This is a genomic window from Synechococcus sp. BO 8801, from assembly GCF_002252675.1.
Taxonomy (GTDB): Bacteria; Cyanobacteriota; Cyanobacteriia; order PCC-6307; family Cyanobiaceae; genus Cyanobium.
Genome location: NZ_NQKY01000019.1, coordinates 1 through 57276, shown reverse-complemented (window position 1 = coordinate 57276; position 57276 = coordinate 1). Strand labels below are relative to the sequence as shown.

Below are 57276 nucleotides of genomic sequence, written 5' to 3'. Positions count from 1 at the left end.
CCCCCACCACGATCACCGAGGTGCGGGAGGGGGCCCCGCCGGGGTGCGGATCAGGCGTCGCCGCTGGCGACCGGCTGGGGCGCGGGGGTGTTGGGCGAGGGGGCCGGCGGCACGGCGTTGGACACCTTGGCCTCGGTGCTGAAGGATTCGGCCAGGGCGATGGCTTCGGCCGGAATCACCTCGGCGTAGGAGCTGAAGCCGGTGGCCACCTTGATGTAGTCCTTGCGGAGGTTCTCGCCGTCCTGCAGACGGGCGGCCTCATCGAGCTTGGCCAGGGAGGCCTTCAGCTTGGTGGCCCGCTTGGCGGCCTCGGCCCGGTCTGCCGGCAGCAGACGCTGGTTGATGTAGAGCATCTGGCGACCCAGATCCTGCATCGGGCCGTGGATCAGGTTGCGGGTGAAGACCCAGTTGCGCTCGTTGACCAGATCGGCCAGTTCCGGCAGGCGCTCCTTCGCGGCCAGGAACCCTTCGGTCTGGCGGGCGATCAGGGTCATGTCGGCGGGGCTGATCGTCGGCGGCTTGCGGGTCTGGTCGCCCGAGCAGGCCACCAGGGAAACGCTGAGCACCAGGGCCACGGCAAGCAGGCTGAGGCGGCGCAGGACACCCATCAGGGAGAGGGGCGCGGAGATCGACGCGACGGCCATGGGACGGTGCAGTGACGTGGCTGGCGCCGTGACTTTACCGGCCCGCCTGCGCCACCATGACGGTTCCGACCGATCCGTTCCGGATTCATTGATGCGTTCCCCCACGGCGATCCTGCAGCTGATCTGCCCCGATCGGCCAGGGCTGGTGAGCGAACTCTCGGGCTGGGTGGCCGCCAACGGCGGCAACATCCTCCATGCCGACCACCACACCGATGCGGGGGCGGGGCTGTTCCTGAGCCGGATCGAATGGGCCCTGGAGGGGTTCGGCCTGCCCCGTGAGGCGATCGTTCCGGCCGTGGCGGCCCTGGCGGGGCGCCTCGGCGGCGAGGGCCAGGTGCACTTCTCCGACGCCCTGCCCCGGGTGGCGATCTTCGCCAGCCGCCAGGACCACTGCCTGGTGGACCTGCTCTGGCGCACCCGCTCCGGGGAGCTGCCGATGCAGGTGCCCCTGGTGGTCTCCAACCACCCGGACCTGGAGGCGCTGGCGGTTGATTTCGGTGCCCGCTTCGTGCACCTGCCGATCACGGCGGCCTCCCGCTCGGAGGTGGAGCAGGCCCAGCTGGCCCTGCTGGAGGAGGAGCGGATCGAGCTGGTGGTGCTGGCCAAGTACATGCAGGTGCTGAGCCCCGCCTTCCTGGCCCGCTTCTCCCAGGTGATCAACATCCACCACTCCTTCCTGCCCGCCTTCCAGGGGGCCCAGCCGTACCACCGCGCCTGGGAGCGGGGGGTCAAGCTGATCGGCGCCACCGCCCACTTCGTGACCGAGGAGCTGGACGGCGGGCCGATCATCGAGCAGGCCACCATGCACGTCGGCCACCGCGATGAGGTGGAGGACCTGATCCGCAAGGGCCGCGACACCGAACGGCTGGCCCTGGCCCGGGCGGTGCGCCTGTTCCTGCGCCGCCAGGTGATGGTCTACAGAGGCCGAACCGCTGTGTTTGATTGAGCCTTGCCCCGGGACCCGCCGTCGGTCCTTCGCTGCCGCCGCCGCTCCGGTGATCCGTTTCTCTGCCCTCGATGAGCGCCTGATGGCGCCCAAGCCGGCCGCCGCCACGCCGCTGGGCTGGCGCTGCTTCCAGCTGGGGATGTTCCTGCTGGCCAGCAGTGCCTTCCTGGCCGGCCTGGCCCTGCTGCTGGCCCTGATCCTGGGCAGCCGCGGCCGACGCCCGGTGCTGGCGGACCGGGTCAACGTCGTGCTCCTGGCGGCGGCGGTGCTGATGGTGCTGGGCTGCTTCCGGGCCGCCAGCAATGACCTGGCCTGGCTGGGGATGGGCAACTGGCTGCCCTTTTTCTGGGGGTTCTGGGGTTTCCAGGTGTATCTCGGCACCCCCGCCGCCCGCCGCCGGGTGGCGCTGGCGGTGGTGGCCGGCACGGTGCCGGTGATCCTCACCGGCCTGGGCCAGATCTGGTGGGGCTGGAGCGGACCCTTCCAGTGGCTGGGGGGCCTGATCATCTGGCACATCAAGGCCGGCGGCAACCCGCCGGAACGGCTGGCCGGACTGTTCGACTACGCCAACATCGCCGGGGCCTGGATGGTGCTGGCCTGGCCCCTGACCCTGGCGGCCCTGATCGAGGGCGGTCTCGGCTGGCGGCGCCGGGGGGTGGTGCTGGTGATCGCCGCCGGCCTGGTGGCGGCGGTGTTCCTCACCGATTCCCGCAATGCCTGGGGGGCCCTGCTGCTGGCGGTGCCCGTGGTGGCCGGGCCCGGCAGCTGGCTGTGGCTGCTGCCGGTGCTGCTGGTGGTGCTGGCGGTGATCGGCCTCTCCACCCTGCCCTGGGTGCCGGCGGCCCCGCAGGAGCTGGCCCGGCAGGTGGTGCCCGAGGCGATCTGGGGCCGGCTGATCGACCTCGACCACGGCGGCCAGCGACCGCTGGCGATCACCCGCCTGGCCCAGTGGCAGGTGGCCCTGGGGCTGATCGCCGAACGGCCCTGGCTGGGCTGGGGGGCGGCCGCCTTCAGCATCATTTACCCGATGCGCACCGGCTTCTGGCACGGCCACCCGCACAACCTGCCGATCGATCTGGCGATGAGCCACGGGGTGCCGGTCGCCGTCCTGGTGGTGGGCCTGGTGCTGTGGCTGCTGATCCGGGCCGGCTGGCTGGGCATGGCCGGCGGCACCCTGTTCGACCGGGCCTGGTGGGCCGCGGTCCTGGTGCTGGTGGCCCTGCACGCCACCGACATCCCCCTTTACGACAGCCGGATCAATGTGGCGGGCTGGGTGCTGCTGGCGGGTCTGCGCTGCTATCGCCGGCCAGCGCCTCCTGCCGATGCCTGAGCAGGGTGGCGGCTGGTAGCGGGCCCTCCAGATGGGCCCAGGGCAGCACGCGCTCCTCGCCCCAGGTGGCGTGGACCACCTCCTCCCAGGGCGGAGGCGCCGGCAGGGGGACCGGCAGATCCGCCGGTGCGGCCACCTCGCCGGCGCGGACTGCCCGGTAGGCCTTCTTCCAGCCGCCCTGGCTGTCGTGCTGGCCCCGGGCCGCGGCGATCACGGGCGCCAGGCGGCGGTCGCTGCGGGAGAGCAGGGCCTGGATCACGCTCCAGCCGTAGCTCTCGGGGCGCAGTTCGATGCCCTTGGGCTGCAGGCGCCGCGCCAGCCGCTGCAGGCGCTTCTCCGCCTCCGGCCGCACCCCTTCCCACTGGAAGGGGGTGTGGGCCTTGGGCACGAAGGTGCTCACCCCGAGGCTCAGCCGCAGGCCCGGGGTGGCCTTCTTCAGGGCCAGCAGCAGGTCGGCGGTGGCTTCGATGTCGGCCTCCTCCTCGCTGGGCAGGCCCGCCATGCCGTAGAGCTTCAGGCCGCTGAGGCCCCCCTCCCTGGCGTACCGGGCCGCCGCGAAGATCTCCTCGCCGCTCAGCTTCTTGTTGACCACCCGGCGCATGCGTTCGCTGCCGCTCTCGATCGCGATCGTCAGTGACTTGCTGCCCCGCCGGGCCAGGATCCGCCCCAGCTGGGGGGTCACCGTGGCGGCCCTCACCGAGCTGACGCTGACCCGGGTGCCCTCGAAGCGGTCCTGATCGAGCCAGGTGAGCAGGTCGGCGAACTGGGGGTGCTGGGTCACCGAAGCGCCCAGCAGGCCGAGCCGCTGGGTCACCGCCAGGCCCGTCTCCACCGCCGGGATCAGGCCGTTGTCGAGGGAGGCGGTGCGGAACGGCAGGGTCAGGTAGCTGGCCAGGCAGAAGCGGCACAGTTCCGGGCAGCTGCGGGCCACCTCCACCATGTGGATCGAGGGCCAGGCCGCCTCCGGCGTGATCACCGTGGAATGGCTGAGGGTGTTGCCGCGCCAGGTCTGCTTGGCGATGGTGGCCGGCAGGTCGGCGGCGGTGGGCTCCACCGCCAGCAGGGCGCCGTCGGCGTCGTAGCGGGGGGCGTAGAGCGCCGGCACATAGACCCCGGGAAAACCTGGGCCAGCTGCCGCAGGCGTTCGGACCGGGGCAGGGGGCGGGCGGCCTGGAGGGCGTCGATGAAGGCGGGCAGCAGCAGCTCGCCGTCACCGAGCAGCACCACATCGAAGAAGGGGGCCAGGGGCTCGGGATTGGCGGTGAGCACCGGGCCGCCGCCGAACACGATCGGGTCGTCCTCCCGCCGCTGGTGACTCCACAGGGGGATGCCCTGGCGCTCCAGCAGGTCGAGCAGCACCGGCCCGTCCAGCTCCCAGCTGAGCGACAGGCCGAACAGGTCGCAATGGCGGTGCGGTGGGTCCCCCTGGTCGGTGAACAGCCGCCGCACGTCCAGGTCGCTGCGGCGCGCCAGGCTGGCCCACACCACCTGGTAGCCCAGGCTGGTGATCCCCACCGAATAGCTGCTCGGGAAGGCCAGCACGGTGCGCAGGGCATCGGCGGCCGGCCGGGCCGGCTCGAACAGCAGCGTTTCCTGGTTCAGGGGGGGCGGCGGAACGGGGAGATCCAGCGTGTCACTTCAGGCGATCGGCTGGCGTCTCCCTAAACTCATGCGCTTTCAGACACGCCGCCATGCCCACCCTGCCCAGTTTCGTCGAGATCATCCTCGGGATCCTGGTGCTGTTCGGCGGCGGGGAACTGTTCGTCGCCGGTTCGGTCGCCCTGTCCCTGCTGCTGGGCATCCCCCAGCTGGTGATCGGCCTGACGGTGGTGTCCCTGGGCACCAGCACGCCGGAACTGTTCGTGAGCGTGCTGTCCACCCTTCAGGGGGATGCCGACCTGGCCGTCAGCAACGTGGTGGGCAGCAACATCTTCAACATCCTGGTGGTGCTGGGCGCCAGCGCGGCCATCGTTCCCCTGCGCGTCAGGAGCCGCCTGGTGCGGCGGGACGTGCCCCTGCTGCTGGGCATCTCGATGGCTGTGTGGGGCATGGCCTCGGGGGGCCGGCTCACCTGGCAGGCCGGTGTGGCACTGCTGTTCGCGACGGTGGCCAACCTCGTCTGGGAGATCCGCACCGCGTCGGAAGATTCCGAAGACGACGAGGACAACGAGAACGAGCGGTCCACCCCGCTGGTGGCGGCCTTCAAGCTGGCGGCGGGCCTGGTCCTGCTGGTGGTCGGCTCCCAGCTGCTGGTGCGGGGGGCCACCACGGCCGCCGTGGCCCTGGGGGTGAGCCAGACCGTGATCGGCCTGACGATCGTGGCGGCCGGCACCTCGATGCCGGAACTGGTCACCTCCGTGGTGGCCGCCTACCGGGGCAAGGCCGACCTGGCCATCGGCAACGTGGTGGGCAGCAACCTGCTCAACCAGATCGTGATCCTGGGCCTCTGCGCCGTGCTCTCCGGAGGCAAGGGGCTGGCGGTGGATCCGGTGATGGTGAGCCGCGACCTGCCGATCATGGTGGCCACCACCCTGGCCTGCCTGCCGATCTTCTGGACCAACGGGGTGATCTCCCGCCTCGAGGGCTGGATTCTTCTGGGCCTCTACGGGCTCTATCTGGTGGAGCAGGTCCTGGCCTCCACCGCCGGCGGTGAGATCGTCGACAACACCTACCGGTTCGTGGTGCTGGTGGCGGTGCTGCCCCTGCTGATGGTGTTCCTGGTCTGGCAGGTGCTGCGCTGGAAACAGCAGCGCAAGCTGCTGGCCGTTCAGGGCGGCGAATAGGAACGGGTAGGCCAGCCCTTGGGTGGAGCGTTGGTAGCGGAGCGCATGGCATGCATGGCGAAATCAACCAGCTGGCTGAATCAAACGCAACAGCTGCTCCCGTACGGCACTCTCCTCAGGCGATTGATCGAGCAGCTTGAGTAGCCATCCCACCGCGGCAGAGGGGTGTCCGGCCCGTTCCTCAAGATCCGCCAGGGCTGCCCAGATCATCCGATCGGCTTCAGGCCAGTAGAGATGGCGAAGGTAGGGATTGAGGCTGGCGGGGTGGAAGGCTCCAATCGGCCCTGGTCCGACCTGTCGGTGGCGCTCGATGATGTCGGCACCGCGCTGCAGCCAGAATCTTTCGCCCGCTTGTCGCCCCACGGCCCGAAGATTCACGGCCAGCAGGCAGATGGCTGGCAGGTAGTCCGGATCAATCGTCAGCAACTCGGCCAGTAGACGGGTCGCCTCCTCGTGCCGCTGCAGCTGGAAGCCATAGAGGGCCTCGCGGTAGAGGCGGGCCGTGCGGTAGTGGTCAGCATCCGGCTGATGGAGCGACGACAGCGCCAGGGGCAACTGGCGCACCCGATCGAGCGCCAGTTGGGCATCCTGCAAGTGAGCCGTGGCATGAAGCTCCGCCTCATCGAGCATCGGCAGCACGGGCCGGAAACGCTGGAAGAAGTCCACCATCTGCCGGTCCCGCTGTTCTGGGCCCAGGCCGAGGCGCAGCATCAGAGTTTCGAGCTGGGGCTTCTCCTGCAGGAGCAGCTGCAAGGCCGTTTCGACCATCTCAGCACCGAAATCGAAGCGCAATTGTTCATGCATGCGCTCCGCCACCTCGGCGCTGTAAAGCACGGCGCCACAACGCAGGCTGTTCATCAACATCGTCGACACACCCCGTGTGGCTGCATCGGCATGGCGGAAAACAACCTCCGGTAACACAACCCCATCGCTCGGGAGGGGGTCCGAGAAGGCTTCCGGCTGGGTCAGTCCCTCCTGTTCATTGAACACATCCTTGTAGAGATGGCCGACGCGCAGGCGTTGATCAACGCGGCAGTGGTAGCCACAGAGCCCAGCCAGCATCGAAAGGAAACGATCCTCATGGCCCCAGTCCTCCAGGAAGTCCGGAAAACCTTCCAGGCGTTCGTACACCTGCCGGCGGATGGCAAAGAAGCCGCCATTCACGAAGGGCGCCGTCACATCGACCAGGGGATCGGATTGAAGCCTCACCCAGGCAGGATTCAGATGGCACAGCCGCTTACTGCTGTAGATCGAGCCGGCGGTGGAGGCACCATTACGACTGTCAAAACAGTCGATCCCCAGCAGATCGCAGCCTGGGTTGCGGAAATGGTCCTGAACCTTCAACCAGAGATCGCTCTGGGGAAACTCCAGATGGGCATCGAGGAACACCAGGACCTCCGCACGGCAGCCGGCCGCACCCTGGCGACGGCCCCGGGAAACACCAATCCGGAAGGCCCCGCGCTGCAGTCGAACCGTTCCCTGGTCGCGACGTTGACGCCAGTGGGGTTCGTCGCAGAAGTCCGTGCTGCCATCGCTTGAGGCGTCGTCGTAGAGGGAGCACTCAAGGCCGCCCTCGGGGGGCGTGAGCGCCAATGCACCCTCAACAGTTCGCCTCAGATAGTCACCCTCGTTGCGGCTGCCGATGATCAGGCTGAGGCCTGGAGAAGTGGTCGGCATGGCTCAGCCGCTTCAGGGTTTGCCGATGGTGAGCGTGAACGAGCCGGGCGTGCCGCTGCGGGTCGGCACGGTGAGCAGCACGTCGAGTGGCAGCGTGATCTTGCCGTAGCCCCTGATCTCGAACGTCTGGCTGAAGGCGTCGAAGTCGACTCCCGGTGGCAGGGCACGTCCGTCCGCCAGGCGAGCGCGGCTTTTCTCTGGGATGGCACCGGGAATCCGTTCCTCGATCAACCCCTTAGGGATCTGGTAACTGAAGGAATCGGCGCGAGGAACGGGCCGCACCCCAGAGGTCGGCAGCAACTCGCCTGGGCTGATGGGTCGGAGCACCGGCTGTGCAGCACTGGAGGGCTGGGGCGCCAGTGCCGGCTGTGGAGACGCTTCCCCAGGTGCCATGGTCGGCGTGAGGACAGGCTGCGGTGCGGTCGTGGGCTGGAGCGGCAGTTTCCCGGGCGCCATGGACGGCGTGAGCAGGGGCTGTGGTGCGGTGGTGGGCTGGGTCGGTAGCTTCGGAGGCGCCATCGTTGGCGTCAGGACAGGCTGCGGAGCGGCAGTGGGCTTGGGCGGCAACTGCGTCGGCGCCATCGTTGGCGAGAGGACTGGCTGTGGCGCGGTCGTGGGCTGAGGCGGCAGCTTGCTCGGCGCCATGGTTGGCGTGAGGACAGGCTGCGGAGCGGTGGTGGGCTTGGGCGGCACCTGCGCCGGGGCCATGGTCGGCGTGAGCAGGGGCTGTGGTGCGGTCGTGGGCTGAGGCGGCAGCTTCCCAGGCGCCATGGTTGGCGTGAGGACAGGCTGCGGCGCGGTTGTGGGCTGCGGCGGCAGCTTCCCGGGCGCCATTGTTGGCGTGAGGACAGGCTGCGGAGCGGTGGTGGGCTTGGGCGGCACCTGCGCCGGGGCCATGGTCGGCGTGAGCAGGGGCTGTGGCGCGGTGGTTGGTTGGCGTGAGGACAGGCTGCGGAGCGGTGGTGGGCTTGGGCGGCACCTGCGCCGGGGCCATGGTCGGCGTGAGCAGGGGCTGTGGCGCGGTGGTTGGCTGAGGCGGCAGCTTCGGAGGCGCCATCGTTGGCGAGAGGACTGGCTGCGGCGCGGCTGTGGGCTGCGGCGGCAGCTTGCCCGGCGCCATGGTTGGCGTGAGGACAGGCTGCGGAGCGGTGGTGGGCTTGGGCGGCACCTGCGCCGGGGCCATGGTCGGCGTGAGCAGGGGCTGTGGCGCGGTGGTTGGCTGAGGCGGCAGCTTCGGAGGCCCCATCGTTGGCGAGAGGACTGGCTGCGGCGCGGTGGTGGGCTGAGGCGGCAGCTTCCCAGGCGCCATCGTCGGCGTGAGCAGGGGCTGTGGTGCGGTGGTGGGCTTGGGCGGCACCTGCGCCGGGGCCATGGTCGGCGTGAGCAGGGGCTGTGGCGCGGTGGTTGGCTGAGGCGGCAGCTTCGGAGGCGCCATCGTTGGCGAGAGGACAGGCTGCGGCGCGGTTGTGGGCTGAGGCGGCAGCTTGCTCGGCGCCATGGTTGGCGTGAGCAGGGGCTGTGGTGCGGTGGTGGGCTTGGGCGGCACCTGCGCCGGGGCCATCGTTGGCGTGAGGACAGGCTGCGGCGCGGTGGTCGGCTGCGGCACGGGCATCCGTGTTGGTGCCGGCGTCGGCCCAGCCGTAGGCGTCAGCTGTGTCTGTTGCGGCACCAGTGTCGGAGCCAGAATCGGAACAGCCGTCTGGGGATTGGGAGCGGCGGTGGGCTGCGGCGCGATGGTCGGCTGCGGCACAGGCATCTGGGTGGGTGCCGGCGTCGGTCCAACCGTCGGGATCTGCTGTGTCTGCTGCGGCACCAGCATCGGAGCCAGAATCGGAACAGCCGTCTGGGGATTGGGAGCGGCGGTGGGCTGCGGCATGGGCGGAGTTGGCCGCTGCCACGTGGACGTGCCTGAACCCTGGGGAATCGAGGCCTGGCCCGCCAGGGGAAGTGCCTGCTGGAGCTGCACCACGGTGGGAGTGCCCGGCGTGGTGACCTGCTGGTAAATCGGCGGTCTCACCACTTGGGTCGGTGGATTCTTCGGTGTGGTCTGGGGGTTGAAGCTTGACGCGTCGGTCACGTAAGTCCGACCTCCCACCATGTAGAGCACATGGGTGGGAGGCAGATTGCCGCTGGTGGTGAACTGCGGACGGCCGTTGCTGTCGGTGGTGAAGTGCCCTTTCCAGTAGGTCACTTCACCGGTGGTGGGGTTCACATAACGGCAACCACTGCAGGGGCTTGTCCCTGCGTACTGACCGTTATGCCCGTGATAGTAATAACCATCCTGACTGACAAAGCGCTGGCTGGTTCCGGCTTCCTGGGGCCTGGAGAATCCAGGATTCGTTTGCCCCTGATTGATCGCGAACGATCCGCCGGGAACGAGCACCATCTGGGTGGTGGGAGTTCCCGGAATCGTCTTGTCCCAGGTGATCACTCCCGTTTGCGGGTTGTAGGGCGCCTTGACGCCATTGCTGCCGACCACCGATGAGGCGCCGCCGTCGATGGTGACCTTCAGGGGGCCGGTGCCGAACTGGTCAACGAAATCCGGGTTCGTGAGTGCTGTCGAACCGGGCTGAACCGTGAGCGTTCCGGCGGTGAGCTTGCCTGAGGTCTGGTCGACACGAACACCTTCGGCATTCAGCAGAACGGCCCCGGCTGGCAACGTCAGGCCAAGGACGCTGGCCTCGTCCCGTTCTTCGGAGACAAGGTTGCCCTGGGCGTCGGTATGCGTCAGACGGCGCTTGAGGGAGCCCCCATTGGTGCTTTCCCGATGCCCCTCCTCGATCGCCTCGATGCCGTCATAGACGTAGAAATCAGCCGCCCGGAAGTTCGGGGAGAAGAAGAGATCGTTGAACTGACCGGCTTTGGCCCCGGAGGTGCTGATCACGAAACGCTCCAGGTCGTAGGTGGCCTGGAGTGAAAGGGTCGCCCGTTGGGGAGAGGGCTTGCCACTGATCTGGATGAAGCCGAAGCCAGTGGGCAGGCCAGGGGCCGCCGTGAACGTGTTGGTCGGCAACCCGGTGGTGCCGATCCAGAGGGAGCCTTCAGGCTGCACCCCATTGACGGTGGTGTTGACCCCATCCGTTCCGGTGGCTGCGCTGCGGGTGCCTCTGGTGAGGATCGTGGCCGTTGGACCCACGGTCACCGAGGGAGCCACGAGGGCGATCCCGCCTCCGTTGGTGGAACGGATGGTGCCATCCACCTGGATGGGGCCATCCCCATCGGCCATGACGATGCTGATCAACGGGGCATTCAGGCCAGGGCCATAGGCCTCGCCCGCAAGGAACCGCTGCTCAGCGCCGGCAGCGAGCGTGCCCGTACTGAGCAGGATGCTGGGCACGGAGATCAAGGCGGTGGAGCCCACCGTGATGCCCTGGTTGTTGATCAACACCACAGGGTTGATGGCCCTGAGCACCCCATCAAGCCGTGAGGCACCGCCACCACTGCGCACGTAGTTGAGAACGGCTCCCTGGTTCTGGAAATCGACCGTGGCACCGGGGCCGATGTTGAAGCTGCCCCAGCTGATCACCGCCCGGCCAGGGGTGGTGACGGTGAGCGTGCTCCCTGAGGTGGTCACGGTATGGGCTCCGCCGCCCACCTGTTGGGGACTGGTGGGCAGCACCTGGGCGCGGGCCATGGGCGGCGCGCTGGACTGGGCCAGCGTCAGGGCCACCATCCCTGTGTGCGCCAGGCGCCAGAGGAGGGCCTGCAAGGTGATCGAAACGGTTGGATCGGCGCGTTTCATCAGAACCACCACCGCAGGGAACCCCACACCCTGGCTCCCTTGTTGAAGCCGTCAGCATCGGTGTTATCAAGGCTGCCAGGGTTGTTGCCGATCGGGAAGCCGACCTTCACGGAGAGAAGCCAGTCGCCGGAGGTGCCCAGATCCACCCCAACCCCCGTTCCGGCCAGGCCAAAGGAATTGGGCTGCAGCGCATCGGTGAAGGGAGTGTTCCAACGCCAGATGTAACCGGCATCGATGAACGCCACAAAAGACAGCAGCGGAGATGCACGGTAAATCAGATCAAACTGGCCACTGAAGCCGCTATCCCCTGGTGCTTCTCCCGGTGGATAGGCCCGCACACCATTGGGATAGCCGAGGGACATCTTTTCGGCACCGTCAAGATTGTTGAAGGCTTTCTGGGCCTGGATGAACACCTTGGCCTGCCAACGCTCGGAGAAGACCTGATAGCGGCTATACACGAGACCCACCTTGTTGAAGCCACCATCGGTGTTGGCGGTCAGGGCATCGAGGGACAGATCATTGCTGTTGCCGGATCGATCCAGATTGCCAAGGCTGTATTGAAGCAATGCCGTGTTCAGGCCGGTGCCAAGAAACGCATCCTGCTTCTGGCCGATCAGCGAGAGCCGGATCACCTGGCTGTCTCTGTCGCGGACCTCCGTATTCTGGATTCTGTCGATGTAGCTGTTGTACTCAGCGCTGAGAGATCCCCAGAGCGATTGCATGGGACGTCGCCACAGGGGTTGCTGAAAGCCGAGGCGAATATTGCCAGTGCTGCCATTGATGTCCGCACTGAAGAGCTCATCAAGCAGCCGATACTTGTTGTAGTTGGCGTAGAGATTCAGTTGCCCGCCATCGGGTGTGACAGGGAGTGCAAAGTTCAGCGATCCCACCCAGTTACCCGTGCCGGAGCTGTTGCCCCACCAACTCCCCTCCAGAGAGGTCCGCTCGCCTCGACCCAGCAGGTTCGAACCCGTGAGCGTCAGATCAACGTCAACACTGCCAAGGAAGCGGTTGATCTCGTTGTTGACATTGAGCTCGCCGCTGGTGCGATCGGTGTCGAAGACGCTGAGCACCACATCGGTGGTGCCGGTCTCGGATCCCGGCTGGAGTCGGGAACGCACCTGCACCCCCGCCAGATCGTTGAGCTTGAGCAGGGCGGACGTGAGTTTGTCGAGACGCAGCAGACTGCCTTGGGCCACGGAGGCCCTGATCGTGGCCTTGGCGATGCCGTCGTTGAGGTGGTGCGGCACGGTGGAATCAATCTTGACCTCCCCCATGCGCGCCTCCGTGACGGTGATCATCAGCGGACCACCCTTGGGGCCGCTCGGATCGATCCGTACCAGAGCGAGAAGGCCACGGGAGCGATAGGCGTCGCGAATGGCGATGCGCAGAGTTTCCAGATCGCGCAGGCTGACGGGACGGTTCAGATAGGGAGCGGCCAGGGCTTCGAGCTGCCCCTTCCACTGCACCGACACCCCCTCGAAGCTCACACTGCTGTAGGAGAAGTCAGGCAGAGATTCCGGCAGTGGCTCTTTCTCCTGGACGGGTTGTTCGGGGACCTGCGGCTTGTTGAGCTGCTCCAGCTGGCGACGGTTCTGCTCGTCGAGGGTGTCGCGTAGGCGCTGGTCCCGCTCGTAACGCTGGATCGCTCCGGAGGGGAGCGACTGAGCCCAGGCATCGCCTCCGGTGCTTGCCAGGGCCAGCATCAAGCAGGCCCCGAGTTTAATGTTGCTCGCAGGCATTTGACAGTAAGTTTACTCCTATTGAAATCACTTTAGCACACTGCCCTGGCTTCTATTTACCGTCTAGTCCTGGAAACCCCACATGTTCGGCTGTGAATGGATTGGTGGAATGATGCGTTGAGTTCCCTGGGCAGGACGCATTGCCAAGGTCCTGGTCGACATCGTCATGGCCAAAAGGAAGCCCGCGTCGGCCAGAGATTCTGGCCATTCCTGTGAGAGCTTCTGCAAGGTATTGGCAGGAGAGCCCAGGCATGGACAGGACCCTGAAGGCCGTCCCTGCGCTTGGATGGAAGGTGAACAACAGATTCATACGAAGAGACGTGAAGAATGGTGCCTATGGATGTAGTTGTCGATCCTGGTCTGGGCAGCCCTCCGAGGTAGGATCTGATAAGCGTCTCGCCTAAGGAACCAATGCGTTCTCCCCTCGCCTGGGTTGCTTCTGGCCTTCTGGCGATAAGCATTCCCGCTGGGGTTGGGATGGCCCAGAGCGCGATCGAGAGCCAGAGGGTCACGTTTCGAGCCGGAGCTGATTCCACCCTGCTGAAGGGCCAGCTCAAGGGCGACCAGACCATCGATTACAAACTGCGCGCCGGCGCCGGTCAGACCCTGACCGTGGAACTCAAGGGTTCCAACCCCCAGAACTACTTCAATGTGATGGCGGCCGGGACCGACACCGCCCTGTTCATCGGCAGCAGCTCCGGCAACCGCTTCCGTGGGCCTTTGCCCAGCGATGGCGATGTCAGGGTGAGGGTGTATCTGATGCGGCCGGCGGCGCGCCGCAATGAAACGAGCACCTACAGCCTCAAGGTGGGGATCAGTGGTGCTCCCCTCGCCCCCGTGCCCGCATCCCGCGATGCCCTGATCCCAGGCACGCCGTACCACGCCTCTGCGGAGGTGCCGTGTGGGTCCGGCAGCAGTGCCAAGGCCGCCCGGTGCAAGGCCTCCGTGATCCGCCGGGTCAACAACAGCGCCACGGTGGTGGTGATGAACCCCGAGGGCCAGAAGCGTCAGTTCCTGTTCGTGAAGGGCAAGGCGGTTGCTTCCGATCAGCCCGAAAAGCTCACGGTGCAGCGACGCGGCGATGTGTCGGTGCTGGTGCTTGGGGAGAACGTCGAGCGCTACGAGATCGTCGACGCCCTGGTGGTGGGGGGTTGAGGGATAGCACCGTGAATCGCCCGTTGGTTGGTGTGTCCGCCCTGCTCCTTTCGATGACGGGGGCTCCGGTTCTCGCCATTCCCCCGCCCCCTGCTGACGACGTCCGGGTCGTGAAGGTCCTGGATGGCCGCACCATCGTCGTGACCCCCTACGGCGATCCGTTCAAGGTGCGGCTGGCCTGCCTCCGGCCCCCGCAACTCCCACAGAGCAGCTCGGGCCTGGCCGCCAAGGCCGCCCTGGAGGCCCTTCTCCAGCCCGGTGCCTGGGTGACGCTCTCGACGCGCAGCAAGGCCGCTGACGGCGTCGAGCTGGCGGAGATCACTCCCGTTGGTTCGAGGGTGCCGATCAACCTGAGCCTGGTGCAAGTCGGCCTGGCGGCGCTGGATCGCCAGGCCGCGAGCCCATGCAATCAGGAGATCTACCAAGAGGCGGAGATGAGAGCCCAAGCCCTGCAACTGGGACTCTGGAGGCCATCGCCGGGCACCCGATAGGGGGCAGCTCAGACCTCCGCCAGCACCTTCTCCTCCTCCTCCACGCTCACCACCCGCCCGGCATCTTCGAAGCCATCGATCTGGTCGAAGTTGAGGTAGCGGTAGAGCTGGTCGGAGAGGGGATCGATCTTGGCCGCCGCGATCTCCAGGTACTCGGCCGGGCTGGGAATGCGTCCCAGCAGGGCGCACACCGCCGCCAGTTCGGCGCTGCCCAGGTACACCTGGGCGCCGTTGCCGAGGCGGTTGTTGAAGTTGCGGGTGCTGGTGGAGAACACGGTGGTGTTGTCCTCCACCCGGGCCTGGTTGCCCATGCACAGGGAGCAGCCGGGCAGCTCCATGCGGGCGCCGGCGGTCTCGAACTTGGCGGTGTAGCCCTCGGCCCGCAGCACCTCATCGTCCATGCGGGTCGGCGGGCAGACCCACAGCCGGGCGGCGCTGGTGCCGGCCCCGTCCATCACCGTGGCGGCGGCGCGGTAGTGGCCGATGTTGGTCATGCAGGAGCCGATGAACACCTCATCGATCCGGTCGCCCGCCACCTCGCTCAGGAGCTTGACGTTGTCGGGATCGTTGGGGCAGGCCAGGATCGGCTCGCTCAGCTCGTCCAGGTTGATGTCGATCACCGCCGCGTACTCGGCGTCGGCGTCGGCCTCCATCAGCACCGGATCCGCCAGCCAGGCCTCCATCGCCTTGATCCGGCGCGCCATGGTGCGGGCATCGCTGTAGCCCCGGGCGATCATGTTCTTAAGCAGCGCCACGTTGCTGCGCAGGTATTCACTCACCGTCTCGACGCTCAGCTTGATCGTGCTGCCGGCGCAGGAGCGTTCCGCGGTGGCGTCGGTGAGCTCGAACGCCTGCTCCAGCTTCAGGTCGGGGAGCCCCTCGATCTCCATGATCCGGCCGCTGAAGATGTTCTTCTTGCCGGCCTTCTCCACCGTCAGCAGGCCCTGCTGGATGGCCACATACGGGATGGCGTTGACCACGTCCCGCAGGGTGACGCCGGGCTGCAGCGAACCGGAGAAGCGCACCAGCACTGACTCGGGCATGTCGAGGGGCATGGCGCCGATGGCGGCCGCGAAGGCCACCAGGCCGGAGCCGGCCGGGAAGGAGATGCCGAGGGGGAAGCGGGTGTGGCTGTCGCCGCCGGTGCCCACCGTGTCCGGCAGCAGCATGCGGTTGAGCCAGCTGTGGATGATGCCGTCGCCGGGGCGCAGGGCGACGCCGCCCCGGGAGCTGATGAAGTCGGGCAGCTCGGCGTGGGTCTTCAGATCCACCGGCTTGGGGTAGGCGGCGGTGTGGCAGAAGCTCTGCATCACCAGATCGGCGGAGAAGCCCAGGCAGGCCAGCTCCTTCATCTCGTCGCGGGTCATCGGCCCGGTGGTGTCCTGGCTGCCGACGCTGGTCATCAGCGGTTCGCAGCTGGTGCCAGGGCGCACGCCGGCCAGGCCGCAGGCCTTGCCCACCATCTTCTGGGCCAGGGTGAAGCCCTTGCCCGTGTCGACCGGGGCCACCGGCCGGATGAAGGCCTCCGAGGCGGGCAGGCCCAGCTGCAGCCGCACCTTGTCGGTGAGCGAGCGGCCGATCAGCAGGGGGATGCGGCCACCGGCGCGCACCTCGTCGGCGATGGTGCTGGGCTTGAGCTCGAAACGGGCCAGCACCTCCCCGGCCCCCGGCTCGCCGGCGGCCCGCTCGATCGTGCCGGCGTGGGGCCGGATCGTGATCACGTCGCCGCTGTTGAGGGCGCTCACGTCGCACTCGATCGGCAGGGCGCCGGAATCCTCGGCGGTGTTGAAGAAGATCGGCGCGATCTTGCTGCCGAGCACCACCCCGCCGCTGCGCTTGTTGGGCACGTGGGGGATGTCGGTGCCGATGTGCCAGAGCACCGAGTTGATGGCGGATTTGCGGGAGCTGCCCGTGCCCACCACATCACCCACGTAGGCGAGCGGGTGGCCCTTCGCCTTCAGCTCGGCGATCAGGGCCAGCCCCTCCGGCATCCGCGTCTCCAGCATCGCCATCGCGTGCAGGGGGATGTCGGGCCGGGTGGTGGCGTGGGTGGCCGGCGAGAGGTCGTCGGTGTTGGTTTCCCCGGTCACCTTGAACACGGTGACGGTGATCGCCTCCGGCAGGGGCGGCCGGGCGTGGAACCATTCCGCCGCCGCCCAGCTGTCCACCACCTGGCGGGCCAGGGGGTTGGTCTCGGCCAGCTCCAGCACGTCGTGGAAGGCGTCGTACACCAGCAGGGTGCGGCTCAGCCCCAGGGCGGCCTCTTCAGCGACGTCCGCCTCCGGGCAGGAGAGCAGCTCGATCAGGGCGCCGACGTTGTAGCCGCCGATCATGGTGGCCAGCAGCCGCGTGGCCTCCAGGGGGCTCACCAGGGGGCTGGTGGCCGTTCCCTTGGCGATCCCACTCAGCCAGCCCGCCTTCACATAGGCGGCCTCATCCACCCCCGGCGGAATCCGTTCGCTCAGCAGGTGCAGCAGGAAGGCCTCCTCGCCGGCGGGTGGCTGCTCCAGCAGCTGGGTGACGGCCTGGGCCTGGGGGGCGGTGAGCGGCAGGGGCGGCACGCCAAGGGCTTCGCGGGCCGCTGCGGCCTCGCGGTAGCTGGGCAGCAGCTCGGCGGGGGAGAGGGGGGCGGGGCTCGGGGAGGCGGACATATGGACGCAGGACCGCATGGGCATCCCTTCCATTGTTCTTCCCCGCGGGTCCGCCCTCTGGTGACGACGGCTGCAGAAGTCGGCGCTGGCATCGGTGCCGCCAGTTCGTAGGCTGGGGGGTCTGACCAATCCCCGCCGGCCGCCGCGCATGATCCCCACCTCCGATCTCCACGTGGTGGAAACCCGGCCGCTGGTGCCGCCGGCGGTGCTGCATGCGGAGCTGCCCCTGTCGGAGCAGGCGGCCCGCACCGTGCAGCAGGCCCGGGAACGGATCAAGGCCATCCTGCACGCCGGCGACCAGCGGATGCTCGTGATCGTCGGCCCCTGCTCGGTCCACGACGTGGCCGCCGCCCGGGAGTACGCCGAAGCCATCGCCCAGGCCCAGCGCCGCCATCGGGACGAGCTGGAGATCGTGATGCGGGTCTACTTCGAGAAGCCCCGCACCACCGTGGGCTGGAAGGGGATGATCAACGACCCCCACCTCGACGGCAGCTACGACATCAACACCGGCCTGCGCCGGGCCCGTTCCCTGCTGCTGCACCTGGCGGAGCTGGGCCTGCCGGCGGCCACCGAGGTGCTCGATCCGGTGGTGCCCCAGTACCTCGCCGACCTGATCAGCTGGACCGCCATCGGCGCCCGCACCACCGAGAGCCAGACTCACCGGGAGATGGCCTCGGGCCTGTCGATGCCGATCGGCTTCAAGAACGGCACCGACGGCAGCGCCGCCACCGCCATCAATGCCATGGAGGCGGCCGCCCGGCCCCACCATTTCCTGGGCATCAACAGGGAGGGCCAGGCCGCGATCGTGTCCACCACCGGCAACCCGGATGGCCACCTGGTGCTGCGCGGCGGCAAGAGCGGCACCAACTACCACGCCGAGGCTGTGGAGGCGGCGGCGGCCCTGCTGGCCAAGGACGGCCTGCCGGCCCGGCTGATGGTGGACTGCAGCCACGGCAACTCCAACAAGGACTACCGCCGCCAGGGGGAGGTGCTGCGCCAGGTGGCCGAGCAGGTGCGGGGCGGTTCGGTCCACGTGATGGGGGTGATGCTGGAGAGCCATCTGGTGGAGGGAAATCAGAAGATCTCCGCCGACCTGGACTCGCTCACCTACGGCCAGAGCATCACCGATGCCTGCATCGATCTGCCCACCACCCTGGATCTGCTCGTCGAGCTGGCCGAAGCGGTGCGCCAGGCCCAGGCCCGCAGTCTGGCCCTGGCCTGAAGGGCTCTGCTCTTCTCCAAGGCAGGTCAATCAGCACTCGAAAGGTGAGAGTGCTGATCCGATCTTCTGCAACAGAGTGTTCCTGGTGAACAGCTGACTGGCGTGCCCTGGGTACGTTTGGGGCCAGCAAGATCGTGGTGGGACGCTGATGACCTATCTCCTGCAGTTCTGCGGGTTGTCCGACCCCTTGCAGCTGTTCTATCTCGAGCAGAAATCCGTCGCCTCCCCCTCCGGCGGCCCACCCGCCCCCGGCCCGATCTACGGCGGTTTCCGCCCCTTCCAGCTCGATGACCTGCTGGACTGGGCCCTCGACACGGCCCGGGGCCGCTGCTGGGACGGTGAGGCGATCCAGCGGCTGGTGATCGATGTCTGGATGGAGCGGGCCGATGTGATCCGCCAGTGGCAGCTGCGGCTGCGGGAGGAGCCGGCCGAGCGGCTGCTGGTGGCCGGCATCGGCACCCAGCGCGACTGGGAGCTCCGCTGCGAGCAGCTCCTGAGGGCCTGAGCGGCGTCCCCTCAGTCGACCTCGAGGCCGAACAGGTGGCGCATGCGCTCCAGGATCGAGGTCTGGCGGCGGGCCGCATCCGGGGAGGAGAGCTTCTCCAGTTCCGAGCGCCGCTGGCCCACGATCGCCGCCAGCGCCTCCAGCACCCCGGCATCGTCCTCCACCAGGGGCATGAAGTCGTCCCGCTCCACCTCCAGCAGCACGCATTCCCCCCGCGAGCGCACCGTGGCCGTGCGGGGTTCGCCGGTGCAGACGGTCATCTCCCCGAAGATCTGATCCCGGCCCAGCACGGCCACCGAGCGCCCCAGGGGCGAGCCGTCGGCCTTGAACACCTCCACCTCGCCGTCCACCACCTGGAACAGGGCCACGCCCTCCTCCCCCTCGGCCACGATCGTTTCGCCGGAGCCGAAGCGCAGGCAGCGCACCTCCGAGGCGAGTCGGTTCACCTGTTCGGGGTCCAGCTGGGCGAACAGCCAGCTGCGCCGCAGCAGCTGGGCGGTCAGCGAGGCATCCACGCCGGTGGGGTGGGCCGGATCCCGCTGGGTCTGGCGCCGCTTCAGCTCCCGCACCGGGTAGGGCAGCTCCCAGCCCTGGCGCTCCAGGGCGTACCAGATCTGCTCCAGCAGTTCGCCGCGCAACCGCAGCCGATCGCCCTCCGAGGGCCCGCGCTGGTACCCCTGCAGCTCGTAGCGGATGCGGGAGTCCTCGTAGGAGCTGATCAGCACCTCCGGCTCCGGGTCGACGAGCACCAGGGGGTTCTCGGCCATCACCCGCAGCAGCAGCTGGCGCGCCCGGGCCGGCGGGATCTCGTAGCCCAGGGCGATCTCGAAGCGGTTCCCCACCGGCTCGTGCTGGCTGAAGCGCCGCATCGGGTTGTCCGCCACCGTGTTGTTGGGCAGGTTCACCGTCGAGCCGTCCTTGCGGCGCAGGCGGGTGCTCATCAGATGCAGGGACTCCACCGTGCCGCTCTCGTCGCCGACGCTGATCCAGTCCCCCTCCCGGAAGGGCGGATCCACCTGCAGCTCGATGCCGGCGAACAGATCCTTGAGCGTTTCCTGGGCCGCCAGGCCGATCACGGCCGTGAGCACCGCCGAGGTGGTCACCAGACCCACCAGGTTGAGGTTGGCGAGGCGCTGCAGCACCAGCACCGTGGCCAGGGCCGAGAGGCCCAGCATCAGCAGGTCCCGCAGGATCTTGGCGGTGGGTCGCCACCAGCCCAGGGCCTCCGGGCACTCCAGGGCCAGCCAGGCCACCAGGGCGATCAGGGCGTAGACGGTGGCCAGCTCGTCGACGGCGCCGAGCCACTGCACCCCGGCTGGTCGGGCGGTGCCGCCGATCACGCCCCACAGCAGCACCGCCACCAGCGGCAGCATCAGGGGCGGTGGCGGCAGCTGGAAGCGGCGGGTGGCCAGCCGCAGCCCCAGCAGGACCGCTGCCAGGGCCAGGCCGATGAGGATCCGCTCGATCGGTCCCATCAGCTCAGCACCCGCCACAGCCCGGCCACCGCCAGGGGCACGCTGATGTTGTCGATGCCCAGCAGGGCCCACTGCTCCAGCCCCGTGGCCACCAGGGCGATGAGGGCGATCGAGGCCGGCGCCGGGCCACCGCCCAGCAGCCCCAGGCTCAGCAGCGCCACCAGGCTGGCGATCCCCATGGCGGCGGTGCCCGCCAGGGAGCGGCGCTCGCCGAACACCGTCCAGCTCGGTGACGGGATCAGCGGGCCCAGCAGACCGGCCAGGCCGTCACCGAACGCCATCACCAGCACTCCCGCTGCCACCGTGTCGGGGTGGGCGGGCCACCAGAGCCACAGCATCAGGGTGATCGAGGCGCCGTAGGCGACCGTGCCGTAGCTGTGCCGGTCCACGTCCTCGATCGCCGGCAGCACCCGCACCCGGTGGTTGAGGGCGGCCAGCAGGGTGATGGCGGCGGCGGCGGGTATGGCGATCAGCCGTTCGACACCGAAGGCCCAGGCGATCAGCACCACCGGCCCGGCTCCGATATGCACCAGCTTGCGGCTCCATTCCCGCTGAGCGGGCCAGCGGCGGCGCAGGAGCAGGGCACCGGCGCTGAGCAGCGCCAGCCAGAGGGCCACGGCCAGCACACCCGTGAGCCGGGCCAGGTCGTCATGCTCCGGTGGAAGGACCAACGCCAGCAGGGAAGCTTGGGTCAGGCGGCCTGGTGAAGGTTGCTCATCAGGCGCAGTTTCATGATCGCCTTGGCCTCCAGTTGGCGCACCCGTTCGCGGGAGACGTTGATCTGGCGGCCGATCTCGGCGAGGGTGAGGGGTTCGGCGCCCTCAAGGCCGAAGCGCAGCCGCAGGATCTTCTGTTCCCGCTCGTTCAGCTGGGAGAGCCAGGCGCCGAGGTGCTCCTTCTGCAGATGGCGGTCCATCGAGTCGAAGTGCTCGTTGCTGGCCGGGTCGGCGATCAGCTCGCCCAGGGTGCTGCGATCCTCCTCGCCACGGGCGTGGGCGTCGAGGGAGGCGCAGGGGGCGCTCTGGGTCATCAGTTCCTCGAGCTCCTCCGGCTGCATGCCCATGGCATGGGCCAGCTCGAGCCGGTTGGGCTGGCGCCCGAGCCGGTGGGAGAGCTCGCGGGTGATGCGCCGCATCTTCGAGAGCTTCTCGCTGATGTGAATCGGCAGGCGAATCGTGCGGGCGCTGTTATCGATGGCGCGTGTCATGCCCTGGCGGATCCACCAGTAGGCATAGGTGGAGAACTTGTAGCCCATGGCGGGGTCGAACTTGTCGACGGCCCGCTCCAGACCGATCGCCCCTTCCTGGACAAGATCGAGCAGTTCGAGACCCTGGTTCTGATACTTCTTGGCGACGCTCACGACCAGCCGCAGGTTGGCGGCCATCATGCGGTCGCGGGCCCGCTGGCCCATGCGCAGCTGGCGCCTCTGGCGGGCGGTGAGCTCACCGTCGACGAGGGCCTGGAGCTTCTTGCCCGCCTGGACGTGGTGGGCGAGTTCGATTTCCTCAGCCGGTGTAAGAAGAGGCACACGGCCAATTGTGCTGAGATACCAACCGATGGAGTCGGCGCTGATGCGCCCCCCCTGGCGGGCCGTGGTTTTGGCTGTGGCTGTCGGCTTGGAACTGACTGAACCGCCGCTGGATTTCGTCCTGCTGGACGAAGCCCCTTCTGCACTGCTCTTCAGCAGCGAGAGGGCGGAATGCAGAGGTGTCCCCATCACCCCAGGCTCCCGAATGAATTTGGCCGGAATGTAGCACCGCAGGAAGGTTGAAACCCGGATCCGGCGGAAGATTGTATGTATTTTGACTGAAAGAAGTTGCTTATGTCGTGATGGCTACGCTTTGGCCTCCGGAACGAGGCCGCCGCGCCAGCGTTCCATCAGCAGCTTCTGGGTCAGTTTTGGCTCGCCGGAGTGCTGACGCTGTGCAAAGTGTCCATCGCTGTGCATGTGCCAGGCGCCCGTATCGGTGAGGTAAAGCTCAAGCAAGGCTTCGATCTGCTGCTGGAGCTTCGGGTCCTCGATCGGCGCCACCGCCTCGACCCGGCGATCGAGGTTGCGGGGCATCCAGTCGGCGCTGCCGAAGAACATCTCCGGCTGGCCGCCGTTGGCGAACCAGAACAGCCGGGAATGCTCCAGGAAGCGACCGATGACACTGATCACCGTGATGCCCTCGCTGACCCCTTCGAGCCCGGGCCGCAGCGAGCACATGCCCCGGATGATCAGCTCGATCCGCACCCCGGCGGCCGAGGCTTCGTAGAGCAGGGCGATGATCGCCGGATCCACCAGGGCATTCATCTTGGCCTTGATGTGTCCGCCGCGACCGGCCTTGGCATGGTCGATCTCCCGCCGAATCAGCCCCTCCATGCCCTTGCGCAGGGTGACGGGCGCCACCAGCAACTTGCGGAAACTCTGCTGCTTGGAGAATCCGGTCAAATAGTTGAACAGTTCCACCAGATCCTGGCCGAAGTCCTCCCGGGCCGTCAGCAGACCGACGTCGGTGTAGAGCGAGGAGGTCTTGGAGTTGTAGTTGCCGGTGCCGATGTGTGCGTAGCTGCGCAGGGATCCCTTCTCGCGCCGCACCACCAGCAGCACCTTGGTGTGGGTCTTGAGCCCCAGCACGCCATACACCACATGCACCCCGGAGCGTTCCAGCTGGCGGGCCCACTGGATGTTGTTGTCCTCGTCGAAGCGGGCCTTGAGCTCCACCAGGGCCATCACCTGCTTGCCGTTCTCGGCGGCGCGGATCAGGGAGGCCACCACCGGCGAATCCTTCGACGTGCGGTAGAGGGTCATCTTGATGGCCAGCACCGAGGCGTCGGCGGCGGCCTGGCTGAGGAATTCCTCCACCGAGGTGGAGAACAGGTCGAAGGGATGGTGCAGCAGCACGTCGCCGCGCCGCAGCACCGAGAAGATGCTCTCGAACTCCTCCTGCTTGATCGAACCGTCCTCCAGCTGGCTGCGCTGGGCCCGCACCAGGGCCGGCGCCGTTCGTCCCTTGTGGGGGGCGTCCCGCAGCTGGCTGAGGGGGATCGCCATCAGGCTCATCAGGTCGTCGAGGCCCAGGGGGCCGTTGGTGCGGTAGATGTCCGCCGGCTCCACGTCGGTGCCCTCCATCAGCAGGTGCACCACCTCCTCGGGCATCTCGTCGGCCACCTCCACCCGCACCACCTCGCCGCCCACCCGGCGCTTGCGCAGGCCCTCCTGCAGGGCCTCCATCAGGTCGTCGGCCTCCAGATCCCGCAGCTCCAGGTCGGCGTCCCGGGTGATCCGGAAGAAGTAGTGCCCCTCGATGGTCATGCCGGGGAACAGCCAGCGCAGGTTGAAGGCCACCAGCTGCTCGAGCGGAACCGCCGTGTAGCCCGGCGTGGGCACGACGCCGCTCAGCTCGGTGGGGATCGGCACGAAGCGCGGCAGGATCTTCTGGGGCACCTTCACCCGGGCGAACTGCTGGCGGCCCGTGTCCGGGTCGCGGATCAGGGCCGCCACGTTCAGGCTCAGGTTGCTGAGGAACGGGAACGGGTGGGCCGGGTCCACCGCCAGGGGGGTGAGCACCGGAAAGATCGCCTTGCGGAAGTAGTCGTCGGCCCAGGCCTTCTGGGCCTCGTTGAGCCGCAGATAGTCGAGCAGCTGGACCCCGTACTCGGCCAGATGGGTCTTGAGGGAGTGGCGGTAGTGCTGCTGCTGCATCTCCAGCAGGGGCCGCAGCTTCGTCTGGATCGCCTCCAGCTGCTCCTGGGGCGTCAGGCCGTCATCGCTGCGGCCGGTGACCCCCGCTTCCAGCTGTGACTTCAGCGAAGCCACCCGCACCATGAAGAATTCGTCGAGGTTGTTGCTGAAGATGGCGCTGAATTTGGCCTGCTCCAGCAGCGGCGTGTGCTCATCAAGCGCCAGGGCCAGCACCCGGCGGTTGAACTCAATCCAGCTCAGCTCGCGGTTGATGTAGAGATCGGGAGCGACGACCGGCTGCGACGACATACGGCGGGGCTCCGCGAGCATCAGAAAAGGCAAGGTAGCAATGGCGATCCCGCCGTCAGGGTGTCGCCTCTGCTTGACGGTGGGATCCTGCCGCCACCAGCCACACCACGACGGCCATCAGCAGTATCCCCAGCCAGAACGGACTGCGGCGGCCGATGGTCTCGTAGGCCAGCCCCGCCAGGGGTGGGCCGAGGAAGCTGGCCAGGCTCTGCAGTCCCTGCAGGCTGCCCAGGGCGGCGCCCTGGCCGCTGTCGGCGAGGCGCCGTGACACCAGGCTGCGCAGGCTGGGGGTCACCAGGCCGGTGCCCAGGGCCAGGATCGCCACCGCCGTGAACACCAGGGGCACGGCGTTGCCCTGATCCGCCAGGGGCACCAGCAGGAAGCCCGCCATGACACAGCCCAGGCCGATCTGGGTGAGGCGCCACTCCCCCAGCCGCTGCACCAGCGGACCGATCAGGCCCCCCTGCACCACCGTGGCCACCACACCGACCACCAGGAAGGCGCCCGCCGACAGGCCCGGGCCCCAGCCGAACGCCTGCTTGAAGTACAGCACCAGCAGGGCGGTGAAGCCGCTGAACCCCAGGAAGAACAGGAAGAAGGCGGCGCAGAGGCGCCGCACTCTCGGATCGGCGAACACCCGCTGCAGCTGGCCGAAGGGCTGCAGCTCCCAGACCCGGGGCAGGGGCAGCCGCTCGTTGGGCGGATGGGTTTCCGGCAGCAGGGTCACCACCACCACCAGGTTCAGCGCGGCGAACCCCACGGCGAGCAGCAGCGGCAGGCTCACGTTGATGCGGCCCAGCAGGCCGCCCAGGGCCGGGCCGAGGATGAACCCCAGCCCGAAGGCCACACCGATCAGTCCGAAGGCCCGGGCCCGCCGTTCCGGTGTCGAGATGTCGGCCAGCACGGCCGCGGCGGTGGCGGCGGTGCCGCCGCTGACCCCGTCGATCAGGCGGGCGGCGAACAGCAGGCCCAGGGGCAGGCCGGCGGCGGCGGCCTCGGGCCAGACGCGGCTCCAGGGCAGGATCACGGTGAGGGCGAACAGGCCCAGGCCCAGCACCGAGCCGGCCACGCAGGCGGTGATCACGGGCTTGCGGCCGTAGCGGTCGCTGAGGGCTCCGATCAGGGGGGTGAAGCTGAACTGGGCGATGGCGTAGCTGCCGGCCAGCAGGCCCAGGGTGCGGCCGTCGGTGGTGAAGTCCGCGAGCAGGAACGGCAGCAGTGGGAAGACGATGCTCTCCCCCAGCCGGTCGTTCAGCAGCGTCAGGAAGGCGCAGAGGAGGGTGGAGGGGCGCGAGAGTCGCACGGCCGGGCGCCGGGGATCGGTGCACCCTCCCATGCCGGGGTCACCCGCCCCGCCGACGGCCCAGGAGCCCCTTGATCCGGTGCTTGGCCCTGGCGACGGCCGTGCGCAGGGCCTGCCGCAGGGCGGCGGAGCGGGATTGGGGGGCCCGGTACTCCTGATGGAAGGAGGGCGGGATCCCCCGCAGGCCCTCGATGCGGCGGCAGGGGATCGGGTAGGGGCTGGACGGGGCGGCCCTGCCCTGCTGGTCGAGCTCCTCCAGCAGACGGCGCCACAGCAGGTAGCTGGCGTCGGCGTTGTAGTGGCCGCTGACGAGCTCCCGGGCCGCCGCCGAGCAGCGCCGCCAGAGGGCGGGATCGTCGGCCAGCCGCCCCAGGGCAGCGGCGGCCTCCTCGGGATCCTCCGACACCAGCAGGCCGGTGCGGCCATCGTCGACCAGCTCGGGGATGCCGCTGGGAATGCGGCGCACCACGGGCACCACGCCGGCTGCCATCGCCTCCAGCAGGGCGATCGGCAGCCCCTCGAAGTCGGACATCAGCAGGATGGCCTGGGCATCCAGCAGCCGGGCCTTCACCTGCTCGGGGGGCAGCGATCCGGTGAAGTCGATCGCCGCGGCGAGGCCGGCCTCGGCCACCTGCCGTTCACAGTCCGCCCGGGCATAGCCATCGCCGATCAGGGTGGCGCGGATGGAGGCCTTCGACCGGCAGGCCTGGATCAGCGTCCGGATCACCAGGGAGGCGCGCTTCTGGTGCTCCCAGATCCTGCCGCTGAACACCACCCGGAAGGGATCGGCGCGGACGTCCGTCGCCGTCGCCGGCACCTGCACGCCGTAGGGAATCACCCGGGCCGGCCGATCGATGCCCCTGGCGGTGCAGGCCTCGCGGATGTGGCGGGACACGCAGACCAGGACGCTGCCCTGGCGGGCGCCCCCGAAGGCCGCCACGGTCGCCCAGTAGTCGGGATCATCCGAATGCAGGGTGAGGGCCCAGGGCAGCCCCCGGCGGCCGGCCTGGGCCGCCGCCGCGTAGTGGGCCGGCTTGCACTGGGGCAGGAACACCGTCGGCCGCCAGTGGTTGAGGAAGGCCAGGGTGTCCCGGGCGTCCGCTGCGAGGCTGGCCCGCCTGGGCGTGGCGAACACCTCGATGCCCTGGCGCCGCAGGGTCTCGAACAGCGGCGGTTCGCCACGGCCTTCCGCGCTCCCTTCGCTGCTTCCTGCACCGGGGGCGATCACGAAATGGATGGCGACGCTGACACCATCGGCCGCCAGTCGTCGGGCCAGTCCCAGCACCCAGGTGGTGACGCCGCTGATGTCATCCGCCTGGCTGTAGTGGGCAAAGGCGACGCGCAATGACCACCCAGGGCTGCCGGGCCCAACGATAGTCGCGGCCACCGGGCCGGCCCGGTGGTGTCGCCTCAGCCGGTGGGCCAGCGGAGGTAGCGGCGGCGAAGTTGCGGCGACTGCAGCAGCCGCGCGTACAGCCCCAGGCGCAGGGGGCCGTGCAGGATCCGGATCAGCAGCTTCTCGGCCAGCGATGGCTTGTAGCGCCAGAGGTATTCGTAGAGAATCCAGTCCCAGCCGCCGCTGGTGGCCACGGCATGCCAGTGCCAGGCCGGCTTCGGCCGGGTGATGCGCAGCACCGAGGCGATGGCGGAGGAATATTCCGCGAAGCGGAGTCTTTCCTGGCCGCGGCTGACGGTGCTGCGGGTGGTCTTGTCGTGACAGCGGAAGCCGGAGAGGGCCTCGGCGTCGAAGGCCACGGTGCCACCCATCCGCATCAGGTAGTGGCTCCAGAACAGCCAGTCGCCGGTGCAGCGCCGGCCGGCGGTCAGCGGGCCGAGGGCCTCCAGGGTCGCGGCATCGGGCTTCCGGAACACCACGCCACTGGCATTGGCGATGACATTGCCCCGGTCCATGTAGGTGCGACACAGCTGCGACCCTTCGAGGGTGAAGGAGTGCTGCCAGCGCTCCGCGTCGAAGTGATCCGGCCAGAAACTCTGGTCGGCGATCGGATCGCCCGTGGCATCCATCGAGGTGGTGCGGCAGTACGCCAGCACGCTGCCGTTCTCGAGGTGGGTCACCATCCGTTCGAGAAACAGCGGTGCGCAGGTGTCATCCGATTCGGCGATCCAGATGTAACGCCCCGCGGCCATGTCCATGCCCTTCAGCCATTGCGAGCACGGCTGACCTGAGTTGACCGCATTGCAGACCAGCCGGTGGGGATGGGCCTGCAGCCGCTCCCTGATCACCGCGAGGGAATCGTCGCGGGAGGCGTCATCGAGAACGATCAGCTCGAAGTCCTGAAATGTCTGGTCGAAAATCGATCGCAGCCGCTCCCCCAGGAAGGCCCCGTGGTTGAAGTTGGGTACGATGACGCTCACCAGGGGCGCCTGGTCGGACCGCTTCATGTCGGCGCAGTGCCCAGCGCACCACCCAGCACACCGCCTGGCACACCACCTGGCGCCCTGCCCGGCTTCCGGCGGCCGCATGCCCCGCCCCGGCCCCTTCCCCCGATGCCTTCTGCCACCTTGCCTCCAGGGGCGCTGACCTGCAGCTGAATGATCATCGGATTCTGGATCGCCGTCACCGGCCTGGCGCTCGTGCTGTTCCTCGCCGTCCACCTCGGCGGCGTGCTGCTGGCCCTGGTGGATCCGCCGTCGTTCGAGAGCTATGCCGCCTCCCTGCACCAGCAGGGCTGGCTGCCCTGGCTGGAGGTCGCCCTGCTGGCGGCCGCTCTCGGCCATCCCCTGCTCTCGCTGCACCGGGCCCGCGTCAACCGCCAGGCCCGCGGCCCGGCGGCCGGCCCCCTGCGCAGCCGCCGGACGGGAGCGTGGGAGCCCCTGGCGGCCCTGGCGGGCCGGGCCATCCCCTGGAGCGGCTCGCTGCTGCTGCTGTTTCTCTTCCTGCACCTCGCCCAGCTGCGCTGGCATCGCCCGGCGGCGGGGGCTGAGCTGGCCGCCGTGCTGGAGGTGCTGGCGACGCCCTGGTGCCTGGCCCTCTACGGGGCCGCCGGGCTGGCGGTGGGTCTGCACCTGATCCACGGCACCGAGAGCGCCGTGCGCCGGCTGGGGCTGCTGGAGCCCGCCAATGCGGCCGCCCTGCGGCTGGGGGGCCGGGGGCTGGCCCTGCTGCTGGGGGCGGGCTTCACCCTGGTGCCGATCGCTCTGGTGCTGCGGCCCGCGGTCCCGCTGCTGGCCGGCGGATGAGCACGCCGATGCCGCTGGATCCGCGCCTGCCCGACGGCCCCGTCGCCACCGCCTGGCAGCGCTGCCGCGAGAACCTGCCGCTGATCAGCCCCAACCGCAAGCAGCGGCTGCGGATCCTGGTGGTGGGCAGCGGTCTGGCGGGGGCTTCGGCCGCCGCCAGCCTGGCCGAGCAGGGCTACCGGGTGCAGGTGCTCACCTATCACGACAGCCCCCGGCGGGCCCATTCCGTGGCGGCCCAGGGGGGCATCAACGCCGCCCGCAACTACGCCAACGATGGCGACAGCGTCGAGCGCCTGTTCCGCGACACGGTGAAGGGGGGTGATTTCCGCGCCCGGGAAGCCGGCTGCCACCGGCTGGCCGAGATCAGCGGCGCGATCATCGACCAGTGCGTGGCCCAGGGGGTGCCCTTCGCCCGGGAGTACGGGGGCACCCTCGCCAACCGCAGCTTCGGCGGCGCCCTGGTGAGCCGCACCTTCTACGCCCGGGGCCAGACGGGCCAGCAGCTGCTCTACGGCGCCTACCAGGCGATGCTGCGCCAGGTCGCCGCCGGGCGGGTGGAGCTGCTCTGCCGCCGCGACATGCTCGACCTGATCGTCCATGACGGCAGGGCCAGGGGGGTGGTCTGCCGTCACCAGCTCACCGGTGCCCTGGAGGTGATCAGCGCCGATGCGGTGCTGCTGGCGACCGGCGGCTATTCGAACGTCTTCTACCTGTCCACCAATGCCCTGAAGTCGAACGCCACGGCGATCTGGCAGGCCCATCGGCGGGGGGCCTGCTTCGCCAACCCCTGCTTCACCCAGATCCACCCCACCTGCATTCCCAGCGGCGACGCCCACCAGAGCAAGCTCACCCTGATGAGCGAGAGCCTGCGCAACGACGGCCGGATCTGGCTGCCGCTGCACCCCGGCGACGACCGGCCGCCGGCGGCGATTCCGGAGGCGGAGCGGGACTACTTCCTTGAGCGCCAGTACCCCAGCTACGGCAATCTGGTGCCGCGGGATCTGGCCTCACGTCGGGCCCGGGAGCTGTGCCTGGAGGGCCGGGGCGTCGGGCCCGGCGGCCGCTCCGTCTACCTCGACCTGGCCGGCGCCATCGCCCGGGACGGCACCGGGGCGATCGACGCCCGCTACGGGAACCTGCTGGAGATGTACGAGCGGATCACCGGCGACGACCCCAGGGCCACGCCGATGCGGATCTATCCCGCCCCCCACTACACGATGGGTGGGCTGTGGGTCGACTACCACCTGATGAGCACGGTGGGCGGCCTGTTCGTGCTCGGGGAGGCCAACTTCTCCGAGCACGGCGCCAACCGGCTCGGGGCCAGTGCGCTGATGCAGGCCCTGGCCGACGGATACTTCATCGCCCCGGCGACGGTGACGGGCTGGCTGGCCGGCGCCGGTGCCGGCGTCCTGGCGGACGACCACCCGGCCTGCCGGGGGGCCGTGGCGGCGGTGGAGGCCCGCATCGGGGCCCTGCGAAGCACGGGGGGAACCCAGCCCGTGGATGTCTTCCACCGCCGGCTGGGCCACCTGATGATCGACGCCTGCGGCATCAGCCGCCGCGCCGAGCGCCTCACGGCGGCGCTCACCGAGCTGGAGGCTCTGCGCCAGGACTTCCTCCGGGATCTGCGCCTCCCGGACCAGGACGGTGTGCTCGACGGCGAACTGGAGAAGGCCCTGCGCCTGGAGGACTTCTTCGGACTGGCGGATCTGATGCTGCGGGACGCCCTGGCGCGGGAAGAATCCTGCGGCGCCCACTTCCGCGAGGAGCATCAGACCCCGGACGGGGAAGCCCTGCGGGACGACGAGCGCTTCGCCCACATCGCGGCCTGGGAGCACCGCCCCGGCGGCACCCCCCTGCGCCACAGCGAGCCCCTCACCTACCGATCCGTTGTGCCGGGACCGCGAAACTACGGCTGAGCGGTTCGGGCCGGCCGAAGAAGAATCCCTGGCCCTGGTCGCAGCCCATGGCGAGCAGTCCTTCGTGCTGCTCGGCGGTCTCGATGCCTTCGGCGATCAGGCCCAGGCCCAGGTCGTGGGAGAGGCGGATCATGGCCTCGAGCACCACGGCCTTGCGGTGGTCGTTGAGAAAGTCGGCGATGAAACTGCGGTCGACCTTGATGGAGTCGATCGGCAGCCGCGCCAGCCACGACATGCTGGAGTAACCCGTGCCGAAGTCATCGAGATGCACCTTGACGCCGGCCTCCCGCAGGCGGCTCAGCTCGGAGGTGGCCAGTTCCGGGTGCTCGATCAGGATGCTTTCGGTCACCTCGATCACGGTCCAGCCGGGATCCACCCCGAGCCGTTCCGCCTGGGTGAGGAAGTAATCGCTGAGGCCGCTTTCCTTCAGCTGCAGGGGACTCACATTGATCGCCATCGTGATCTCCGAGCCCTCGGCGCGCAGCTGGCTGAGATGACGGAGGGCTTCGCTGATCACCCAGCGGCCGATCGGCAGGATCAGGGCCGTGCGCTCGGCGAGGGGGATGAATTCCGAGGGGGTGGCGATCGGCGCCGTGATCGCCCCGAGGCGCAGCAGTGCCTCCATCCCCACCACCGCCCGATCCTCCAGCCCGACGATCGGCTGATAGGCGAGGAACATGGCCTCGTGCTGGATCGCCCCCTCCAGCTGATGGCGCAGATGGATGTTCTTCCTGACCTTCTTGTCGATGGAGGAATGGTAAAATGCGATGTGCTGATCGTTGGTCTTGGCTTCGTACATGGCGAGATCAGCCCGCCGGATCAACTCATCCACGGTGATGTCCGGATCGTCCGAGATGGTGATGCCGATGCTCATTGACGGGCGGATCGTGTGGTCCTCCACCGACCAGGCCTGACCGACGGCATCATTGAGCCGCATCGCCAGCTGCAGGGCATCGGCCTCATTGAAGATGCCCATCGTCAGCACGACGAACTCATCGCCACCAAGGCGGGAAAGGATGTCGCCGAAGCGCAGGGAGTGCTGCAGCCGGCGGCCGATCTCGATCAGCAGGTCATCGCCGATCTGATGGCCGTGCAGATCGTTGATCTCCTTGAAGCTGTTGAGATCGCAGAACAGGATGCTGATCCGGCCGCCACTCTGGCGCTGGGTCTTGAGGGCGGCCCGGATGCTGACGTGGAGCCCGCGGCGGTTGGGCAGACCGGTGACCGGACACTCCATCACCTTGGTGGCCAGGGCGAGGCGTTCCAGTTCCAGGGCCCGGTTCAGGTTCTCGGTCTGCTGGCGACGCCGTTCGATCCGCTCGGCCTCGACCCGCAGCTGCTCGTAGGAGAGCAGGGCGCTGACGTCCCGGAAGCAGAAGATGAGCGGCCTCAGCCGCTCGCTGCGGATGGGCTTCCACTCGATCTCGATGGCCCGCAGCTCGCTGCGGTCCAGCACCCGGGTGAAGTGGCCCCCCAGGTCGCCGCCGGCGAGCACCAGCTCCGGGTTGAGCAGGGGGGCACTGTCGCAGTCGCGGGGCAGCTGGTCGTAGATCGATTCCCCCAGGACCGCCGGGGGGGTGCGGTCCACCAGCCGCGCGTAGCTGGCATTGCACCACAGCACCCGCCCCTCGCAGCTGGTGATCACCAGGGCATCGCTGATCGTGCCGAGGGCCGCCTCAAGCCGCCCCATCGACCGGCGAAGCTCCACGACAAGTTTTCGGTGATCGTTCACGCGGCAGCAGGGACCCGATCGGGCATGGCGGGCCGGAACCCTATTTCTGAAAATTGACTGAGTATTGCATCTTTCGCCTTGGGACCGGGGCCATTGCGGCGTGGATGACGCGGAACGACAACATCCCCGCCGCCTGACCGGCAGAATCAGCCCCGACGCCACGGCTGTCCCCGCCACGGCCGTTTCCATGCAGACCGTTTCCCTCACCCTGAGGATCTGGCGCCAGGCCGGTCCCGATCAGCCCGGCGGCTTCGAGGTCCATGGGCTGGAGGGGGTCTCCACCGACCTCTCCCTGCTCGAAGCCCTCGACCTGCTCAACGAACGGCTGATCGCCGCAGGGGCCCGGCCGGTGGGCTTCGAGCACGACTGCCGCGAGGGCATCTGCGGGTCCTGCGGCTTTCTCGTCAACGGCCAGGCCCAGGGACCCCAGCGGGCGACCAGCGTCTGCCAGCTCTACCTGCGCCAGTTCCGCGACGGCGCCGTGCTGACCCTGGAGCCCTTCCGCGCCCGGGCCTTTCCCGTGCTGCAGGACCTGGCCGTGGACCGTTCCGCCTTCGACCGGATCATCACCAGTGGCGGCTACTGCTCGATCAACACCGGCAGTGCGCCGGAGGCCAACGCCCTGCTGATCGGCCGGGAGCAGGCGGCCCAGGCCTTCGACACCGCCGCCTGCATCGGCTGCGGCGCCTGCGTGGCCAGCTGCCGCAACGCCTCCGCCAGCCTGTTCGTGGCCGCCAAGCTGGCGCACCTGGGCCAGCTGCCCCAGGGCCAGTCGGAGCGGCGGCAGCGCGCCCGGGCCATGCAGGACCAGATGGTCAGCGAGGGCTTCGGCAGCTGCAGCAGCCACCTGGAATGCGAGGCCGCCTGCCCCAAGCAGATCTCCGCCGACTGGATCAGCTGGATGCACCGCGAGTCCTGGCGCCGCCCCTGAGGCCTCAGGGGCCGGCCGCACCGCAGTGCCGGGCGATCACCCCTTCCTCATCGGCGGCGATCCGCAGCAGCTCGAAGGGCGCCAGCCAGGCCAGCGCCGCCTCCAGCTCCTCCCCAAGGGCCCGGTCGTGTTCACCGATGCCGCCGGTGAGGGCGATCACGTCGACCCCGCCCAGGCTGGCGGCCATGGCCCCGATGCCCTGCAGCAGCTGGTGGCGGAACACCGCGATCGCCAGCTCGGCGCCGGCGTGGCCTGCGGCGGCGGCCTGGCGCAGGTCCTTCATGCTGGCGCTCAGCCCCGAGAGGCCCAGCAGGCCGCTCTCCTGCTGCAGCCCGTGGTCGAGTTCCTCGGCCGTGACGCCCCGGCGCAGCTGGTGCAGCAGCAGGCCGGGGTCGATGGAGCCGCTGCGGGTGGCCATCACCAGGCCCTCCAGGGGCGTGTAGCCCATGGTGGTGGCGATGCTGCGGCCCCCCCGGATGGCGCAGAGGGAGCAGCCGGCGCCGAGGTGGCAGCTGATCAGCCGCAGCTCCTCGCTGCGGTGCTCGCTTTCGGAGCGGCGGGCCACGGTTTCGGCCACGTGCTGGTGGTTGAGGCCGTGGAAGCCGAAGCGCCGCAGGCCGCCGGCGCGCCAGCGGGCCGGAATCGCGTAGGTGCGGGCCGCCTCCGGCAGGGTGCCGTGGAAGGCCGTGTCGAAGCAGGCCCACTGGGTGATCCCGGGTTGCCAGCGGCTCAGCCAGCGCATCACCCGCAGGGCCGGACCGTTGTGCAGCGGCGCCAGGGGCACCAGCTCCTCCAGGACCGCGAGCACGGCGGCATCGAGCCGGACCGGAGCCGTGAATCGCTCGCCGCCATGGACGACCCGGTGGCCGGCCACCGTCAGCCCGTCAACCCGGCCGGCCAGGGCCCCGGGCAGCCAGGCGTCCAGCACCGCCTCCAGCCGCTCCTCGGGGGCCGACCCTTCCGCGGCGCCGACGCTCCAGCTGCGCTGGTCCCTCCAGAGGCAGTCCCCCGAGCGGGCGTGCACGGAGACCTTGAGGCTGGAGCTGCCGGCGTTCAGCACCAGCACCTCCCCAGCCACCTCGCCGGCCAGCGTCGCCGGCTCGGTCATCCCTGCGCGGACGCCGGGGGCGTCCAGCGCCAGTCGGTCACCTCCGGGGCATCGGTGCCATGGGTGTGGGCATAGGCCCGGTTGGAGAGGATCGCGTCCTGCATCCGCTCCTTGACGTGGGCGGCGCGGGAGCGCAGGAAGGGCACCCGGTTGACGACGTCGATGACCAGGTTGAAGCGGTCGATCTGGTTGTTCATCGCCAGTTCGAGCGGCGTGTTGATGTTGCCCTTCTCCTTGTAGCCGCGCACGTGGATGTTGGCGTGGTTGGTGCGGCGGTAGGTGAGGCGGTGGATCAGCCAGGGGTAGCCGTGGAAGTTGAAGATCACCGGCCGGTCGGTGGTGAACAGGGTGTCGAAGTCCCGGTCGCTGAGGCCATGGGGATGCTCGTTCGGCTCGGTGAGGGCGAACAGCTTGACCACGTTGATCACCCGGATCCGCAGGCTGGGGATCTCCCGGTGCAGGATCTCCACCGCCGCCAGTGTCTCCTTGGTGGGGATGTCGCCGGCGCAGGCCATCACCACATCCGGCTCATCGGGGGTGGCGCCGCAGTCGTCGTTGCTGGCCCAGCCGACGATGCTCACCCCCTTGGCCACATGGCGCCGGGCCTGTTCCAGGGTGAAGTACTGGAGGTGCTTCTGCTTGTCGGAGACGATGATGTTGCAGACGTTGGTTTCCTGCAGGGCCTCCTCCGCCACCGCCAGCAGGCAGTTGGCATCGGCCGGCAGGTACACCCGCACCACGTCACCGCTCTTGTTGCCCGCCAGGTCGATGAAGCCGGGGTCCTGGTGGGTGAAGCCGTTGTGGTCCTGCCGCCACACCGTGGAGGAGATCAGGCAGTTCCAGGGGCCGATCGGGGCCCGCCAGGTGGCATGCAGCAGGCAGGATTCCAACCATTTGGCGTGCTGGTTGAACATCGAGGCGATCACATGGGCGAAGGCCTCGTAGGTGTGGAAGAAGCCGTAGCGCCCGGTGAGCAGGTAGCCCTCCATCATTCCCACCAGGGTGTGCTCGCTGAGCATCTCCACCACCCGTCCGCTGCGGGCCAGTTCACTGCCGTTGAGGTCTTCAGGGAGGAATTCCTCCATCCACACCTTCTTGCTCACCTCATAGATGGCCTGCAGCCGGTTGGAGGCGGTTTCGTCGGGGCCGAACACCCGCATGGAGGTGGGATTGGCGCGGATGATGTCGCGAAGCAGTTCGCCGAGCGGGAAGGTGTTCTCCTCCTCCGTGGCGCCGGGGGCCACCACCTGCACCGCGTAGTCCTCCAGGGGCGGGAACTGCAGCTTGCGGCGCAGCAGGCCGCCGTTGGCGTGGGGGTTGGAGCCCATCCGCCAGTGTCCCTGCGGGGAGAGCGCCTGCAGGTCAGGCCGCAGGGTGCCGTGCTCGTCGAACAGCTCCTCGGGCCGGTAACTCTTGAGCCACTCCTCCAGCAGCTGCAGCTGCTCGGGATCGGTGTTCGGCGCCGCCAGGGGCACCTGGTGGGAGCGCCAGAATCCCTCCAGCTTCTTGCCGTGCAGGGAGGCCGGTCCGGTCCAGCCCTTGGGCGAGCGCAGCACGATCATCGGCCAGGCGGGGCGGACGGCCTCGCCGCTGGCGCGGGCCTCGGCGCGGATCTCCAGGATGCGCCCGACCGCCTGGTCCATGGCGGCGGCCATGGACCGGTGCATGGCCATCGGCTCGTGGCCTTCGACGAAGATCGGCTCCCAGCCGTAGCCGCGCATCAGGCTGGCCAGCTCCTCGTGGGGGATGCGGGCCAGCAGGGTGGGGTTGGCGATCTTGTAGCCGTTGAGGTGCAGCACCGGCAGCACCGCCCCGTCGCCGATCGGGTTGAGGAACTTGTTGATGTGCCAGGAGGTGGCCAGGGGGCCGGTCTCGGCCTCGCCATCGCCCACGCAGGCCAGGGCGATCAGGTCGGGGTTGTCGAACACCGCCCCGCAGGCGTGCGACAGCACATACCCGAGTTCGCCGCCCTCGTGGATCGAACCGGGGGTTTCCGGGGTGCAGTGGCTGCCGATGTGGCCGGGGAAGGAGAACTGCTTGAAGAAGCGGCGCATCCCCTCGCTGTCCTGGCTCTTGTCCGGGTACACCTCGCTGTAGCTGCCGTCGAGGTAGGTGGGCCCCAGCACGCCGGGGGCGCCATGACCCGGCCCCGACAGATAGATCATGTCGAGGTCGTGGCGGCGGATCACGCGGTTGGCATGGGCCCAGAGGAAGGCCTGGCCGGGGGAGGACCCCCAGTGCCCCAGCAGCCGGGCCTTGACGTGCTCATGCCGCAGCGGCTGGGCCAGTAACGGGTTGTCCCGCAGATAGATCATCCCGACGGCCAGATAGTTGGCGGCGCGCCACCAGGCATCGATCAGGGACAGCTCCTGCTCCAGTTCCGGCGTCATGGCCTGGGCCTCGAAGGGGGCCATCGTCGAGATGGTCATGGCCGTCACATGCAGGGGGCTGACAGGTCAACTTTCGCCCGCCTGCGTGGAAAAGAAGTTAAATCGACCGCTCTCCTTTGGGGGGGTCAGGGATCCGACATGGACCTCCCTCAGGGGCCCGGAGCCAGGGGGGCGTTCCAGCACTTCACGGCCGGCAGACCCCGGTAATCAGAAAGCACCGTGAGGGTGGCGGTGTCGAGCAGAAAATGGGCGCCGTGGCTGGGCGTCAGACCGATCCAGCGGGCCACGAACACCCGCAGCAGATGGCCGTGGGCGAACAGGGCCACCCGGCCGCCCTCCTGCCGCAGCCGGCCGATCACCCGGTCGACCCGTTCCCCCACCTGGGCGGGACTCTCCCCGTCGGGACAGCCATCCCGGAACACCATCCAGCCCGGCCGATCCCGCTCGATTTCCGTGCTCGTCAGACCTTCGTAGGCCCCGTAGTTCCACTCGACCAGATCGGGCTCGAGGCAAGCCTGAGCAGCCAGCCCCGCCAGTTCGCAGGTGCGCCGCGCCCGCTGCAGGGGGCTGCACAGCACCAGGGAGAACGGGCTGGCCGCCAGCAGCGGTGCGAGGCCGCGGGCCGCCTCCTCCCCGCGCGGGGTGAGCGGGATGTCGGTGTTGCCGGTGTGCTGGCCCGAGAGGCTCCAGGCCGTTTCGCCGTGACGGATCAGGACCACCTCAACGGGGCCGGTGGAGGTGGCGGTTGGGCCGTTCTGAATCGTTGTCACGGAAGGGCTCTCGGGGGATGACGTCGTGACACTCACTTAAGCTCGGTGCTCCGGCCGGAGTGGTGATGGGGGTGGCCGCAGCGGACGCCCGAACGTCCGCCGGGAGGCTGCCCGTCGCTGTCGTGCCCCCGCCATCTTGAGCCTCCCCGCCACGCCTCCCTCCCCCTCCGACGGCCCGGCCCGGGCCCAGTGCCCCTATTGCGGTGTGGGCTGCGGCCTGGAGATGAAGCCCCCCGCGGCGGCCACCGAAGGCGGCGAAGCGATCTGGACGGCCCGCGGCGACCGCCACCATCCCTCCTCCCTGGGGCAGGTCTGCGTCAAGGGGGCCACGGTGGGCGAGACCCTGCACCGCAACCGCCTCACCACCCCGCTCTACCGGCCGCGCACCGACCAGCCCTTCGAGCCGATCAGCTGGGACCGGGCCTTCGGCCTGATCGAGGCCCAGGTGCGCCGCACCCTGGCCGAGCAGGGACCCGACGGGATCGCGATCTACGGCTCCGGGCAGTTCCTCACCGAGGACTACTACGTCGCCAACAAGCTCATCAAGGGGGCGCTGGGCAGCAACAACTTCGATGCCAACTCGCGCCTTTGCATGAGTTCGGCCGTGTCCGGCTACGTGCGCAGCTTCGGCAGCGACGGTCCCCCCTGCTGCTACGACGATCTCGATCAGGCCGACACGGTGCTGCTGATCGGCACCAACACGGCCGAGTGCCATCCGGTGCTGTTCCAGCGGCTGTTGAAGCGCAAGCGCAAGCAGAAGCAGGACCTGCAGATCGTGGTGGTGGATCCCCGCGCCACCGCCACCAGCGACGCGGCCGACCTGCACCTGGCGATCCGGCCCGGCACCGACCTGGCGCTGCTGCATGGCCTCGGCCATCTGCTGCTGGAGCAGGGGGCGGTGGATCGGGCCTACGTGGCGGCGTCCACCGAGGGCTTCGAGGCGCTCGCGGAGCTCTGGGCGGGCTGGACGCCCGAGAAGGTGAGCCTGTTCTGCGGCATCGAGGAGCAGCAGCTGCGCCAGCTGGCGGCCCGCTGGGCGGCCAGCACGGGCGTGGTGAGCCTCTGGTCGATGGGGGTGAACCAGAGCGTGGAGGGCACCGCCACCGTGGCGGGGATCATCAACCTGCACCTGGTGAGCGGCCAGATCGGCAGACCCGGGGCGGGGCCCTTCTCCCTCACCGGCCAGCCCAATGCCATGGGGGGCCGGGAGGCCGGGGGGCTGGCCGGGCTGCTGCCGGGCTACCGCTCCGTCACCGACGCCGGCCACCGCGCCCAGATCGAGCGGCACTGGGGCCTGGCGCCGGGGAGCATCGCGCCGGCTTCGGGCCTCACCGTGTGGGAGCAGATCGAGGCGATGGAGCGGGGGGCCCTGGGGCTCTGGTGGGTGGCGGCCACCAATCCGCTGGTGAGCCTCCCCTGGCTCGATCGGGTGCGGGCCGCCGTGGCCCGCTGCCCGCTGGTGGTGCTCAGCGAGGCCTACGCCGGCACCGAAACCGCCGCCATCGCCCACCTGGTGCTGCCGGCGGCGCAGTGGAGCGAAAAGGCCGGGGTGATGACCAATTCCGAGCGCCGCGTCACCCTGTGCCCGGCCTTCCGTGCGCCCCCGGGGGAGGCCCGTCCCGACTGGGCGATCTTCGCCGAACTGGGCCGGCGCCTGGGCTTCGAGGAGCAGTTCCGCTATGGCTCCTCGGCCGAGGTGTTCGCCGAGTTCGTGGCGATCACCGCGGGCCGGGTGTGCGATCTGAGCGGCCTCAGCCACGGGCTGCTGCAGGAGCACGGTCCCCAGCAATGGCCCTTCCCCGCCGGCACGGCGCCCGGCGGCGGTGCCCCGCGTCTGCACACCTCCGGCCGCTTCCCCACCCCCTCCGGCCGGGCCCGGTTGATCAGCGAGCAGCCGATGGGCCTGGGGGAACCCCCCGATGGCGACTACCCCCTGGTGCTCACCGTGGGCCGCTATCTGGAGCAGTGGCACACCATGACCCGCACCGGCCAGGTCGAGCGGTTGCTGCGGCCCCATGCCGAGCCGCTGCTGGAGGTCCATCCCGCCGACGCCCGGGCCCACGGACTGGTCGATGGTGGCCGGGCGCAGGTGAGCTCCCGGCGGGCTGCCGTGACGGCCCGGGTGCTCGTCACCGACCGCATCCGCCAGGGCACGGTGTTCCTGCCGATGCACTGGGGGGCGGCCCAGGAGCAGGCCTGCGAGGCCAACCGGCTGATGCATGCCCTGGGCTGCCCCATCTCCCAGCAGCCGGAGCTCAAGGCCGCGGCGGTGACGCTGCAACCGGTGGCGGTTTCTTCGACACAGGCGCTCGCCGACGCTTCAGCCGATCGGCCCCCAGCCAGCCCCTGAGCCGGCGACCAGCGGCTCCACCAGCCCGGGCGCCAACCGCAGGTCACCGGCCGGGCCACGGCAGGTTTCGATCAGCCGGGCGCGGCGGAGAAGGGAAAACTGCTGGGTCACCGTCACCCGCGTGTGGCCGATCAGATCGGCGATCTGGGCGTGGGTGAGTTGGAGCGGCAGCACGTACCAGTCCTTCTGACGCCGGCCGATGCGTTCGGCCAGCAGCCGCAGCAGGGCCGTGAGCCGTTGCTCGGCCGTGGTGAGCCGGCGGATCAGCAGCAGATCCACGGCCCAGTCATTGAGGCTGTGCTGCCCGGGCTGGGGGGCTTCCACGCCGCATTCGCTCAGGTGCACCGGGGTGATGGCCTCCAGGTGCATGGTGGCCCGTCGCTGAAACTCCAGCGGCAGCTGGTCGCCGGCCTGGAGAAATCCCAGGGTGATGGGCTGGCTGTCGGTGGAGGACAACGACACCTTCAGCAGCCCCCGTTCGATCAGGAAGCAGCGCACGCCATCCTGACAGTCAGGTTCCAGCAACAGGGTGTGGCCTTCGGCGATCGTGACCCCTTCAGGGTGTGGCGGCCTCACTGGTCGTCGTGGGCGAAACGGCGGTAGAGGAAGTCCAGGGCGTGGTTCCGGTAGTCGTAGTACTCCGGCATCTCCATCAGCTGGGCCCGCTGGCGGGGACGGGGGAAGGGCAGTTCGAGGATCTCGCCGATCGTCGCCGCCGGGCCGTTGGTCATCATCACCACCCGGTCGGCGAGGAACAGGGCCTCATCGATGGAGTGGGTGATCATCAGCACGGTCACCCGGTGCTCCTGCCAGATCTTCAGCAGCTCCTCCTGCAGCTCCTCCTTGGTGATCGGATCGAGGGCGCCGAAGGGTTCATCGAGGATCAGCACCTTGGGCTGCAAAGCCAGGGCCCGGGCGATCGAGACCCGCTGCTTCATCCCTCCTGAGAGGCTGCCCGGCTTCTTGTCGGCGGCCTCACTCAGCCCCACCATGGCCAGGTGGCTCTCCACGATCCGGCTGGCGTCGCCGTTGCGTTTGAGGTGGGGGAACACGTTGTTCACCGCCAGGGCCACGTTCTCGGCGGCCGACATCCAGGGCAGCAGCGAATAGTTCTGGAACACCACCATCCGGTCCGGTCCCGGTTCCCGTATCGGCACCGACTCCAGTCGCACCTCGCCGCTGGTGGGCTGGCCGAAGCCGGAGACCAGATCCAGCAGGGTGGATTTGCCGCATCCGGAATGGCCGATGACGCAGATGAACTCCCCTTCGGTCACCTCCAGGCTGATGTTGTCCAGCACGGTGTAGGGCCCGTTGGGGGTGGGGTACACCTTGCTGACCCCGTCGATCACCAGGAACGGTTCGGCGGCGCCGGTGGTGGTGGGTTGGGGCGTCGTCAGGGTCTGCATCTGGGCGAAGGAGCGGAAAGGGAGGGGAGGGCGTGGGGTCAGCGGCCGGCCGGGGCGGGCACCGGGGCGTCCGCACTCCGGGCGGGCGGCGGTGGCAGGGGTGCCGGGGCCACGGTCACCTGGCCCTTGATGGGCAGGCGGTCGAGGTAGCTGAGGGGATCGAGCGGGTCGAGGCGATCGCTTTCGAACGCCGCCGCCACCGCTGACGGGGGGCGCTCCGCGGCCGGCAGCCCCAGGGCGGCGGCCGCGCTCCGGAACAGGGCCCGATCCTGCACGCGCTCGGCCACCTCCTGCCAGTTGCTGGGGAAGCTGGTCAGGCCCCAGCGGCCCAGCTGGCTCAGGATCCAGACCGCCTCCGCCGGGTTGGGCTCGTTGACCTCGGGGCCGAAGAAGCGGTTGAAGGAGGGCATGGCGGTGGGGGGGCCGGTGCCGCGGTCGTAGGCATCGACGAGACCCGGCCGGATCGTCGCCACATCGGTGCCCACGTACGGACCCTGGGAGAGCAGCTCGGCCAGCTCCTCGCGGTGGGCAGGGTCTTCGCAGTAGCGGCAGGCCTCCAGCAGCGCCTGCACCAGGGCCCGGTGGGTGCGGGGGTAGGCGGTCGCCCAGGCCTCCTTCACCCCCAGCACCTTCTCGCCGTGGCCGTTCCAGAGCTCCACATCGGTGGCGATCACCGTGCCGAGACCCTCCAGGACGGCGCGGGAGTTCCAGGGTTCGCCGACGCAGTAGCCGTCGATGGTGCCCGCCTTGAGGGCCGCCACCATCTGGGGCGGCGGGATCACCAGCAGTTCCACGTCGCGCTCGGGGTGGATCCCCGCCGAGGCCAGCCAGGCCCGCAGCATCAGGTTGTGCATCGAGGCCGGATGCACCACGGCAAGCACCGGCCTGGACTCCGGGTGGGCGGCGATCCAGTCCTTGAAGTCGGCCAGGGTGTTCACCCCGGCCTCGTGGAAGCGGCGGTGCAGGGTGATGGCATTGCCGTTGCAGCTGAGGGTGAGGGCACTCACCATCGCCAGGGGCGGCTGGCCGCCGCAGCCGAGGGTCATGGCGATCGGCATCCCCGCCACCATCAGCGCCCCGTCGAGCACGCCCTGGCGCACGTGGGTCTCGAGGGTTTTCCAGTTGCTCTCGCGCCGCAGCCGCACCTGGGTGAGGCCGTGTCTGGCGAAGAAGCCCTTCTCCTGGGCCACCACCAGCGGCAGGCAGTCGGTCAGGGGAATGAAGCCCAGCTCCAGGTTCACCTTCTCGAGGCCGTCGGCGGCGACCGGCTCGGCGGGCTTGAGCCGCTGCTGCCGGGCCCGGCGCTGGTCCGTCAGAAAGTTGACGATCTCGGCGCGCAGCCCGTAGTAGCGGGGGTGCTCCACCGTGCCCAGCTGGGTGCGGGGCCGGGGCAGGGGCACCTCGAGAACCTGGTCGATGTGGGCCTCGGGGCCGTTGGTCATCAGCACCACCCGGTCGGAGAGCAGCAGGGCTTCGTCGACGTCGTGGGTGACCATCAGGGCGGTGACCTTCGCCTCCTGGCAGATCCGCATCAGCTGCTCCTGCAGGTTGCCCCGGGTGAGGGCGTCGAGGGCGCCGAAGGGCTCATCGAGGAGCAGCAGCTTCGGCCGCAGGGCCAGGGCGCGGGCGATGGCGACCCGCTGCTTCATGCCGCCGGAGATCTCCCGGGGGTACTTGTCGGCGGCGGCCTTCAGGCCCACCAGCTGGATGTGGTGCTCGATGATCGCCTCCCGCTCCCGGCGGTCGCTGGCGGCGATCACGTTGTCGACGCCCAGGGCGATGTTCTGGCGCACCGTGAGCCAGGGGAGCAGCGAGTAGTTCTGGAATACCACCATCCGATCCGGGCCTGGATCGGTGACCTGCCGGCCGTTCATCAGGATGCCGCCCTGGGTGGCGCTGGTGAGGCCGGCCAGGAGGTTCAGCAGGGTGGACTTGCCGCAGCCGGAGTGGCCGACGAGGGAGATGAATTCGCCTTCGGCGATATCGAGAAAGATGTCCCTCAGGGCCACGTATTCACCCCCGCCGGGCAGGGGGAAGGCCTGGGTGACGTGGTCGACGGTGAACAGGGCGGCCATGGTCAGGCGGCTCCCTTGCTGAGCTTGCGGCCGACGAAGGCCACCAGGCGATCGAGCAGCAGACCGACGATGCCCACATAGATGATGGCCAGCACAATCTCGCTGGAGCTGCCATCGCCCCCAGAGTTGTAGGCATCCCAGATGAAATAGCCAATGCCGCCATCGGCCTTGAGCATCTCGGCGGCCACGATCGCCAGCCAGGCCAGTCCCACGGCGATCCGCAGTCCCGCGAACACGAAGGGCACCGTCGCCGGGATGACGATGTCTTTGATGTAGGCGCTTTTTCGCAGCTTCAGCACCCGGGCCACGTTGATGTAGTCCTCGGGAATCTGACGAATGCCCACGGCCGTGTTGATGATGATGGGCCAGATCGCCGTGATGAAGATGACGAACACGGCCGAGACGGCGGAGTCCTGAAACACCATGAGGGCGATCGGGAACCAAGCCAGGGGCGGCACGGTGCGCAGCACCTGGATCACGGGATCAAAGCCCTTGCCGAGGAAGCGGCTCATCCCCAGCAGGCCGCCGATGGTGATCCCCACCACGGCGGCCAGCCCATAGCCCATGGCCACCCGCTGCAGCGAGATCAGGATCTGCCAGGCCAGGCCCTTGCTGGTGCCGCCATCATCGAAGAAGGGATGGATGATGTAAGGGTCCCAGGTGTCGGCGACGACATTGATGGGCCCTGGCAGGCGGGCAACCCCCAGGATCAGGGACACCAGCTGCCACACCACCAGAAAGGCGCCGATGCAGATCACATAGGGGGACACCCAGGAGACCCAGATCGGCGTGATCCTTCTGGACCGGTTGTGGGGTGCTGCTGCGCTGAGGGCCATGGGGGAAGGGTGGGAACGGGCTGGAGGAACAAGGGAAGGGGCGTCTTCCGTGTCAGGACATGGCCTTGATCTTGAGGGCGTCCAGGTAGGCCTTCGGATTCTCCGGATCGAAGACGACACCGTCGAAGAAGGTTTCCTTGCCGCGGGAATCACTGGCGGGAATCGCCTTCTCCTGCCCGATCGCCTTGGCCGCCTCCTTCCAGAGATCGGCCCGGTTCACCTGGTTCACAAGGGCGTCGATGTCAGTGCTGGCGGGGAGATAGCCCCAGCGCATGTCTTCAACGACGAACCACTGGTCGTGGCTCTTGAACGGGAAGGAGGCGTTCTCGCTCCAGAAGCGCATGCGATACGGGCTGTCGGTCACGACGCGGCCGTCGCCGTAGTCGAAGTTGCCGGCCAGCCGTGGCTTGATGTCGGCCACCGAGGCCTTGAAGTACTTGTCCTTCGAGGTGATCTCGCAGAGCTCGTCGAGGTTGGCGGGGTCTTCGCACCACATCTGGGCTTCCAGGACCGCCTTCAGCAGGGCCTGGGTGGCCTTGGGGTTCTTCTCTACCCAGTCGGCACGCATCGAGAAGGATTTCTCGGGGTGGAACTTCCAGAGTTCACCGGTGACGGCGGCGGTGTAGCCGAGCTTCTTGTTGACCAGGCGCTGGTTCCAGGGCTCGCCGACGCAGAAGGTGTCCATGGTGCCGGTCTGCATGTTCGCCACCATCTGGGGCGGGGGGACCACCACCAGGTCGGCGTCCTTGTTGGGGTCGATGCCGTTCGCCGAAAGCCAGTAGCGCATCCAGAGGTCGTGGGTGCCGCCGGGGAAGGTGACGGCCGCCTTGAACTTCCTGCCGGTCTTGGCCGTGGACGCCACGGCGTCGGCGAGGCCGGCCTTGTTGTCGATGGTGAGCTTGTTGGCCAGGAAATCCTTCGAGACCGAGATTCCCTGGCCCTGTGTATTCAGCCGGGCCAGGGTGGCCATCGGCAGCGGCTGCTGGCTCTTGGTGATCTTGCCCGCCGCCAGCAGCAGGGGCATCGGCGTGAGGATGTGGGCGCCATCAATGCCGCCGCCGCCGCCGCCCAGTTCCAGGTTGTCGCGGGTGACGGCCCAGGAGGTCTGCTTCATCACCTTCACATCGGGCATGCCGTGCTTGGCGAAGAAGCCCTTCTCCTTGGCGATGATCAGCGGGGCGGCATCGGTGAGGGCGATGAAGCCGAGAGTCACCCCGGGAACTTCAGGCGCATCGGCGCCACCTCCGGCCGGGGCCGGGGTGGGGGCGGCCGCTTCCTTGGTGCCGCCACAGGCACTCAGCCAGATGGCACCGGCCGTGGTGCCGGCGGCGGTGATCAGAAACTTGCGACGGGAAAGATTCGACATGGAGCCGGAGGGGGAGCCAGGGGGGACCGGAGGGACGCACCAGCAGGTGCATGGGTTCTCAGGACGGGCTCCACAACGAAGCGCACCGTGCTGGCGAAGATTGGGTTGGCTGGCGCGCATGCTGACCAGACACGCATCAAGAGACCACGGCGACAGCCCTTGCCAGGGTCGCGACGGTTACCGATTCGGATTTTCGAGCGGTCGGCTCAGCCTTCCGGCGCGGCCAGCTGGCGGCGCAGCCGCTCGCCGCTGCGGGCCACGAGCAGGGCCGTCGCCTGGGCGAGGGCGTCCTCGAGCCGTTCGAAGCGGCCGGCGAACCAGAGGTAGGCCGCCACGTTCCAGCGCAGCGCCGGCACCAGGGCCCCTTCGCCGCAGAGGGCCGCCAGGGCCTCGGTCCGCCAGGCTTCCAGGCCCTGCCACGGCACCTCCGCGCTGGTGATGCCGTGGTCGCGGGGGTGGAGCAGGATCCGCTCGGTGGTTCCGTGGCGCACCCGGGCGGTGATGCCGGCGCGGGAGGTGGGCAGGTCGGTGGAGCCCTCCAGCCCCTTCACCGTCAGCAGGTCGGTCTCGCCGCAGTCCTGCAGGGCCTGCCAGGCGCGGGTCTCGGTGGGGGGATGGACGAAGCCGCTGACCAGCAGGTGCTCCCCCCGGTGCGGCGTCCAGAGCAGTTCCAGGCTCGCCACCGGCGGCCGTTTGCCGATGGCGTCCCGCACCGGCACCAGCCGCTCCGCCCAGACGAAATGGTCGGGCTGGTGGGTGAGGGCCAGGCCGTGGCGATCAAGGCGCCGCTGCACCGCTGCGAGCGACAGGCCGGTGGAAGGGATGCCGATCGCCTCGAACAGTTCCGCCAGGGTGACGCCGAACTTCACCGGCATCGGATCGCCGCCGTGCAGCACCACCGGCACCGCGTCGCTGGCCAGCACCAGGGCCACCAGGGGCAGCAGGGGGGCGGTGCGGCTGCGGCCGTCGTAGGGCACCCCGAAGCAGAGCGGCCGCCGGCCGGGGGTTTCCAGCACCGGCCCGCAGCGCCGGTAGCTGTCGAGCATGCCGGCGAGTTCGGTGGGGTGGGGGCGGCGGATCCGGTGGGCGATCAGGAAGGCCCCCATCTGGGCGCCGTCGACCAGCCCCTGGAGCATCAGGTCCATGGCCTCGGCCGCCTCCTGGCGATCCAGACCGGTGCTGGTGTGCTCGCCGCTGCCCACCTTGCCGATCAGCTCGCGGAACCGGGCCCGCTCGGGGCCGAGCGCCTGGAGGCGCACCAGACGCCGATCCACGGCACCGTTCCGCGGCGGCGCCATCCCCGGCAGGGAGGCCTCAGGTTCCGGACCAGCCGGTTCTGGTAACAGTGACGACATGGGTGGACGGTTCCATGCCGGAAACTAAAGCCTCCTGATCGGTGGGTTCGCGCAGCTTTCCCCGGCGCTCCCCGACACAACGATCCTTCCGGACGACGCAGCTCTCATCGGCGTCCCGGAATCCCGTCTCGCCGGACCGGCTCGAGACGCCCTCACCCGAAGCAACCCCGAGGCAGCCCGGGGCTCAGCTTCCGCCCACCTGCCTGGCAGGAATCCGCCGCATGGCTGGCCATGCGGACCGCCGTTTTCGCATGAACAGCACCGATACCAGCACCGATACCAGCGTCGCCACCGACACGTCCACCCCGCCCCCGGAGGCCCTCAGCAAGGTGGAACGGGCCAAGGCGGAGCTCTGCGGCCTCGACCTGGCCCCGCAGCTGGCGGAGCTGGCCGCGGCGGGCTGGGAGTCCCTCGACGAGGCCACCCTGACGATCCGCCTCAAGTGGCTGGGGATCTTCTTCCGTCCCGTCACCCCCGGTCGCTTCATGGTGCGGCTGCGGCTGCCCAACGGCGTCATCCGTGCTGAACAGCTGGAGCTGCTGGCCGACGCCGTCGACCGCTGCGGCGAGCACGGCAGCGCCGACATCACCACCCGCCAGAACCTGCAGCTGCGGGGTCTGTTGCTGGAGGACATGGCGCCCCTGCTGGCGGCGATGGAGCGGGTGGGCCTCACCAGCCGCCAGTCGGGCCACGACAACCCCCGCAACATCACCGGCAACCCCCTGGCCGGCCTCGATCCCGAGGAACTGATCGACACCCGGCCGCTGGTGGACGCGATCCAGGCCCGGCTGCTGGCCGATGGCGGCCCCCGCAACCTGCCGCGCAAGTTCAACGTGGCCGTCGGCGGCGCCCCCGACAGCTTCCTGCTCCACAACGACCTCGCTTTCCTGCCGGCACCCCATCCCCAGGAGCCGGCCGGGCCGCTCGGCTTCACGGTGATGGTGGGCGGCTTCTTCTCGGCCCAGCGCAACGAACTGGCGGTTCCCCTCGGCCTGTGGCTGCGGCCCGACCAGCTGCCCGACTTCACCCTGGCCCTGCTGCGGCACTACGACGCCCACGGCAACCGGACCCAGCGCAACAAAAGCCGGCTGATGTATCTGGTCGATGGGCTGGGGCTGGAGGCCTACCGCGATGCCGTGGTGGCGGCCTATCGGCAGCTGGCCGGATCGGCGGCGACGGCTCCGCTGCCCCACGACGGCCGCCATCTGGTGGTGCGGCCCCCCCGCGACGGGCTGGGACTCCAGGCCCAGAAGCAGGCGGGCCTCCACTGGGCAGGCCTGCATGTGCCGATGGGGCGCCTCGACGCCGCCTCCATGCTGGAGCTGGCCCGCCTGGCCCGCACCTACGGCAGCGGTGAGCTGCGCCTCACCGAGGCCCAGAACGTGCTGATCGTCAATGTGCCCACCGACCAACTCGCGGCGCTGGAGGCAGAACCGCTGCTGGAACGGTTCCGCCTGGAGCCCGGCGCCCTGCAGGCCGAAGCGGTGAGCTGCACGGGCAGCCGCTACTGCAGCTTTGCCCTGATCCCCACCAAGCGCACCGCCCAGGCGGTGATCGACGAACTGGAGCGGCGGCTGGAGCTGCCCGAGGCCGTGCGCAGCCACTGGACCGGCTGCCCCAACGCCTGCGGCCAGCCCTACATGGGTCAGATCGGCCTGATGGGGGCCAAGGCCCGCCAGGACGGCCAGATGGTGGAGGCGGCGAAGATCTTCCTGGGGGGCCGCCTGGATCAGGACCCGCAGCTGGCCGAGCTGCACGAGAAGGCGGTGCCCCTCTCCGAGCTCCCGGATGTGCTCGAAGGGTTGCTGGTGGAACGCTTCGGTGCCCGGCGGCGGACCGCGCCGTGAGCGCCCCGTGACGGCCGCCCGCGCCTCCTGGGAGCCCCGGGCGCTGCCGGCCGGCGGCAGACCCGAGCGCTGGCCCTGGCTGCAGGGCCTGCGGCGGGCCCGGGACCTCGACCTGGAGCCCTGGCTGCAGGCGGTGGAGGCGGGATCGCTGCGGCCCGCCCCTGACCTGCTCGCCGCCCTGGCCGAGCGGCTCGATGGCCCGCCGCCGACCCCGCCCTGCTGGCCGTGATCGGCCGCCACCGCGATCCCCGCTGCCGCACCCTGCTGCGGCAGGCCCTGGCACCGTCCGCCGCCTCCCCCGCCGACGGCTCGGCAGCGGCGGCACGGGCCGTGCTCCTGCTGCCCCTGCTGGGCCATCAGCGCCACCCGGACGATTTCCCCCTGCTGCGGGACCAGGCTCTGGCCCCCTTGCCGCTGCAACGGCGCCGGGCCGCCCTGGAGGGCCTGGCCGTGGGGCTCGGGGTCTGGCCGCCGCTCCCCCTGCGGCAGGCGCTCGGCGCCCTTGTGGGGGATCTGGACCCCGCCCTGGCCGCCACGGCCGTGGATCTGCTGGCACGCCTGCCGGGGGGAGGGGAGGACCTGGCCGCCCTGGATCGCCGCCGCCTGGACCCGGAGCTGGCGCGGCGCGTGGAGCGGCGCCTGGCGGCCGGGCGATCATGAGCGCACCCCAGCGCGCGTGAGGCGAGGCCGATGTTCCGTCACCTGCTGGTGCCCACCGACGGCTCCGATCTTTCCGACGGCACGATCCGCCGGGCGGTGAGCTTTGCCCAGGAATCGGGGGCCACCATCACCTTCCTGCACGTGCTCGCCAACCTGGCGATGCCGCCCCAGGGCTCCCTCTATGGCGATCCGGTGCTGCTCGATCCGGCCGTGGTGGAGCAGTTCACCCAGGCGGAGCGGTCCTATGCCGACGAGCTGCTGGGGCGGGCCAGGGCCCTGGCCGAGGAGGCCGGGGTCCCCTGCGACACCGCCATCGGTGAGCATCCGGTCGTCTACGAGGCGATCATCGACGCCGCCACCCGCCACGGCTGCGACCTGATCTTCATGGCCTCCCATGGCCGCCGCGGCCTCGCAGGGCTGCTGCTGGGCAGCGAGACCCAGCGGGTGCTGACCCACACCGAGTTGCCGGTGCTGGTGTTCCGGCGCCCCGGGCCCGCCGCCGGCAACGGTCAGGAGTCGCCCTCGGCTCCGGCCGCGCCGGCCTCCTGAAGGCGCCAGCGGCGCACCACCTCGGCCACGTCCAGGCCGTCGAGGTCGACCTGGGCATTGAGGCGCTGCATGGTGGCGGCGGGGATCCGGCCGGCCAGCGCCTCGATCACCGGCACCAGCTCCGGGCGCCGTCGCAGCGTCGCCGCGTTGAACACGGGCACCGCGTCGTAGGGGGGGAAGTAGTGGCGGTCGTCCCGCAGCTGCTGCAGGTCGAGGGCGGGGATCAGGCCGTTGGTGGTGTCGCCGGCGATCAGGTCGACGCGCCCCTCGGCCAGGGCGCGGTAGGTGAGGCCCAGATCCATGGCCTCGGGCGGCTGGGCGAAGCGCAGCCCGTAACGCTGGGCCAGGCCGGCGAAGCCGTCGGGGCGGTTGAGGAACTCGTAGCCGAAGCCCGCCCGCCAGCCGGGGGTGTGGGGGGCCGCCTCGCTGATCGTGGCGATCCCCAGCTGCCGGGCCTCGGATCGGCGCACCAGGATCGCGAAGCTGTTCTCGAAGCCCAGGGAGGGGAACACGGTGAGCCCGAAGCGCTCGCCATAGAGCCGGCGCGTCTCCTCGAACACCTCCCGCGCCGGATCGGGCGTGTCCGGCGGCGGAGGGGGCTGGCTAAGAAGCGTGGTCCAGGCGGTGCCGGTGTACTCCACATAGCCGTCGATGCGGCCGCTGCGCACGGCGGCGTGGATCAGGCCGGTGCCCCCCAGGCCGAAGTCCCGCTTCACGTTCAACGGGGTGGCGGCCTCGATCTGCTGGGCCAGCAGTTCCCCCAGGATCAGCTGCTCGGTGAAGCTCTTGCTGCCGATCCGCACCGTGCCGGCGCCGGCGGCCGGCAGCAGCTTCAGCGCCAGCACGGCCCCCAGGGCCAGTCCCGCCAGGCCCCAGGCGAGCCGCAGCAGCCGTCGCCGCCCGCCGCTGGGGCCCTTGGCGCGGGGCTGGGCCAGCCGCCGTTCCAGCCACCCCAGGCCGCCGTCGGCGAGCAGGGCGATGGCGGCGGCCGGCAGGGCCCCGGCCAGGATCAGGCCGTTGTTCACCGTGGCGATGCCCCGGAAGATGAACACCCCCAGGCCGCCGGCGCCGATGGCGGCGGCGATCGTGGCCACCCCCACGTCGATCACCGTGGCCACCCGCAGGCCGGCCATCAGGGTGGGCAGGGCCAGGGGCAGCTCCACGTGCAGCAGCACCTGACGCTCGCTGAGGCCGAGGGCATGGCCGGCCTGCTTCAGCCCCGGAGGCACCTGGGCCAGGCCGGTGACCAGGCCCCGCAGCAGGGGCAGCAGGGCGTAAAGGGTGAGGGCCACGATCGCCGGGGTGGTGCCGATCCCCCCCAGCAGCGGCACGGTGAGCAGCAGGCCGAAGATCGCCAGGCTCGGCACCGTCTGGACGGTGCTGGCCACCGCCAGGACGGGCCCGGCCCAGCGGGGCCGGCGGCTGATCCACAGGCCCAGCGGCAGGCTGATGGCCAGGGCCAGGCCGATGGCGGTGCCCACCAGCAGCAGGTGCTCGCCGCTGCGCTGCAGGATCTCCCCCGCCAGGGCGCCGTCCCACCAGGCCGGCGGCCACCGCGAGGTCATGGGGCTTCGGCCGGCGTCAGGGCCCGGGTGGCCTGGAACACCGGCACGCTGACGCCGATCAGCAGCAGGGCCCAGCCGCTGTTGGCGGTGTCGTTGAGCAGGGCGCCCACCAGAAAGGCGATCGATCCCACCAACACGATGGCGGTGCTCCACGGGTGGCCCCAGGCCTTGAACGGCCGTGGCCGCTCCGGCTCCCGGTGGCGCAGCACGAACAGGCAGACGATCCCCACCAGGTAGAGGCTCACGTAGAGGAACGCGGCCAGCCCGAGCAGGATCGTGAAGTCGCCGCAGAGCACCAGCAGGGCCGAGGCCAGACTGGTGAGCACCAGGGCCACGGTGGGGGTGCCGCCCCTGTTCACCCGGTCGACCAGGGGGCTGAACAGCCTGTCCCGGCTGAGGCCGTAGAGGATGCGCGGCGCGCCCATGATCGAGGCGTTGATCAGGCCCGCCAGGGACAGCAGCGCCAGCACGGTGATCGCCTGGCCGCCGAAGGCGCCGAACAGCAGGGCGGCCGCGTCCGCCACCGGCAGGCTGGAGACGGCGATCACCTTCAGGGGCAGCACCCGCAGCAGGGCCAGGTTGAACAGGGTGTAAATGGCGATCACGGCCAGCACGCCGCCGATCAGGGAGCGGGGCAGGTCCTCCTGGGGTTCGCTGAACTCCTCGGAGAAATAAATGGGGCTGTGCCAGCCGTCGTAGGTGGTGACGATCGCCTGCAGGGAGAACACCAACGCCACCGCCATCCCCGTCCAGCCCGCCGGGGTGGCCAGGGCCGTGGCGGCGGTGGGGATCGCCGCGCTGGCGGCGGCGCGGCTGTCGGGGCCTCCCAGCAGGAAGCAGGCCGCCACCACCGCCAGGAAGGCGGTCGCCTTGGCCAGGCTCAGCAGCTTCTGGCTGCCGCTGCCGGCCTCCACCCCCAGCAGCTGGATGAGGGTGAACAGGGCCACCACCCCCAGCCCCACCAGCTTCCCGGGCAGCTCCAGGCCTGGCACCAGGAACAGCGCGTAGTCGCCGATGGTGACCGCCACCCAGGCGATGCCGGTGCAGTGGCCGATCCAGTCCATCCAGCCCACGGTGAAGCCGGCGGCATCGCCGAAGCAGCGCCGGGCGTAGACGTACCAGCCGCCGGCCAGGGGCAGGCTGGCCCCCAGCTCCGCCACGGCGATGGCGCCGAGCAGGGCGTAGAGGCCGCCGGCCAGCCAGGCCGCCACCACCCAGGGGCCGCTGCCCAGCTGGGCCGCCACCAGGCCAGGGGTGCGCAGGATGCCGGCGCCGATGGTGCCGCCCACGGCGCCGGCGATGCCGAAGGTCACCCCGAGCACGTTGAGCAGGCGGCCCGGGGTCTGGGCGGTCGCGGGCTGGTCCGGGACCACCGGATCGGGGGGAGTGGCGGGAGTCAGGAGGCGATCACCCGTTCCAGCAGTCCGTGCAGCTCCTCCAGCTCGTGGCGGCTCAGCAGCCAGTCGCCCTCCAGATCCTTGGTGACGCGGGCCTCGAGGATCCAGCCATCCTCCGTGCGCACGAGGGCGAAGTGGGGGGACTGGAAGGGGGCGGCCATGGGCTGGCGGGAGGGAGGCTGTCCCTCCTGCTTAGCCAGGGCCGGTGGGGCGGGCAGCGCCAGATTCGCCAGCAGCGGCGGCGGCCCCAGCTGCTCGAGCCGGAACGTGGCGCCGTAGCTGGGGGTGGGCTGCTGGGAATAGAAGCGGGCGGGGGCTGGCCTGCCCAGGCGTGCGCGGCCTCCGGCCACCAGGGCGGCGGCCCGGCTGCGGGCCCGCAGGGCCTGCAGTACCAGCGCCTGCAGCCAGTCGGGCGCGGTGCTCCAGCCCAGGGCGGCGCAGGTCTGGCGGTCCAGCAGGCCCAGCAGACCCCGCCGCAGGGCGGGGCGCAGGGCGGCGGGCCAGTCGGCCAGGAGCATGGCCAGGGTGGCGTCGGCGATGCGCCGGTTGGTGGCCGCCGGGGCGAAGGCCTCCCGCTCCACCCGTTCGTTCAGGGCCAGCAGGTCCGCCAGGCTGGGTGGCAGGGCCGCGATGCCCATCCGCTCGCCCACCCCGCGCCAGAACAGGAACAGGTGCTCCTGTTCCAGGGGGGTCAGGGGCCGCCAGCCGTAGCGGGCCAGCCAGCGGATCGGCTCGGCCACGAAGGTGGAGAGCACGTAGAGGAAATCGTCGTTGCCGATCGCGTAGTGGCCGTGGATGCGGTTCATGCGCTCGATCACCGCGGCCCCGGCCGGGCTGTCCAGGCCATGGCGCAGCAGTTCGGCCACCATCAGCCCGGTGTCGTCGTAGCGCTTGCGGGGTCGTTGCTCGAATTCCCCGGTGCGGGCCAGCAGCCCGGAGATGGAGGGCACGCAGAAGGTCTTGAGCAGGGCCAGCTCCAGGGCCCGGGTGAGGTCCCAGGGAAACAGCTCGCCTGCCAGCCGGTGGGCGGTGGCTTCGGCGGCCCGCAGGGTCGTGTCGGCGTCGGCGTCGGCGGCAGGGTCGGTGGGGGAGCGCATCGGGGGCCTCAGAAGCGGGAGCCGGGCTGCTGCAGGAACACCCGTTCCTCAGGGCTGCTTGGCCGCCCGAGGATCTGGTTGCGGTGGGGGAAGCGGCCGAAGCGGGCGATCACCGCATGGTGACGGCGGGCGAACTCGCTGGTGCGGGCGTCGGTGTGGCGCTCGAACAGGGGCAGACCCAGCTCCTGCACCGCCAGATCCTCGCTGTGCATCAGGGGCATCAGCCAGAACGGCCGCCGTTCCGGTGCCGGCTCCGCCTCCACCCAGCCCGCCTCCACGGCCCGCAGCGTCAGGGCCAGGGCCTGCCCATCGCCAGCGAAGGCGCGGGCCTGGTCGCGCCAGATCTGACGGGGGAACTGGTCGAGCACCAGCAGCAGGGCCAGGGCGTCCACGGCGCTCTCGCCCCAGGCGGCCCGGTTGCCGGCCAGGGCCTGGTCGGTGAGGGCCCCGAACCGTTCCCGCACGATCCGGTCGCGGTCGGGACCGGGTCGGAACCAGGCGGAGGAGGGCGTCTCCTGAAACCAGAAGTGCAGCACCTCCTGCGGCGTCGGCATGGCTCAGACGAGGAAGCGGTGCAGAAGAAATGGAAGCACCATCAGCAGCAGGGCGATGACCACCAGGGCCGGCAGGTGGCTGATGCCGTAGGGAACCACCACCAGCAGCACGCCACTGCCCAGGGCCACCGCATGGGCCTGCTTGCGGCCATAGAGGACGTAGCCCAGCCCGATCGACCCGATCACCAACGTCAGGAACTGGCGGAGGCTGGGATCGCTGCCCATGGAACCTGGCCCGGAGCGGCGGACGCCCCCATGCTGGGGCTCCCATCGCCGTCCTGCCCACCCATGACTGACCTGGTGGTGATCCAGCACCTGGAGCGGGAAGGACCGGGCCGTTTCGGCGAGGAGGCCCGACGCCGGGGCTGGGCAGTGACGGTCTGCCGGCCCGACCTGGGGGAGCCGATGCCCCGGCTCGGGGCCGACCAGGCCCTGCTGGTGCTGGGGGGACCGATGGGGGTGGGCGACATCGGATCGCCGTCCTTCCCCTGGTTGGCGGCGGAGGTGGCCCTGCTGCGGGAGTGCCTGGCGTGCGAGCGCCCGGTGGTGGGGCTGTGCCTGGGGGCCCAGCTGCTGGCCTTCGCCGCCGGGGGGCAGGTGGTGCCGCTGACGGCGGGGGACCCGCCGGTGCGGGCCTACGAAGTGGGCTGGGGGCCGGTGGACTGGACACGGTCCGAGGGTCAGGAACCGGTGCTGGCGGGGCTCGGGGCCGGCCTGCCGGCGCTCCACTGGCACGGGGACCGGATCAGGCTGCCCGCCGCCGCCACCCTGCTGGGGTCAACGCCCCTCTGCGCCGAACAGATGTTTCGCATCGGCCATCACGCCCACGGGCTCCAGTTCCACGCGGAGGTGACGGACGCCGCCCTGGAGGTCTGGCTCGAGGAGGACGGCGACTACGTGCGCCAGGCCCTCGGACCCGACGGGGTGGAGCAGATCAGGGCCGGCCGGGAGCGCTGGGGGGAGGAGGGGGAGCGCCTGGGGCGCCGGCTGATCAACAACCTGCTGGATCGGGTGGGCGCCCTGCTGGGGGGGTATCCCCTGCTCTGAGGGCCAGCCCGTCGGCCAGCTGGCGGCGCCGGTCCTCCACCGCCCCGTCCTCCAGCAGCCGCTCCGCCCGGGTCAGGCCCGCCTGGAGGCTCTCGCTGATCCCGGCGCGCCAGAGCAGGAAGCCACCGTTCCAGATCAGTCCGGGCCGCAGGGGTCCGGAGCCCGTCAGGGCCTCCCGGGCCTGGCCCCGCCACTGGGCCACGCTCTCCAGCGGCACCTCGGGGGCCCCCAGGCCGTGGTCGCGGGCCCGCAGGATCAGCCGCTCCGCGTCACCCGCCGCTGACCCCTGCCGGTGGGAGGCGATCGCCACCCGGTTGGTGGGCAGCTCCACGCCCCCCTCCATCCCCTTGATCAGCAGCAGATCGTGCTGGCCCGTGGCGGCGAGGGCCTCAGAGGCCAGCCGCTCGGTGGGGGCGTGGACGAAGCCGCTGACCTGCAGGTGGGGTCCGGGGTGGCAGCTCCAGAGCAGTTCCAGGGTGGCGACCGGCGGGCGCTTGCCGACCTGCTCCCGCAGCGTCACCAGCCGCTCGGCCGCCGGGAAGTGGGCCGGCTGGTGCAGCAGGGCCAGCCCCTCCGCGGCGAAGCGCCGGTTCACCGCGTCCCAAGGGAGGCCGCGGCGGTCGAGGTCGAGGGCGGCCAGGGCCTCGGCGGTGGTGAGGCCGTACTTCACCGGCATCGGATCGCCGCCGTGCACCACCACGCCGGCCCCCGCCGCCAGCAGCAGCAGGGCCACCAGGGGCAGCAGCGGCGCGGAACGGCTGCGGCCATCGAAGGGCACGCCGAAACTCAGCACCCGGCGGGGGCTCGCCGCCAGCCGCGGGCCGCGGCGTGCGTAGCTGTCGAGCATGCCGGCCAGCTCCTGGGGCTCGGGCCGCCGCAGGCGATGGGCGATCAGGAAGGCGCCGGCCTGGGCGTCCGTGCAGCGCCCGTCGAGCAGGTGATCGAGGGCTTCGCCGGCCTCGGCCCGGCTCAGGGCCCGGCCGCTGCGTTCGCCGCTGCCCAGGGCGGCGATCAGCTCGCGGAAGCGGCGCTGGTCGGCCCCCTGGGCCTCCGCCCGCTCCTGCCGCCGCTGCGCCGTCCATTCCCCCCCGGGGCTCGGCGTCGACATGCGCGGCGGCCTCCTTACGGTGATCCCTAGGGTGAGGGGCATGCCCGGGATCATCGCAAGCCCCCTTCTGCTGGTGGTGCATGGCCGTGCCGGTGGCGTCATCCCCGCCGAACTGCAGGCCCTGGCCAGGGAGCTGGAGGCGGGGCGCGGCGCTCCGGTGGGGCTGGAGGCCCTGACGGCGGGCGAGCCGCCGGAGGCCCCCCGCGGCAGCGCCGCCGCCCCCCTGGCCCTGGTGCCCCTGTTCCTCCTGCCCGGCAGCCATGTGCGCCGGGACGTGCCGCGGATCGCCGAGCGTTGCCGCCGGGGCGGGCCCGTGCGGCGTCTGCCGTTCCTGGGGGCCTGGCCCGCCTGGCAGAGGGCCAGGCCCCCAG

46 protein-coding genes and 2 pseudogenes (1 of these 48 only partly in view) are annotated in these 57276 nt (G+C 69.9%); 17 read left to right on the top strand and 31 right to left on the bottom strand.

The window, feature by feature from the left end:
- Positions 1-16, bottom strand: part of the annotated coding region (locus CJZ86_RS12965) for an NAD(P)/FAD-dependent oxidoreductase (RefSeq protein WP_094586447.1) (this coding region is incomplete at its 3' end). 764 nt of the annotated region lie to the left of the window's left edge; 16 of its 780 annotated nt are in view.
- Between the two features lie 139 nt (positions 17-155).
- Positions 156-611: pseudogene (gene psbQ / locus CJZ86_RS12960) on the bottom strand (photosystem II protein PsbQ); the annotation flags it as partial.
- A gap of 124 nt (positions 612-735) precedes the next feature.
- On the opposite strand from psbQ, the gene purU reads away from it, so the two are divergent.
- Positions 736-1590 carry a formyltetrahydrofolate deformylase gene (purU, locus tag CJZ86_RS12955; RefSeq protein ID WP_094586443.1) on the top strand — a complete coding sequence of 285 codons (855 nt, stop codon included), beginning with the start codon at positions 736-738 and terminating at the stop codon, positions 1588-1590.
- 49 nt (positions 1591-1639) lie between these two features.
- A complete protein-coding gene (locus CJZ86_RS12950) occupies positions 1640-2920 on the top strand; it encodes an O-antigen ligase family protein (RefSeq protein ID WP_094586441.1) in 1281 nt (426 codons plus the stop codon).
- Here the strand turns inward: CJZ86_RS12950 and CJZ86_RS12945 are convergent.
- Positions 2847-4462: pseudogene (locus CJZ86_RS12945) on the bottom strand (B12-binding domain-containing radical SAM protein). The gene CJZ86_RS12950 and the pseudogene CJZ86_RS12945 sit on opposite strands and share 74 nt — an antisense overlap.
- Positions 4463-4611: 149 nt before the next feature.
- Here CJZ86_RS12945 and CJZ86_RS12940 point away from each other — a divergent pair.
- The gene (locus CJZ86_RS12940; RefSeq protein WP_094586439.1) at positions 4612-5703 is read left to right on the top strand and encodes a calcium/sodium antiporter; all 1092 of its coding nucleotides are present in this window, start codon (positions 4612-4614) and stop codon (positions 5701-5703) included.
- Between the two features lie 63 nt (positions 5704-5766).
- On the opposite strand, the gene CJZ86_RS12935 is transcribed toward CJZ86_RS12940, so the two are convergent.
- From CJZ86_RS12935 to CJZ86_RS12920, 4 genes are read right to left on the bottom strand one after another with little or no spacing between them, the layout of a single operon-like run.
- Positions 5767-7380 carry a glycosyltransferase gene (locus CJZ86_RS12935; RefSeq protein WP_094586437.1) on the bottom strand — a complete coding sequence of 538 codons (1614 nt, stop codon included), beginning with the start codon at positions 7378-7380 and terminating at the stop codon, positions 5767-5769.
- A gap of 12 nt (positions 7381-7392) precedes the next feature.
- Positions 7393-7611, bottom strand: a complete 219-nt coding sequence (locus tag CJZ86_RS12930; protein ID WP_094586435.1) for a hypothetical protein — start codon at positions 7609-7611, stop codon at positions 7393-7395.
- Positions 7612-7615: 4 nt separating this feature from the next.
- On the bottom strand, positions 7616-11089 hold the full coding sequence (locus tag CJZ86_RS17015; protein WP_233134014.1) for a filamentous hemagglutinin N-terminal domain-containing protein: 3474 nt from the start codon (positions 11087-11089) through the stop codon (positions 7616-7618).
- Between the two features lie 32 nt (positions 11090-11121).
- Positions 11122-12828: a ShlB/FhaC/HecB family hemolysin secretion/activation protein gene (locus CJZ86_RS12920; RefSeq protein ID WP_233134013.1), complete on the bottom strand. Its 1707-nt coding sequence runs from the start codon at positions 12826-12828 to the stop codon at positions 11122-11124.
- Positions 12829-13341: 513 nt separating this feature from the next.
- Here CJZ86_RS12920 and CJZ86_RS12915 point away from each other — a divergent pair.
- Both CJZ86_RS12915 and CJZ86_RS12910 read left to right on the top strand, forming a co-directional pair.
- A complete protein-coding gene (locus CJZ86_RS12915) occupies positions 13342-14019 on the top strand; it encodes a hypothetical protein (RefSeq protein ID WP_094586429.1) in 678 nt (225 codons plus the stop codon).
- A gap of 110 nt (positions 14020-14129) precedes the next feature.
- Positions 14130-14510: a thermonuclease family protein gene (locus CJZ86_RS12910; protein WP_094586427.1), complete on the top strand. Its 381-nt coding sequence runs from the start codon at positions 14130-14132 to the stop codon at positions 14508-14510.
- An 8-nt stretch (positions 14511-14518) separates the two neighbouring features.
- Here the strand turns inward: CJZ86_RS12910 and acnB are convergent, their stop codons facing one another.
- Positions 14519-17119, bottom strand: a complete 2601-nt coding sequence (gene acnB / locus CJZ86_RS12905; protein WP_502690433.1) for a bifunctional aconitate hydratase 2/2-methylisocitrate dehydratase — start codon at positions 17117-17119, stop codon at positions 14519-14521.
- A 190-nt stretch (positions 17120-17309) separates the two neighbouring features.
- Here acnB and CJZ86_RS12900 point away from each other — a divergent pair, with 190 nt between their 5' ends.
- The gene (locus CJZ86_RS12900; protein ID WP_094586423.1) at positions 17310-18383 is read left to right on the top strand and encodes a 3-deoxy-7-phosphoheptulonate synthase; all 1074 of its coding nucleotides are present in this window, start codon (positions 17310-17312) and stop codon (positions 18381-18383) included.
- A gap of 148 nt (positions 18384-18531) precedes the next feature.
- Positions 18532-18888: a hypothetical protein gene (locus tag CJZ86_RS12895; protein WP_094586421.1), complete on the top strand. Its 357-nt coding sequence runs from the start codon at positions 18532-18534 to the stop codon at positions 18886-18888.
- Between the two features lie 11 nt (positions 18889-18899).
- Here CJZ86_RS12895 and CJZ86_RS12890 read toward each other — a convergent pair whose 3' ends face one another.
- From CJZ86_RS12890 to CJZ86_RS12860, 7 genes are all read right to left on the bottom strand, one after another.
- On the bottom strand, positions 18900-20363 hold the full coding sequence (locus CJZ86_RS12890) for a mechanosensitive ion channel family protein (RefSeq protein ID WP_094586419.1): 1464 nt from the start codon (positions 20361-20363) through the stop codon (positions 18900-18902).
- Positions 20363-21034, bottom strand: a complete 672-nt coding sequence (locus CJZ86_RS12885; RefSeq protein WP_094586417.1) for a diacylglycerol/polyprenol kinase family protein — start codon at positions 21032-21034, stop codon at positions 20363-20365. The genes CJZ86_RS12890 and CJZ86_RS12885 overlap by 1 nt, the downstream gene beginning before the upstream one ends.
- A gap of 20 nt (positions 21035-21054) precedes the next feature.
- Positions 21055-22080, bottom strand: a complete 1026-nt coding sequence (locus CJZ86_RS12880; protein WP_094586415.1) for a sigma-70 family RNA polymerase sigma factor — start codon at positions 22078-22080, stop codon at positions 21055-21057.
- Positions 22081-22197: 117 nt separating this feature from the next.
- Positions 22198-24360, bottom strand: a complete 2163-nt coding sequence (gene ppk1 / locus CJZ86_RS12875; protein ID WP_094586413.1) for a polyphosphate kinase 1 — start codon at positions 24358-24360, stop codon at positions 22198-22200.
- A 34-nt stretch (positions 24361-24394) separates the two neighbouring features.
- Positions 24395-25675 (bottom strand): MFS transporter, encoded by a 1281-nt coding sequence (locus CJZ86_RS12870; RefSeq protein WP_094586411.1) that lies wholly within the window; start codon positions 25673-25675, stop codon positions 24395-24397.
- A 7-nt stretch (positions 25676-25682) separates the two neighbouring features.
- Positions 25683-26987, bottom strand: coding sequence for a glycosyltransferase family 4 protein (locus CJZ86_RS12865; RefSeq protein WP_094586409.1), 1305 nt, complete (start codon positions 26985-26987; stop codon positions 25683-25685).
- 65 nt (positions 26988-27052) lie between these two features.
- Positions 27053-28045 carry a glycosyltransferase family 2 protein gene (locus CJZ86_RS12860; RefSeq protein ID WP_158219566.1) on the bottom strand — a complete coding sequence of 331 codons (993 nt, stop codon included), beginning with the start codon at positions 28043-28045 and terminating at the stop codon, positions 27053-27055.
- A 150-nt stretch (positions 28046-28195) separates the two neighbouring features.
- Between CJZ86_RS12860 and CJZ86_RS12855 the strand changes: the two genes are divergently transcribed.
- On the top strand, positions 28196-28843 hold the full coding sequence (locus CJZ86_RS12855; protein WP_094586405.1) for a succinate dehydrogenase/fumarate reductase transmembrane subunit: 648 nt from the start codon (positions 28196-28198) through the stop codon (positions 28841-28843).
- An 8-nt stretch (positions 28844-28851) separates the two neighbouring features.
- Positions 28852-30762 carry a fumarate reductase/succinate dehydrogenase flavoprotein subunit gene (locus tag CJZ86_RS12850; RefSeq protein WP_094586453.1) on the top strand — a complete coding sequence of 637 codons (1911 nt, stop codon included), beginning with the start codon at positions 28852-28854 and terminating at the stop codon, positions 30760-30762.
- Here CJZ86_RS12850 and CJZ86_RS12845 read toward each other — a convergent pair.
- Positions 30719-32470: a putative bifunctional diguanylate cyclase/phosphodiesterase gene (locus CJZ86_RS12845; RefSeq protein WP_158219565.1), complete on the bottom strand. Its 1752-nt coding sequence runs from the start codon at positions 32468-32470 to the stop codon at positions 30719-30721. The two genes, CJZ86_RS12850 and CJZ86_RS12845, sit on opposite strands and share 44 nt — an antisense overlap.
- 211 nt (positions 32471-32681) lie before the next feature.
- Here CJZ86_RS12845 and CJZ86_RS12840 point away from each other — a divergent pair, with 211 nt between their 5' ends.
- The gene (locus CJZ86_RS12840; protein WP_094586401.1) at positions 32682-33425 is read left to right on the top strand and encodes a succinate dehydrogenase/fumarate reductase iron-sulfur subunit; all 744 of its coding nucleotides are present in this window, start codon (positions 32682-32684) and stop codon (positions 33423-33425) included.
- 4 nt (positions 33426-33429) lie between these two features.
- On the opposite strand, the gene CJZ86_RS12835 is transcribed toward CJZ86_RS12840, so the two are convergent.
- The 3 genes from CJZ86_RS12835 to CJZ86_RS12825 form a co-directional block, all read right to left on the bottom strand.
- The gene (locus CJZ86_RS12835) at positions 33430-34533 is read right to left on the bottom strand and encodes an acetate/propionate family kinase (RefSeq protein ID WP_094586399.1); all 1104 of its coding nucleotides are present in this window, start codon (positions 34531-34533) and stop codon (positions 33430-33432) included.
- Positions 34530-36962 carry a phosphoketolase family protein gene (locus CJZ86_RS12830; RefSeq protein ID WP_094586397.1) on the bottom strand — a complete coding sequence of 811 codons (2433 nt, stop codon included), beginning with the start codon at positions 36960-36962 and terminating at the stop codon, positions 34530-34532. Before CJZ86_RS12830 ends, CJZ86_RS12835 begins: the two co-directional genes overlap by 4 nt.
- 110 nt (positions 36963-37072) lie before the next feature.
- Positions 37073-37693 carry a histidine phosphatase family protein gene (locus CJZ86_RS12825; RefSeq protein WP_094586395.1) on the bottom strand — a complete coding sequence of 207 codons (621 nt, stop codon included), beginning with the start codon at positions 37691-37693 and terminating at the stop codon, positions 37073-37075.
- Positions 37694-37829: 136 nt separating this feature from the next.
- On the opposite strand from CJZ86_RS12825, the gene CJZ86_RS12820 reads away from it, so the two are divergent.
- Positions 37830-40043, top strand: a complete 2214-nt coding sequence (locus CJZ86_RS12820) for a molybdopterin oxidoreductase family protein (RefSeq protein WP_286145732.1) — start codon at positions 37830-37832, stop codon at positions 40041-40043.
- Here CJZ86_RS12820 and CJZ86_RS12815 read toward each other — a convergent pair.
- The 6 genes from CJZ86_RS12815 to CJZ86_RS12790 all read right to left on the bottom strand — a co-directional run bounded on the left by CJZ86_RS12815 (position 40014) and on the right by CJZ86_RS12790 (position 47024).
- Entirely contained in the window at positions 40014-40619 is a 606-nt protein-coding gene (locus CJZ86_RS12815; protein WP_233134012.1) for a Crp/Fnr family transcriptional regulator, read from the bottom strand. The two genes, CJZ86_RS12820 and CJZ86_RS12815, sit on opposite strands and share 30 nt — an antisense overlap.
- A complete protein-coding gene (locus CJZ86_RS12810; RefSeq protein WP_094586391.1) occupies positions 40616-41449 on the bottom strand; it encodes a nitrate ABC transporter ATP-binding protein in 834 nt (277 codons plus the stop codon). The genes CJZ86_RS12815 and CJZ86_RS12810 overlap by 4 nt, the downstream gene beginning before the upstream one ends.
- Positions 41450-41487: 38 nt before the next feature.
- On the bottom strand, positions 41488-43524 hold the full coding sequence (locus CJZ86_RS12805) for an ABC transporter ATP-binding/substrate-binding protein (protein WP_094586389.1): 2037 nt from the start codon (positions 43522-43524) through the stop codon (positions 41488-41490).
- Between the two features lie 2 nt (positions 43525-43526).
- Positions 43527-44360, bottom strand: a complete 834-nt coding sequence (gene ntrB, locus CJZ86_RS12800) for a nitrate ABC transporter permease (protein WP_094586387.1) — start codon at positions 44358-44360, stop codon at positions 43527-43529.
- Between the two features lie 52 nt (positions 44361-44412).
- A complete protein-coding gene (locus tag CJZ86_RS12795; RefSeq protein WP_094586385.1) occupies positions 44413-45726 on the bottom strand; it encodes a CmpA/NrtA family ABC transporter substrate-binding protein in 1314 nt (437 codons plus the stop codon).
- A 206-nt stretch (positions 45727-45932) separates the two neighbouring features.
- Positions 45933-47024, bottom strand: coding sequence for an anthranilate phosphoribosyltransferase (locus CJZ86_RS12790; RefSeq protein WP_094586383.1), 1092 nt, complete (start codon positions 47022-47024; stop codon positions 45933-45935).
- A 308-nt stretch (positions 47025-47332) separates the two neighbouring features.
- On the opposite strand from CJZ86_RS12790, the gene CJZ86_RS12785 reads away from it, so the two are divergent.
- The 4 genes from CJZ86_RS12785 to CJZ86_RS12770 are packed head-to-tail and all read left to right on the top strand — an operon-like array spanning position 47333 to position 50137.
- Positions 47333-48928 (top strand): ferredoxin--nitrite reductase, encoded by a 1596-nt coding sequence (locus CJZ86_RS12785; protein WP_233134011.1) that lies wholly within the window; start codon positions 47333-47335, stop codon positions 48926-48928.
- A gap of 7 nt (positions 48929-48935) precedes the next feature.
- Positions 48936-49157, top strand: coding sequence for a hypothetical protein (locus tag CJZ86_RS12780; protein ID WP_143594155.1), 222 nt, complete (start codon positions 48936-48938; stop codon positions 49155-49157).
- Complete coding sequence (locus tag CJZ86_RS12775; RefSeq protein WP_094586377.1) at positions 49154-49588, top strand: hypothetical protein; 435 nt, start codon at positions 49154-49156, stop codon at positions 49586-49588. Before CJZ86_RS12780 ends, CJZ86_RS12775 begins: the two co-directional genes overlap by 4 nt.
- Positions 49589-49618: 30 nt before the next feature.
- The gene (locus CJZ86_RS12770) at positions 49619-50137 is read left to right on the top strand and encodes a universal stress protein (RefSeq protein WP_094586375.1); all 519 of its coding nucleotides are present in this window, start codon (positions 49619-49621) and stop codon (positions 50135-50137) included.
- On the opposite strand, the gene CJZ86_RS12765 is transcribed toward CJZ86_RS12770, so the two are convergent.
- From CJZ86_RS12765 to CJZ86_RS12745, 5 genes are read right to left on the bottom strand one after another with little or no spacing between them, the layout of a single operon-like run.
- Positions 50098-51702, bottom strand: a complete 1605-nt coding sequence (locus CJZ86_RS12765) for a glycine betaine ABC transporter substrate-binding protein (RefSeq protein WP_094586373.1) — start codon at positions 51700-51702, stop codon at positions 50098-50100. The two genes, CJZ86_RS12770 and CJZ86_RS12765, sit on opposite strands and share 40 nt — an antisense overlap.
- Entirely contained in the window at positions 51699-53075 is a 1377-nt protein-coding gene (locus CJZ86_RS12760; protein WP_094586371.1) for an APC family permease, read from the bottom strand. The genes CJZ86_RS12765 and CJZ86_RS12760 overlap by 4 nt, the downstream gene beginning before the upstream one ends.
- A 23-nt stretch (positions 53076-53098) precedes the next feature.
- On the bottom strand, positions 53099-54196 hold the full coding sequence (locus CJZ86_RS12755) for an oxygenase MpaB family protein (RefSeq protein WP_233134010.1): 1098 nt from the start codon (positions 54194-54196) through the stop codon (positions 53099-53101).
- Between the two features lie 8 nt (positions 54197-54204).
- The gene (locus tag CJZ86_RS12750; protein ID WP_094586369.1) at positions 54205-54750 is read right to left on the bottom strand and encodes a DUF924 family protein; all 546 of its coding nucleotides are present in this window, start codon (positions 54748-54750) and stop codon (positions 54205-54207) included.
- A gap of 3 nt (positions 54751-54753) precedes the next feature.
- Complete coding sequence (locus CJZ86_RS12745; RefSeq protein WP_094586367.1) at positions 54754-54975, bottom strand: hypothetical protein; 222 nt, start codon at positions 54973-54975, stop codon at positions 54754-54756.
- A gap of 63 nt (positions 54976-55038) precedes the next feature.
- Here CJZ86_RS12745 and CJZ86_RS12740 point away from each other — a divergent pair, with 63 nt between their 5' ends.
- Positions 55039-55797 (top strand): type 1 glutamine amidotransferase, encoded by a 759-nt coding sequence (locus CJZ86_RS12740; RefSeq protein ID WP_094586365.1) that lies wholly within the window; start codon positions 55039-55041, stop codon positions 55795-55797.
- Here CJZ86_RS12740 and CJZ86_RS12735 read toward each other — a convergent pair.
- Positions 55742-56905, bottom strand: a complete 1164-nt coding sequence (locus CJZ86_RS12735) for an anthranilate phosphoribosyltransferase (protein ID WP_233134009.1) — start codon at positions 56903-56905, stop codon at positions 55742-55744. The genes CJZ86_RS12740 and CJZ86_RS12735 overlap by 56 nt on opposite strands.
- 40 nt (positions 56906-56945) lie before the next feature.
- On the opposite strand from CJZ86_RS12735, the gene CJZ86_RS12730 reads away from it, so the two are divergent.
- Positions 56946-57276 (top strand): CbiX/SirB N-terminal domain-containing protein (locus CJZ86_RS12730; RefSeq protein ID WP_286145731.1); only part of this gene is annotated, 331 nt, incomplete at its 3' end.

What these genes read in the sequence shown, in the direction of transcription:
- purU (WP_094586443.1), top strand. Translation starts at nt 736, where the DNA reads ATGCGTTCCCCCACGGCGATCCTGCAGCTGATCTGCCCCGATCGGCCA.
- CJZ86_RS12940 (WP_094586439.1), top strand. Translation starts at nt 4,612, where the DNA reads ATGCCCACCCTGCCCAGTTTCGTCGAGATCATCCTCGGGATCCTGGTG.
- CJZ86_RS12935 (WP_094586437.1), bottom strand. Translation starts at nt 7,380, where the DNA reads ATGCCGACCACTTCTCCAGGCCTCAGCCTGATCATCGGCAGCCGCAAC.
- CJZ86_RS12920 (WP_233134013.1), bottom strand. Translation starts at nt 12,828, where the DNA reads ATGCTGGCCCTGGCAAGCACCGGAGGCGATGCCTGGGCTCAGTCGCTC.
- CJZ86_RS12915 (WP_094586429.1), top strand. Translation starts at nt 13,342, where the DNA reads ATGGCCCAGAGCGCGATCGAGAGCCAGAGGGTCACGTTTCGAGCCGGA.
- CJZ86_RS12900 (WP_094586423.1), top strand. Translation starts at nt 17,310, where the DNA reads ATGATCCCCACCTCCGATCTCCACGTGGTGGAAACCCGGCCGCTGGTG.
- CJZ86_RS12895 (WP_094586421.1), top strand. Translation starts at nt 18,532, where the DNA reads ATGACCTATCTCCTGCAGTTCTGCGGGTTGTCCGACCCCTTGCAGCTG.
- CJZ86_RS12890 (WP_094586419.1), bottom strand. Translation starts at nt 20,363, where the DNA reads ATGGGACCGATCGAGCGGATCCTCATCGGCCTGGCCCTGGCAGCGGTC.
- CJZ86_RS12880 (WP_094586415.1), bottom strand. Translation starts at nt 22,080, where the DNA reads ATGGGGACACCTCTGCATTCCGCCCTCTCGCTGCTGAAGAGCAGTGCA.
- ppk1 (WP_094586413.1), bottom strand. Translation starts at nt 24,360, where the DNA reads ATGCTCGCGGAGCCCCGCCGTATGTCGTCGCAGCCGGTCGTCGCTCCC.
- CJZ86_RS12870 (WP_094586411.1), bottom strand. Translation starts at nt 25,675, where the DNA reads ATGGGAGGGTGCACCGATCCCCGGCGCCCGGCCGTGCGACTCTCGCGC.
- CJZ86_RS12860 (WP_158219566.1), bottom strand. Translation starts at nt 28,045, where the DNA reads ATGAAGCGGTCCGACCAGGCGCCCCTGGTGAGCGTCATCGTACCCAAC.
- CJZ86_RS12855 (WP_094586405.1), top strand. Translation starts at nt 28,196, where the DNA reads ATGATCATCGGATTCTGGATCGCCGTCACCGGCCTGGCGCTCGTGCTG.
- CJZ86_RS12850 (WP_094586453.1), top strand. Translation starts at nt 28,852, where the DNA reads ATGCCGCTGGATCCGCGCCTGCCCGACGGCCCCGTCGCCACCGCCTGG.
- CJZ86_RS12840 (WP_094586401.1), top strand. Translation starts at nt 32,682, where the DNA reads ATGCAGACCGTTTCCCTCACCCTGAGGATCTGGCGCCAGGCCGGTCCC.
- CJZ86_RS12835 (WP_094586399.1), bottom strand. Translation starts at nt 34,533, where the DNA reads ATGACCGAGCCGGCGACGCTGGCCGGCGAGGTGGCTGGGGAGGTGCTG.
- CJZ86_RS12830 (WP_094586397.1), bottom strand. Translation starts at nt 36,962, where the DNA reads ATGACCATCTCGACGATGGCCCCCTTCGAGGCCCAGGCCATGACGCCG.
- CJZ86_RS12810 (WP_094586391.1), bottom strand. Translation starts at nt 41,449, where the DNA reads ATGCAGACCCTGACGACGCCCCAACCCACCACCACCGGCGCCGCCGAA.
- CJZ86_RS12805 (WP_094586389.1), bottom strand. Translation starts at nt 43,524, where the DNA reads ATGGCCGCCCTGTTCACCGTCGACCACGTCACCCAGGCCTTCCCCCTG.
- ntrB (WP_094586387.1), bottom strand. Translation starts at nt 44,360, where the DNA reads ATGGCCCTCAGCGCAGCAGCACCCCACAACCGGTCCAGAAGGATCACG.
- CJZ86_RS12795 (WP_094586385.1), bottom strand. Translation starts at nt 45,726, where the DNA reads ATGTCGAATCTTTCCCGTCGCAAGTTTCTGATCACCGCCGCCGGCACC.
- CJZ86_RS12790 (WP_094586383.1), bottom strand. Translation starts at nt 47,024, where the DNA reads ATGGCGCCGCCGCGGAACGGTGCCGTGGATCGGCGTCTGGTGCGCCTC.
- CJZ86_RS12785 (WP_233134011.1), top strand. Translation starts at nt 47,333, where the DNA reads ATGAACAGCACCGATACCAGCACCGATACCAGCGTCGCCACCGACACG.
- CJZ86_RS12770 (WP_094586375.1), top strand. Translation starts at nt 49,619, where the DNA reads ATGTTCCGTCACCTGCTGGTGCCCACCGACGGCTCCGATCTTTCCGAC.
- CJZ86_RS12765 (WP_094586373.1), bottom strand. Translation starts at nt 51,702, where the DNA reads ATGACCTCGCGGTGGCCGCCGGCCTGGTGGGACGGCGCCCTGGCGGGG.
- CJZ86_RS12755 (WP_233134010.1), bottom strand. Translation starts at nt 54,196, where the DNA reads ATGCGCTCCCCCACCGACCCTGCCGCCGACGCCGACGCCGACACGACC.
- CJZ86_RS12750 (WP_094586369.1), bottom strand. Translation starts at nt 54,750, where the DNA reads ATGCCGACGCCGCAGGAGGTGCTGCACTTCTGGTTTCAGGAGACGCCC.
- CJZ86_RS12745 (WP_094586367.1), bottom strand. Translation starts at nt 54,975, where the DNA reads ATGGGCAGCGATCCCAGCCTCCGCCAGTTCCTGACGTTGGTGATCGGG.
- CJZ86_RS12740 (WP_094586365.1), top strand. Translation starts at nt 55,039, where the DNA reads ATGACTGACCTGGTGGTGATCCAGCACCTGGAGCGGGAAGGACCGGGC.
- CJZ86_RS12735 (WP_233134009.1), bottom strand. Translation starts at nt 56,905, where the DNA reads ATGTCGACGCCGAGCCCCGGGGGGGAATGGACGGCGCAGCGGCGGCAG.